The organism is Nitrosovibrio sp. Nv17, assembly GCF_900119085.1.
In the GTDB taxonomy this organism is placed as follows: domain Bacteria; phylum Pseudomonadota; class Gammaproteobacteria; order Burkholderiales; family Nitrosomonadaceae; genus Nitrosospira.
Map to the genome: position 1 here is coordinate 112,275 of NZ_FPIQ01000002.1, position 54,831 is coordinate 167,105.

Sequence of the window (54,831 nt, forward strand, 5' to 3'; positions counted from 1 at the left end):
TGCGGCCGGGTTCGCGGTGGGATGGATCGGCCCAATAGGGTATCCCCGCCTCCACGATCCGCCCGAAGACTCCATCGAACGCGGTCTCGCCCACGCGGAAGGCGAAGTGCCGGGAAACGATTGGCGGCGTGCCCGGCAGGAAGTCCAGCGATGTTTCCCCGATCTGGAGCACCGTGAAGTGGCCCAGGCGCCGGGGTGGCCCGACATCCAGCAGGCGGGCAAGAAACGCGGCGCTGGCGGCAGGATCGGTTGCGTGAACGAGGGTGTGGTCCAGGGTGATCATCATCGAAAAGCCTCCATGCATGAAGCGGGGTTCCGCTTTTCCGAAGCAGGGTCTGATCAGCCCCGTTCCCCGCGAATGGCCAAGCGCGATATGAAAAAATATTGATGTATATCATATGAATACACCGATAACCCAGATATTGCATCAATTTTTGTTGCGGTGGTGCCCGAGGCCGGGGTCGAACCGGCACGACCGAAGTCGAGGGATTTTCCTGCCACTTCGGCTTTCGCCGCCGGCGCACGCGCCGTTCGTGGTCTGGAGCACGCCTTCACCCTAGCCTTGCGGCCTTAGGCGCCCGCCGTCTGCTCTCTACGCCTTCCCGGGCCTTCCGGCCACAGGCTTGGCTCGGCGTTGGCTCGGTGCCGGGGCACCAGGGCGTTCGCCGACTTTGACGGGCTTCACCCCGGCGGTTTCCTACCGGGGGCTCAAATTGCTCAAGTCCCTTGTGTCTACCAATTTCACCACTCGGGCAGATCGATTTCAACAGGCCTGCCATGCCGGACACATCCGGCTTTCCTGCGGAGAAGGAGAAGGCAGCCCTGGATCCGCGTCCGCGAAGCATTCTAGCATTCTCCGGCACACGCTCCCCTGCTTTGACTCGCGTCGCTTCAAGTCGAGCGGGTTGCTGGTGTATACTTTCCGGCAGCGATGGATAGTGCAGGTTCCGCCTGCATCGCTGCTTGCGTCTACCCGCTTTACCAACCTCATTATCTTCACAAGGAGAATGAAATGCGTTTAGTTTACGCCCTGGCTGCCGCGCTTGCCCTCGGCATGTCCGCCCAGACCGCATCCGCCGCCGAAGCATCGGTTGCCATTTCTTCACCCAAAAGCGGCGCCACGTTTGCTCCGAAATCGGACATCGAGATCGCCTACAAGATCGCGCTCGGCGACAAGGGGGATCATACCCATCTGTACGTGGACAAGGACGAGGCACTGACTCTGCGCGGCCTGGAAGGCACTCACGTGCTGAGCGGCCTGGCGCCCGGAACGCACGATATCTGCATCAAGGTGGTCAACAAGGCGCATACGCCGATCGGCGCGCAGGAGTGCATCCAGGTCAGCGTGCAGTAATCGTCCCTTTCCATTGTGCTGGAGAATCTGAGCTACGCCCTGGTGCAGGTGGTGCACAATTTTGGTGCCGCTGCCGTGACCGGGGGTGCGGTTTGGGGTCTGCATCCGGCGCTTGGGCCTGCATTCCAGCGCAGGCTCGTGTGGGTCATCGGCTTGAGCTGGGGCGCCCAGGCGCTGAGCGGAGCGGGATTCGGGACGGTCAGCTACTATTATTATGGCCAGTTTCCCGAGCTGAGCGGGGTGGCGTTCGCCGCCCTGCTTACCAAGATCCTCTGCGCGATGGGCGGGGTCGTCGTATCGGTGGCGTATCTGCGTCGTGCCGATGGCTGGAGCGAGGCGAGGCGGCACGCTGCCTGGAAGCTCCTGACCGGCCTGGGGACGACGGCGCTGGCCGCCGCCGCCTTCCTGCGCTGGTACGCCTGACGCGGCACTCAATTTTCCGGGAACAGTTCCAGCTGCCCGCCGGCAGAACCCGAGGCCGTGCCGCCCGCCGCAGCGGGCGGCCTGAAGCGCGAACCGTCCAGGGAACGAAAGCGGTTCGAGCGGGCAGCAATGCCCAGACGGGCCGCCGCCACCTCGAAGCGGCGGCGGATCATGTCCGCCCACACGCCCTCGCCGCGCATGCGGGCACCGAACGCGGCATCGTAGTCCTTGCCGCCGCGCATCTCCCTCACCCGGTTCATGACGCGCTGCGCGCGGTCGGGAAAACAGCCTTCCAGCCATTCCCGGAACAGGGGACTGACCTCCCACGGCAGCCGCAGCACGACGTAGCTTGCCCCGGTGGCCCCGGCTTCCGCCGCGGCTGCCAGGATGCGCTCCAGATCGGGCTCGGTGACGAAGGGGATGACCGGCGCCACGCTTACCGCTACCGGGATGCCCGCGTCCGCCAAGAGGCGGATGGTGCGCAGCCGCCGAGCCGGCGCGGCGGCGCGTGGCTCCAGGGTGCGGGCCACCACGGGGTCGAGCGTGGCCAGCGTCACCGCAACCGTCGCCTGCCGCCGGGAGGCCATGTCCGCGAGCAGGTCGACGTCGCGCTCGATCAGTGCCGACTTGGTGATCAGGGCGACCGGATGCTGGCACGCCTGCAGTACCTCCAGCACGCCGCGCGTCAGCCGCAGGCGTTTCTCGCAGGGCTGGTAGGCGTCGGTATTGACGCCGAGGGCGATGGGCCGGGGTACGTAGGAGATCTTGGCAAGTTCCTCCCGCAGCAGGGCGGGGGCGTTGATCTTGGCGTAGATGCGGCTCTCGAAATCCAGGCCCGGCGACAGGCCCAGGTAGCTGTGGGAGGGCCGTGCGAAGCAGTAGACGCAGCCATGCTCGCAGCCCCGGTAGGGGTTGAGGGAGACGTCGAACGGCAGGTCGGGGGAGCGGTTGCGGCTCAGGATGGACTTCGCCTGCTCCATGATGACCTGCGTCGGCAGCGCCGCGGCCGGGATGCTGCCATCCGCCACGGCATCCCCGGCATGCCAGCCGTCGTCCACGGCCTCCCGCGCCCAGGTTTCGTAGCGGCCCGGCAGGTTCGACACCGCGCCGCGCCCCGTGTGCTTCCCGCGTGGGCGCGGGGGCAGCGGCGATGTGTCGATGTCCGGATCCGTGTCGACCATGGCAATTGCGGATATACTGGTATGCGGCGTCCCGGTGGCGTATCGCCGGACACGGCAGAATTCCCTGTTCCGGAAAGTGCCGGGACAGCTTGGCTTTGCCCCATTATCGCAGAATGATTGCTGTCCGAGCCGAAATGGTGAGACCGACCGTCTTTCTCCTGATGTGTCTTGGCTTTTGCCTGCCTGGCGGGGTTCAGGCTCAGGACGGCAATCCGGCGCCGTCTTCGCGTACCGTTCCGGATCCGCGCGTGGCTCAGCTGGAAGCGGTGCTGAACCGGGTGCAACTGGAGCAGCAGGCGATTTACCAGCAGTTCCAGATGACGCAGGAGCTGCGCCGCAGCCTGATTCAGGAGGGTGGTCCGATGCAGGCAGGTCCCACCATCACGGGTGGGCTGAAGGATCACCCGCCTCCGAGCTATGACGATCAGGTGAAGCTGCAGCGGGAGCGCCAGGCTCGCATCGAGCGATATGGCCACGATCTCGACAGCCTCCACGCGCGTTACGCCGAACTGGCCGAGCGCAGGCAGGCGCTGCTGGACCAGCTGATCGAACTGGTGCAGCCGCCGCAGCCTTGACTTCCTGACGCCGTTTGCCGCGCTGGCATTTCCATTTCCCGCATTCATCGTCCATTCACCGCCCGGAGATAGGCCACCAGATCTTCCACGATCGCCTCGCGTTCCGGCAGGTCGCGTGCCAGCGCAGGCATCGTGGTGCCAGGACGCACGGCTTGCGGATTCTCGATCCAGCGCCTGAGGTATGCCGGTTCGAGAGGCTCTTCCGGATATGCGGGAGAGGCCAACGGCGGCGCCTTGCCGCCGCCTTCGCCATGGATCGCATGGCATGCCATGCAGTGTCTGCGGAAGTGGGCATGCCCCCGCCACGCCGCTGCCGGCGACGCAGGCGGGGGCGCCGTGGCGGAAGAAGATGCCATGGGGCGCAGCGCGATGCGCCTGATCTGGTAGGGCATCGCAGAGGCAGTGACGCCAGGCGGCTCGTCCGGATTGATGCCCCACACCAGGTAGAGCGGCCCCAGTGCCACGGTCTCATCGTTCTGGAGCGCATTGACGAGCGTGAACGGGATGATGTCGTCCCCGCTGGCCAGGGCGAGGTAGGCGTCGCGGGCCACGAACCGCGCCACAGGTATGCTGGGCTGGTATCCGTCCCTGCAGGTGAACACGATCTCCTGCGCCCTGCGCCAATCACTGCCGAATACCGCATCCAGTACCGCTCGCGCCGGCATGGCGCGATAGACGCGCATCCGTTCCTCATGCGCTTCGAAGACCGGGATCGGCGCTGCCGGCACGCGGGCGGCGAGATCCTCCGCGGTGAAGGTACCGACGAGAATCCCTCCACGCGCGAATTCCACTGTTTCGGGGGATTGCGCAGCCGCGGAGCGGGGCAGCAGCGGCAGGAGCGCCAGGACCAGGGCGATGGAGCAGGGCAGCGCGCGGGGGAAAGGAAGAAAAAGAGAATGCGTCATGGCCTGATTATCGGCCACATCGCCGACCGATGCGAGCGATGCCCGGGCGGCGTGCCGGCGCCTGGCTAACGGCTGCGCGTACCGAGCGGACTGCCCAGCCTCATGGAGAGATCATCCATGGATCGGTGGGCGGATTCGAGAATGAAGTCCAGTTGACCGGGCTGCATGCGGAAGGTCTCGAGGCACGCCACGCAGACCAGTCCCGGTGCATGCCTCAGGATGCCGATGCGCTCGAAGTGCTGCATGCCGCAGTAGGGACAGGACACGGGAATCCGTTCGGCATCCAGATCGATCTTCATGCATCCTCCCGGAGCATGGCCGACGGGATCGTGCGGGCCGGGCATACCCCGGTCGGCGCCTCCATTCGCGGCCATCTCAAACCAGCCGCAGCCTTCCCTCCCGCTTTCCCGCATTGCGCCGGGATGCCAGCGCGAAGGCGAGGGCGGCCTGCAGCTGGTGCGTGCTCACGTGGGAGATTCGGCGGCAGGCGGAGCAGATCAGCTGCGCGTCCCGCCTGAGCCGATCCAGCCGTTCTCCCAGGTGCTTCCCGCAATGGGGGCATGGAATGGTGACAAGCTCGCAATCCGTATCCATGATTCTCCCTTAGGAAAGGGATTTATCCTTATATATTAAAAGATGTTAATATTTTTATTAAAGTCGTATGAATTCATGGTAGCCCTTCTTTCGCAGCAATGCCAGTCGACATTGCCCTCCTGTCTGTAGGGGAAACGGAAAGGGCTATCTGCGAGCGCCGGGATGGTCCGCTGCCCGCGGTTCATCCGCCGAGAACGCGCCCCATGCGCTGCAGCGCGTTCTCGAGGTTGCCCAGCGCGGTGGCGAAGGAGAGCCGGATGTAGCCCTCGCTGCCGAAGGCCGAGCCCGGCACTACCGCCACGCCACAGGATTCCAGGAGGTATTCGCTGAAGGAAAGGTCGCTGGCCTCAGGCAGCACGCCTCTCGCATGCAGCCGCCCGATGGCCTCGCGCGTGTCGGCGAAGGCGTAGAACGCGCCGCCGGCAGGCAGGCACCGGACGCCCGGCAGCGCATTGAGGGCTGCGGTGACGAAGCGGCTGCGTTCCCTGAACGCGTCCACCATCGGCACGATGCACGACTGGTCGCCGTTGAGCGCAACCTCTGCCGCTGCCTGGGAGATGGACGCAGGATTGGAGGTACTCTGCGATTGAATGTTCTCCATGGCCGTGACAATGTGCGCTGGGGCCCCGCAGTAGCCGATGCGCCAGCCGGTCATGGCATAGGCCTTGGAGACCCCGTTGAGTACGGCGGTGCGATCGTACAGGGCAGGGCAGGCGTTGAGGATGTTCACGAACTTTCCTTCCGAGAGCAGAATGTGCTCGTACATGTCGTCCGTGGCGATCAGGATGTCCGGATACTTCAACAGGACCTCGCCCAGCGCGCGCAGTTCCTCGGCGGAATAGACACTGCCGGAAGGGTTGCTCGGGCTGTTGATGACGAACAGCCGGGTGCGGGGCGTGATGGCCCGCTCCAGCTGTTCGGCGGTGATCTTGAAATTCTGTTCGATACCGGCCTCGACGATCACCGGCCTGCCCTCGGCGATCAGCACGATGTCGGGGTAGGATACCCAGTAGGGCGCCGGGATGATGGCTTCGTCGCCTGGATCGATCACCGAGAGCACCAGGTTGAAGAAGCTCTGCTTGCCGCCGCAGGAGACGAGTATCTGGCCCGGCGTATAGTCGAGATCGTTGTCGCGCCTGAATTTTTCGATGATGGCCTTCTTCAGGCCCGGGGTGCCGCCTACCGCGGTGTACTTGGTGAGGCCGCCGTGGATGGCGGCGATGGCCGCATCCTTGATGTGCTGCGGGGTATCGAAGTCCGGTTCGCCGGCACCCAGCCCGATGATGTCTCGCCCCTCGGACTTGAGACGGGCTGCCCGGGCGCTGACGGCAAGAGTGGGGGAGGGCTTGACGGCCCTGGCGCGCTTTGAGAGTTCCACGAATGATGTCCTTGGAGTGCGTGTGTCACGCGGGAAATGCCCGCATGCTATATTAGCCGAAGATCGGGATGGGAAGGGGTAAAATAGGAGTGTGCGGAACCGGAATCACTGCATGATCCGGTCGGCAACGATGGGTCCGAACGAGCATGCCGCCGCCGGATGCAATGAGAGGTGCATAGCTTTTACCTGCTTGCGGAATTATATCCATGATCGTCACCTTCCCCGATAGTCCCTACCGCCTGCACCAGACGTTCGCCCCGGCAGGGGACCAGCCCGACGCGATCGACAGGCTGGTCGAGGGCGTGGAGGATGGCCTGGCGTTCCAGACGCTGCTGGGCGTGACCGGCTCCGGCAAGACCTTCACCATGGCGAACGTCATCGCGCGGCTCGGCCGGCCGGCGATCGTCATGGCGCCGAACAAGACCTTGGCGGCCCAGCTCTACGCCGAGATGCGCGAGTTCTTCCCGGAAAACGCCATCGAATACTTCGTCTCCTACTATGATTACTATCAGCCGGAGGCCTACGTGCCTGCGCGCGACCTGTTCATCGAGAAGGATTCCAGCATCAACGCGCACATCGAACAGATGCGCCTGTCCGCGACCAAGGCGCTGCTGGAGCGGGACGATGCCATCATCGTCGCCACCGTCTCGTGCATCTACGGCATCGGCGACCCGGTGGACTACCATGGCATGATCCTGCACCTGCGCGAGAACGAGAAGATATCGCAACGCGACGCCATCCAGCGCCTGATCGCGATGCAGTACACGCGCAACGAATTCGATTTCGACCGGGGCACCTTCCGCGTGCGCGGAGACGTGCTCGACATCTTTCCCGCGGAAAATTCGGAGACGGCAGTGCGGGTCTCGCTGTTCGACGACACCGTCGAGAGCATGGTGCTGTTCGATCCGCTCACCGGCCGTACCCAGAAACCCGTGTCCCGCTATACGGTCTATCCCTCCAGCCACTACGTCACTCCGCGGAGCACGACGCTGCGCGCCATCGGGACGATCAAGGAGGAACTGCAGGCGCGCATCGGCTTTTTCCAGCAGCATGGCAAGCTGGTGGAGCTGCAGCGCATCGAGCAGCGCACCCGCTTCGACCTCGAGATGCTCAACGAGCTGGGATTCTGCAAGGGCATCGAGAACTACTCGCGCCATCTTTCCGGCAAGCAGCCGGGAGAGCCGCCGCCCACGCTGATCGACTACCTGCGGCCCGGCACGCTGATGGTGATCGACGAGAGCCACGTGACGATTCCGCAGACTGGCGGGATGTACAAGGGCGACCGTTCGCGCAAGGAGAATCTGGTGGAATACGGCTTCCGCCTGCCCTCGGCCCTGGACAACCGGCCGCTGCGGTTCGACGAATTCAGGCGGATGATGCCGCAGACGATATTCGTCTCTGCGACGCCCGCGGAGTTCGAGCGCGAGCACAGCGGGCAGGTGGTGGAACAGGTGGTGCGGCCGACCGGTCTGGTGGATCCCGTCATCGAGATTCGTCCCGCCTCGACCCAGGTGGACGACCTGATGTCGGAGGTCGGCCTGCGCACGGCCAGGGGAGAGCGCGTGCTGGTGACGACCCTGACGAAGCGCATGGCGGAGGATCTGACCGACTACTTCGCCGACCATGGCATCAAGGTGCGCTACCTGCATTCCGATATCGACACGGTGGAGCGGGTGGAGATCATCCGCGACCTCAGGCTGGGCAAGTTCGACGTGCTGGTGGGCATCAACCTGCTGCGCGAGGGGCTGGACATTCCCGAGGTGTCGCTGGTGGCGATCCTGGACGCCGACAAGGAGGGCTTCCTGCGTTCGGAGCGCTCGCTCATCCAGACGATCGGCCGGGCGGCGCGCCATCTCCATGGCACTGCGCTGCTCTACGCTGACCAGGTCACCGATTCCATGCGCCGTGCGATCGGCGAGACCGAGCGCCGCCGCGCCAGGCAACTGGCGTTCAATGCCGCACACGGCATCACGCCACGGGGCGTGCACAAGCGCGTGAAGGATCTGATCGACGGCGTCTACGACATGGAAGCGGCACAACAGCATCTCAAGGCGGCGCAGACGCAGGCGCGCTACGACGCCATGAGCGAGACGCAGCTTGCGAAGGAAATCAGGTCATTGGAAAAGAAGATGCTGGAAGCTGCACGGAACCTCGAATTCGAGCAGGCAGCCGAGTATCGGGATGATTTGAAGAGATTCAAGAACAAGCTCTTCGTGGGGTTTGTTGAACCAGAATCTGAAGTATTCAGGAAAAAAACGGTGGCACCGCGGAAGAAACCAAGAAAATCATATACCAATCATTGAGTTATGCAATGTAACCGATATTTGGCTTTACTTCACCACCGTCGCTGAGTTGACGAAAATGATTTCATCGAAGGTGCGGTTAAGGGTCTTGCTGTTGAAGTTCTTCATGACCAGGCTCTGCTCGAAGCGCACCCGGTCGCCCACCTTGATCCGCGTTGTGGGCGCCGCGATCCAGAAGCGCCGTTCCGTATTCGCGAGCTCCATGTAGGTATAGCCAGGCGCATCCAGCGTGGAGAGCACCTTGCCTTCATTGCTCGGCATGCCGGCTGCCACCACGATGGCGCTGGCGCCCGCTTTCTCGGTCGTTGCGTACGTGGGGCCCGTCAGGGCCACCGTGGCCAGGAGGGTGGCTGCCAGGTAAGGAATCTTCAAACTGCCTCCGATAGTAGGTCTGAATGGGGTTCGAATCGTAGCATGAGCCGATGCGGCCCGCCGGACCGGCATCATACACCTCATTTCCCCTGGCGTTCAACGCGCAGGGAGCGGCCGGCACGGGGTCGCGGTCAGGGGGTTCCCGTCCAGGGGGTCGGCTCGGGCCGGTTCGTACCAGGAGTGGTGCGGGGATCGAAAACGAAGATCGATGGCGACGTATTGTCCAGGAAGGACGAGGAGCCCGGCAGGGTTCGCTGCATCACGCTGATGCCCGGTCCGAGCAGGGATTCCGCCGAAGCCTGTTCCGGCGCCGCAACCTTGCCGTCCAGCCCCGCGGGTGGGTTCCTTCTCGCGCAGGTCGCCGCGCTTTCTTCCACACTTCTGCCTGCATTCTGCTCCGCGACTTCGCAGGCCAGTACCTGATAGGTTGTCGACATGAATTTCGAAGCCTCGGCGTGGCGGCCGTCCTGCATCAACGCATGCACGTGGCGCTTGGCATCCTCCAGCTTGCGCTGGGCATCGGTTGTCTGGTAGATGGGATTGGGCTTCTGCGCACGCGCGGGCAGCACCGTGACCAATCCCAGCAGCAAGATGACGAGAACGGCCTTCATGCCGCAGATTATACCCAGCCATCCCGGCATTTCGCCACGCTATAAAAAAAACCCGGCAACGGAGTGGTGCCGGGTCAGGGGTATCTGCTACAAGAGGGAGAAAAAAAACAGATACCGACTGTATTATGGATTCATCCCGGAATCCGCTCTGTACGCGGCCGCACATATGGGCGTCCATCTATATGAGTCTTTTTCATGGTTCTGCGATTGAAGATTCCACCGATTATTTGCTTATAATGTATATTATGTTAAATTATATGCTTGCTCAACGGATTAAGGGAGCAAGCGGATGATATTTGACGGTGGACAGATAATTTGAAACTGGCCGCGGCGTATGCCCGCCGGTCTTTCGCCTACCCTCGCTATCCCCAGTTCAAACCCATTTCGCGCATGAGCTTTCGTGCATCGTCTCGGTTGAGCTCGATATCGGATCTCATCCGATCCAGGGCTACGGGCCTTGCCTCTCTCGGCAAATGGTTGAAATTATCGACGACTCTACGCAACGATTGCGGCAGCGCCTGCCAGTGCGCGCCATTGTCGTCATAGCCGAAAGCGTTCATTTCCCGCTTCAGCGCAATCATCTTGAACACCGTCAGCGCATTGTCGAACTCGTGGGTCTGCCATCGCCCCACCAGTTCCTGCATGGATTTCTGCCGTTCCAGCCGCTCAAGCTCCGCTAGATAATCCCGGAGAGGTGCCTGTTCTCTCATGATGCGCATATGAACGGCTTTTTCCACGTCTCCTACGCGTTCTTGCGCCCGGTCAGCATGGTCAGCCAGTTCCTGGGCTTCTCGTTCGAGTGCTTCCCTTATCGCTCGCCATTTGTCGAGATACCCGGAGGACATCAGCCCAAGTTCGTTGAGCCGTGCCTGCAGCGGATGGGCGGATCGCCAACGGTCCAACTGCTGCCCTACCCGCGCGAGCTTCAGCCGGACCTCGTGCAGCGGCGCGAGCAGCGAGTCGCGCGCCTGTCGGGCAGCCAGCACCTCATGGTCATATTCCACCAGAACGCTTGCATCGGGAGGCTGAAACTCTATTATCACCGCTCGCAGCTCAGCGCTCGTCATATGATCCACCGATTGCGGTACCGACTCCGGTGGCTTGCCTTGCCAGGCGGTCTGTCCATGCGTTCGTGAAACGAACTTGATCACGCTTCCTACCTTTCTCCGGCCAATGGCTCGGTAACAGTCCCTAGAACAGAGGCTTCGGCCTGATGATTTTGAGGATGCTCAGGCCTTGAAATGCGGATGGAACGCCCTGTCGCCCATGCCTCCGGATTTGGCGAACCTGGCGACGGGGCAAGACCCCGGAAGCTTTCGATGCCGTTGCCGCGGTCATTTCAGACTAGAAGTCGCCGACGTATTCCTTAACGCTAGAACCACGCGGCACTTGCTGGGTGTCAGCCGTCTCCAAGCCATGGCTCTCTCAAAAATGCATCTTGATGCTGGCTTGGTAGAATTCATCCGCCACATCGCCCTTCAGATCGACCCCGGCAGCGAAGCGCAGCGCGAGGTGCAGGGGCAGCGCAAACTCGACATAAGGCCCTATCCAGTTGTAGAGCGTGCCAGGATTTCCGTCGATACGGTCGACATGGAAGCGCAGGTGTTCCCAGTGCACGCCCACAGAACTGATGGGTATGTTCCTGAGATTGAAGAGTGCCGGCTTGACCCCGACATTCACCCAGTTATGGATGAAATCCCTCGCCCGTTCATCGCGGATGGCGGCATAGTAGGCAATGTATCCCTGGCCGGTGAAGTAATCGTCGTCGTAATTGATGGTCAGGCTTGGCACCACGCCTTCTGCTGCGCGGATGCCCCGGCCGATGACCTGGCTGGAGAGAAGGGCACCGTTGAGTATGCCGACTTGGGGATTGATGCTTATGCGTCGTTGCAAGAAGTGGAAGTTCAGGCCCATGCCGACCTCGGTCCACAATCCGTTGCCGCCGGCATCGACCTGGGTGCCATTCGGACCCGAGATTACCCGGCTGCGCCCGAAGTTGGGGCTGGTCCAGAGCCAGCTGTAGAAGGTGAAATCGATGTGATCGGTGATTTCGTAGCCGGCATCGAGGATGGTCTGGAAACCGAAGAATGCATCCTGTTTCAGCGTTACCCCGCCATGAAATTTGCTGCTGTCGAAGCCGTGGCCATGGACCTTGCTGTCAGTGTTCTGCCACCCTGCGTCGTCGGTGAAGGGATTTGCGTCCGTGACTTTTTTCAGGATTGGCACCGCGCCGCTGGCACTAGTTTTCTCCGGCTCGGATCCGGGCTTCCGGTCTTCCGCTCCTCCTGCGGTTTTTTCCAGTCGTGCTTCCAATTCCGCAATCCGCGCTTCCAGAAATTCCAGCTTCTTCCCCAGATCTGCATCGGTTTGCGGGAGAGCTGCGGGTGAGCTGCAGGCACCTCCAAGAAATATAAGAAGACTCAGGCATTTCCTGATGTTTCCTGTTGAATTTTTCCTCCATCCTTTCTCCGATTCGAGCTGTACCGACATTTTCTTCGTTTCCCTTTCTTATTTGAGCGATGTGGAATTTCATGTTTCAGATTGCTCTTGCGTTTTCACACTTGTAAAGAAATTGTGAAATTAACGTGAAGTATAAATAATCACGCGACAGTAAGTGTGAATTTATTGTTATTTTTTGTGAAATTCATAACTCTTTTGAGATTTTTATGAAAAATTGCGGAGAGGTGGCCCGGCTTGCCCCATACGTTTCAGCACGGATTGCGCCGGATGTTTCGCTGCCGTTTCATCCCTTCCACCTGGTTTTTCTGCACCGATGCCCGGAAAAATTCGAGGGGCGGCTGAAGGGCAAGCGGCAATGAAGACCCTTCAGACTATGCCTCAGGAATCATGCGATTGAAGGCGTGTAACGCGTCATCTCTACCTTGGCAGCGAAGCTATCGGAAACCATTCGGATTTCCGCTCATGTGTTTCCGGGGATGAAGAATTACATGACCTGGAGACTGTTTTTCGATGCCTGCCACTTGCGCGAGCGTGTCGGTGGCCGGTTGATAACTGGGGAGTGATAGGAATGGACAACAAGGTGTTTCTCGCGGTGCTGCTGGCCGCTGCTTTTATCCCCGCCGTCGCGCAGGCCGACTGTACGCCCCCTGACGCCTCCGCCACGGTTGTACTGGGCAGTTACGATACGGAGGTCGCCAACCGTGCCGTCAGCGGTGCATGCACGATCGATGATCTGATCAAGGACGAGCAGGGCTGGGGCAGCCAGCAGGCATTTCTTGCGCACGTTTCCAAAATCAGTTTCGATCTGCTCATGCAGCGCGAAATCACGGCGGCCGAGCGCAGTAAACTCATGGCGGGGGCCCTGCAGTCGGGCGTGGGCACCACTCTGAAAGTCAAGTTGATCGGTTTCAATGATTTCCATGGCAACATCAAGTCCGGCGAGGGCTCTTCCAGCAATCCCGGCGTGGCGCGCTTTGCCACCAGGATCAAGGAGCTGAAGGCGGCCAACCCCCTGCATGCGGTGGTCTCGGCGGGAGACATGATCGGCGCCAGCCCGCTGACCTCCGCGCTGTTCAAGGATGAGCCGACCATAGAGGCGATGAACCGCATCGGCATCGACTTCAATGCCGTCGGCAACCACGAGTTCGACGAAGGCAAGACCGAACTGCTGCGCATGCAGAGCGGCGGCAACCATCCGACCGACAGCTTTTCGGGCCAGGGCCTTCCCACCGACCTGAAGGCGGGCCAATTTCGCGGTGCCGACTTCAAGTTCCTGGCCGCCAACGTGACGGATAGCGCGAGCAACGCCACGCTGTTTCCGGGCGTGGGCATCAAGGACTTCCTGGGCATCAAGATGGCTTTCGTGGGCATGACGCTCGAAAGCACGCCGACCATCGTGTCGCCCTCCGGCGTGGAGGGCCTGGAGTTCCATGACGAGGCGGATACCGTCAATGCCTTGATCCCGCAGCTCAAGGCGCAAGGTATCGAAGCGGTGGTGGTGCTGGTTCACGAAGGCGGTTTCCCCACCGTGGAGGGCGGCAATTGCACCGGTATTTCCGGCGCCATCGTCGATATCGTCAATCGCCTCGATCCGGCGGTCGATCTGGTGATTTCCGGGCATACCCACCAGGCATACAGCTGCCTCATCGACAATTCCGTCGGCCAGCCGGTGCGCGTGACCTCGGCGGGGCAGTTCGCTCGCGTGCTGAGCGATATCGATGTGACGCTCGACACCCGCAGCAAGGATGTCGTTGCCGTCAGCGCCACCAATATCGACGTCGGCGGCAGCACCAGCAGCGTGGTGCAGGATCCCGGCCTTTTGGAGCTGGTCGATCACTATGCCTCCCTGTCCGCGGTGCCCGCCGCCCGCGTGATCGGCAGCATCACCGCAACCATCACCCGCGATACGAATGATGCCGGCGAGTCGTCCCTGGGCGACGTGATAGCCGATGCGCAACTGGCCGCGACCCGCAGTGCCGCCACCGGCAGCGCGGTGGCGGCCTTCATGAATCCGGGCGGCATCCGTGCCGACCTGCCGTTCGCTGCGCCTGGCAAGGCGGATGGCGACGTTACCTACGGCGAAGCCTTCACCGTGCAGCCTTTCGGCAATGCCCTGGTGACCATGACGCTCACCGGTGCGCAGCTCTATGCCCTGCTGGAGCAGCAATGGGGGGTGGCGCAACCGTTCCCGCGGGTCTTGCAGGTATCGAACGGCTTCACCTATACCCATGGCTTTCCGCTACCGCTCAACCGCAACCTGGATCCCGGTGAGAGTGCGCAATTCATCAGCTCGGTACGCGGCAACAGCTACGTGGTGCCGGGCTCAGTGATGATCGATGGCGTACCGGTGAGCCCCTCGACAAGCTATCGCATCACGGTCAACAGCTTCCTGGCGGATGGCGGCGACACCTTTTCCGTGCTGATCGGAGGCACCAATCGTTTGGGGGGCGCGGTGGATACCGATGCGCTGGAAGCCTATCTGATAGCCAGCCCCGCCGGCGTGGCTCCCGGCGCACAAGACCGCATCACGCGTCAGTGAGCACATCTGAAATAAACCGGAGAAAAATATGATGAAATCTCGAATCCAACCCCTGATGGCCGTTCTCTTCATGGCGGGATCATGCAGCGGCGGCGCTCACGCCGCCTATTTCGAACGGGTCGATCATCTCGTATCGGGAGGCTACAGCGCTGTGACCGATGACGGCTTCGTCAGCGACGCCGTGCTGGATCTCTCCCCCGCAGCCGGTGACGTGGCGGTGTTCGGCGCGAATCTGTACAACGCCCCGCTGATCGATGGCTCACTGGAGCATAGCTACGCGGCAGACGCCTTCCTGAGCTTCTCGGCGGCCAGTACGGATTTATCGATGAGCCTCAGCCACTCATTGAGCGCCACGGCCAACAACGCGCTGAACGTTGCCAGTCACAAACAGGACGCGTTCGTGGATCTGACGACGGTGACGCTCAAAATCGTGGGCGCAGCCGGTGAAGCCGATGGCTCCGCCGTGCAAGTCAGCTTTGCGGGAAATGCCAGCGCGCTTTATGATTTCGACAGCATCGTCAGCGGCGGTTACCTCGGACTCGGCCTGTCGCTGTCGCGCGGCAGCGACGTGGTTGGCGAATATCTGTGGGACGTGCAGCAAGGAGGCGACCAGTCTGTAAGCTTCAGCTTCACCGGCAGCGTGGGCGAGGAACTCACTCTCAGCAGTTTCATGGTCACGGGCGCCAGCCTTGAAAATGCCGGTTTTGCAGCAAGCGATTCCCCCTACGCGCTGGTCGATGCCGGCGCCATTCTGAACGGCACCTTCACCGTCGCCATCGTGCCGGAACCTGAAATTCACGCCATGTTGCTCGCGGGGCTGGGTCTGCTGGGCTTCATGTCGCGCCGCCGCTTCACCGAACACTGATCCCGGCGCCCGGTTGCTCCAGGCAGAGCGTGTTGCGCTGGCCGTCGTACCGGATCGGCGTTTCCCGCATTCCCGCCTGCTTGCATGCCATCAGCGACCAGGCGGTTGCGGGTCCCGCCGGGAAACTCGGATCCCGCAGCGGGAGGAATCCGATGGGAATCCGATGCGACCGCCACGTCCAGCAACTGCTCTCCACTCCGGATCGCCCTTCTCCGAAAGACACCGCCCTACCACGGGATTGGCACCACGCTCGTGGTGCTTTCCTTCCGAGAGGCATTCCATTTGGCTCCACACCACGTATTCGTCGCTGGTCTGTCAAGTCGTTACCTGCACGTCACTCGAATGGGCATCCTGCAATCGAGGGTGTCGGGCAGGATGCGCGGCGACTTCACCCACCTGTTCGAGCGCAAACCGATGGATCGCTTGAACCGCCTCGGCTGCGACATCGAGATCAGGGTACGGCCGGCCGGGCATCTGAGGCTCGCAGTCGCCTGAATCCGAAGTGGTGGGGTAACGCGCGCCAGAGAAGCGGATGAAGGTCCGAACCCGGTAGACTCAAGCCTGCTCGGTTCGTATACTGTCGCGCATGTGCCGCACCCAGGAAAGGCTGGGCACCGCTTCGTCGATTGCACGGCCTCCCGGTTCGCAAAATGAAGATCGTCGCCAAGCTTCTTGCCGCACTTGTCCTCCTCATCGTCCTGATCCTGCGGCTGGGTGACGATACCGCCAGGATTGCATCGAAGCTCCCCGCAGCCGCCGGCAGAACGGCCGATTCGGCTGCGGAAAGCGCGGCTGCCGAACGGATGGCCGCTGCGCTGGGCCGCGCCCCCATGGCGAAGGATGCCCATGATGTTTACGAGCATGTCAGAAAATCCCGGGAACCCGAAACCTTCGCCGCGGCAGGCGAGTTGCTGCGGGAAGACGCCCTGGTGAAGCGTTTCTGCCACCTGGTGATGGACGGCACGCCCGACCCGGTGCGGCGCTATCAAACCGAACTCGAGACGATAGGCAGGTTTCGCGGGCTCAACCGAAAGAACCTGGATTTCCTTGCCGGCAATACCCTGCACCGGAGTCTGGAGCGCATTGCCCAGTCCCTGCTTTTCAAGCACACGCTCGAGCGTACTTTGGGTACCCCCGGCTACGACCTCGAAACCTTGAAGCAGCGCCATCCGCTGGCCGCCGGACTGTTCCCTTGGGGTGAGCGCGTGACGGAGGAATTCGCGTCGCAGGTCGCGCGCCAGGCGCAGGACGCGGCGTCCGGTGATGGAGGGATCGACGTCCGGATGGCGGTTCTGCCGGGTAAGGAGCTGAAGCTTGGCTGCGATGTCGCTTCATAGCCCCCGATATATTTGTATTTTATGTATATTATTGATATAGATATACGATATTCTTAAGAAATGAGCGTGGCATCCGGTTGCATCGCTCTGCCCCGCTTCCTTTCTTTTCGGGAGCGGCCTGCTCAGTCCTCAGGTTCCGTCCGGGGTCCTTGCTTCACTGGTCCGCCTTCCGGATGGGCGGGCCACTTGGCGAATGCCACCACCCACAGCAGGATCAGGATACCCCCGGGGATGAGCGCAACGAACGCCAGGCCGGGCTTGAAGCCCGTGCGCTTGAAGATGCGCCAGAACGGTATGACGAAGAAGATGGCCGATACGATCAGCCAGGGGAGCATTCCCAATTCGTCCATGCGGTCTCCTTGTGGTCGATGAGTGTAGCGCGCGCTGTACCCGATGATGCTACATTTGCGGGATAATAACGGGATTTCAACCCCTTTCGTGGATTTTTCCATGCGTCTTTCGATCGTCATCCCGGCCTTCAACGAGGAGCGCCTGATCGGGGAGTGTCTCCGGGCGGTGTTCGCGGCGCTCGCGGCCAATTCCAGAGCAGGCGTGGAAACGGAAGTCATCGTGGTGGACAACAATTCCACCGACGACACCGCCCGTCTGGCGCGTGAAGGAGGCGCCCGGGTGGTGTTCGAGCCCGTCAACCAGATCGGCCGCGCGCGCAACGCCGGCGCGGCGGCGGCGACGGGCGACTGGCTGGTGTTCGTGGACGCCGACAGCATCTTGAGTCCCGGATTGCTTGCCGACATCCTCGCCCTGATCGAATCGGGCCGCTACGTGGGGTGCGGCAGCGTGGTGCGGATGCGGGACCTGCCATGGTGGGCGGGCGCACTGCTGTGGCTGTGGACGTGCGCCTCGGTGCTGTGCCGCTGGGCGGCGGGAGCACTGGTGGTCTGCCGCAGCGACGCGTTCCGGGACGCGGGCGGCTTCAATCAGGCGCTCTACGCCGGGGACGAGGTGGACCTGAGCCGGCGGCTGAAGCGCTGGGGGCGGGCCCGGGGACTGCGGTTCACCATCCTGCGGCGCCACCCGCTGGACAGTTCGCCGCGCAAGATACACCTGTACTCTGCAGGCGAAGTCGCCTGGCAGATCCTGCGCGTTGTGCTGCAGCCGCGGCGGGCGCTGCAGAGTCGGGAAAAACTGCCGATCTGGTACGACGGCCGGCGTTGAACTCGAGCCGCCAGATCGATCGATGCCATCGGACGAAGACTGGTGGCGGGCTCGGGGACCGCGGGCATGGGCCGCGTCCCCGCAGGAAGGGCGGCGCGCGGCCGGCTACCACAGTCCCCCCAGTACCCGGTTGATCACGAACAGCACCACGGCCAGAGCGATCAGTCCCAGCAGCGGCAGGCTGTCCTCCAGAGCGCGGGCGGCCAGGGTCGATGTTCCGAAGGATCTGCGGATGAGGTACAGCAGGGTGACGACGCCGACCACCAGCAGTGCGTAGATCAGCTCGGTATAGCCTCCCTGCCAGTACCATTCGTCGTTGCCGTCCATCACGGAATTCCCGGGGTGCGGGGCACGAGGCCGCTTGTCTGCGTCGAGGGCGAAAGAGTACGCAGATCCGACTCCCAGCCCCGGAATTTTGCCGCCGCGCGTGTTCGCTGTGCGGGCGTCGTGGTGGCGTGAAACTGCGAGACGAAGGTACAGTTGTACCGTGATAGTCTCTCCGTATAGGACCGGTAGGCTTCATCGGGGGAATGGTGGATGCGCCCCACATAGGCATGCAGCAATGCCCTGCCCTCCTCCAGGCCCACCCCCGTTTGCAGCCGGCGCAGCACCTGCAGGAAATCCGCCTGCCGCCGCAGCCGCTCGGCGTTCCAGAGGTGGGCGTCATAGGGGGAGTCGGCCACCATGCGCGTGATGAGCGCCTGCTGCGCTCCATCGAGCCTGCCATAGAAGAACTCGAAGCGTTCGATGGTGCGTTCGACCGATTTTTCCAGGCGCGCGGCGGCGTCGCCCTGCAGGTTCTCTTCGCGGAACTCCCTGCCGGATTCATCGTAGCGCCGCTCGATGGCGAGCAGTTGCCGGGGGGTCAGCGTCGCCGCGATCTCCACAGTGGCGGGCATGGCACGTTCGAATGCGTCGTCCATGTAGCCGAGCACCTCCGTCCACATGCCGCATACCTGTCCGGCCGTCACTTTTTCCCCGACGAGCTCCTGCGCGCGTGCAAGCAGGTCGGCGTAACCCGGCAGATGGGTGCGCCGGTGCCACGCATGCCACTGCGTCAGGGCGTCGCGCACGCGGGGCTTCTGGGCGCCGTCGAAGTCCACGTAGCGATCGAGCCACCAGTAGGCCAGTCGGTCCGCCTGGTCATAGCTCACGCGCACCACACTGCACCCCGCCAGGACGCACAGCCCGCACAGCAGCGCGACCACGGCCAGCCGCGGCCGGCGGGCGGCCGACGCGGCCCCGCCGCTTGCGCCCATGAGCGCGCAATGAGAGCCTATAATCATGATGGCGCTACGATACCGCCTATTCCCATGAAAATCCACGCCCCTCGAATTCCGTGCGACATGCTGGCCATCGACATCCCGCGCCCTGGAGGAGCAGGAGTGCTGGTGCCGGTGGTGCGTCCCATCCCTCCCCTCGCCCGAGACGAGATCCTGATCCTGGTCGAGGCGGCGGGCGTGAATCGCCCCGACGTCCTGCAGCGGCGCGGCCTGTATCCGCCGCCGCCAGGCGCCTCGACGATCCCCGGGCTGGAGGTGGCCGGCAGCGTCGTCGGGACGGGCGATGGAGTGAGCCGCTTCAGCGTGGGCGAACGGGTATGCGCGCTGGTCGCTAGCGGCGGCTACGCCGAGTACTGCGTGGCGCACGAGGGCCATGCCCTGCGGATCCCGCAAGGATTCGGCGCAGTGGAGGCAGCGGCGCTGCCGGAGACCTTCTTCACAGTGTGGGCCAATGTATTCCAGCGGGGCCGTCTCGCCGCCGGCGAGACGGTGCTGGTCCATGGCGGGTGCTCGGGTATCGGCACGGCCGCGATCCTGCTGTGCAAGGCATTCGGTGCCGCCGTCGTGGCGACGGCCGGATCGGAAGCCAAGCGGGCGGCCTGCCTGGCGCTGGGCGCAAATCTCGCCATCGACCATCGCACCCAGGATTTCGTGGAGGAGACGCTGGCGTTCACCGGCGGCCGCGGTGCGGACGTCATCGTCGACATCGTCGGCGGCGATTATGTGGTGCGCAATTACCGCGCGGCAGCGGTGGAGGGCCGCATCATCCAGATCGGCCTCATGGGGGGGCGGGTCAGAGAGCTGGACCTGATGCCCATGCTGAGCAAGCGCCTCACCCATACGGGCTCGACGCTGCGCACGCGCAGCGTCGCCGACAAGGCGCGGATCGCCAGCGAACTGGAGCGCGATGTCTGGCCGCTGCTGGAGGCGGGCAAGCTCAGGCCCCTGATCGACGGCACGTTTCCCCTGGAGGAAGCGGCCAGGGCCCACGCCCGCATGGAATCCGGCGCCCACGTCGGCAAGATCGTACTGACCACCGGTGCAGGCCGCGGCGATTGAGCCGACGATTTTCCCGCCTGGCGCGATGCACTTCCCCTGAAAGCGGTGGTCAAATCATCAGAGAACCGAGAGGAGGCCATCATGAAGACGATGTTCGAAATGCTGATGACGGCGCCGCCGGAGCACGTCACGCGCTGCCGCATCGCCCTGATCGAGATCGCGCACGGCCGCTGGGATGCCGCAGCCGCCTCGATGCAGGACGCCATCGATGAGACGGAATCGGAAGCGTGGGCGTCCGACTGTGCCGACATGCGCAATTTCTGCCGCATCATGGACAATGTGAAGCGCCATGGATTGGCAGGCACCGGTGTGGAATCGCACAGGATTCACCGCGCCGTCTGATTCGGGCCCGTGCCCGTGCCGCGGCCCGGCACATTTACGCCACGCCGCCGCTGGCACTGATATTCTGCCCCGTGACCCATCCCGCCGCGTCGCTGGCGAGGAACAGCACCACCGTCGCGATATCCGCCGGCTCGCCGATGCGCCCGGCGAACGAAAGCTCCGCCATGCGCCGGATCGTCTCTTCGCTCTTGCCGGCGTTGAACATGTCGGTGTTCACAGGCCCCGGCGAAACGATGTTGGCGGTGATGCCGCGTCCGCCCTGCTCGCGCGCGAAGATGCGCGTCATCTGCTCCACCGCGCCCTTGGTGGCGGCATAGGCGCCGTAGTTCGGCAGCATCAGACGGGTCACGGTGCTGGACAGGCTCACCACACGGCCGCCGTCCGCGAGCCGGGTCGATGCCTCGCGCAGGGCATAGAACACACCCTTGACGTTGACATCGAGGATGCGGTCGAAGTCCGCGTCGCTGATTTCCGCCAGGCTGCGGGAGACGAGCAGGCCGGCATTGTTCACCAGGATGTCCACGCGTCCGTGGTGGGCCAGTGTCGTGTCGAACAGCCTGCGTACATCCGTCGAGCGGCTGACGTCGGCCGCGACCGGCAGTGCCTCGCCTCCCGCCTTGCGGATCGCGGCGCAGACGGCCTCGGCCCGTTCCCGGCCAGCGAGATAGTTCACCACGACCTTCGCGCCCGCCCCGGCCAGCGTGCGTGCGATCCCGGCGCCGATGCCCCGGCCGGCGCCGGTGACGAGCGCAACCTTGCCCGTGAGCGATGGCTCCATCCCGCCTGCGTCTCCTGCGTCGCCTGCCCCGTCCCGCGCTACGCGCGCAGCCGGTGCGCGATGCCCGCCACGTGCCTGCCCTGGAAGCGGGCGATCGCGAGTTCGTTCGCGGAGGGCCGGCGGCTGCCGTCGCCGCCCGCCAGGGTGCCCGCACCGTAAGGCGATCCGCCGGTGATCGCGTCCATGTGCAGCAGTTCCTGGCAGGCGTAGGGCACGCCCACCACCACCATCCCGTGATGCAGCAGGGTATGATGGAAGGACGTGATCGTGGTTTCGTGCCCGCCATGCTGCGTCGCAGTGGAAGTGAACACGCTGCCGACCTTGCCGACCAGTGCTCCGGAGAGCCACAGGCTGCCGGTGCGGTCCAGGAAGTTGCGCATCTGCGCGCACATGTTGCCGAAGCGGGTGGGGGTGCCGAAAATGATGCCGTCGTACGAAGGCAGCTCTTCCACCGTGGCGACGGATGCCGCCTGGTCGAGCTTCGCTCCCGCCTTGCGCGCCACTTCTTCCGGCACCAGGTCGGGAACGCGCCGGATGGCGGCCTCGCTGCCCTCCGCCTCGCGCACGCCTTCCGCCACCGCTTCCGCCAGAGCCTCGACGTGGCCGTACATGCTGTAGTACAGGATGAGGATCTTTGCCATTGCCATGCCTCCTTTCAAGATGCATCGATACGGGTTGAGTCGCGCGGGGTGGCCGGCATCCGCGTGTCAGCAAGCCGCGGGTCCATCCTCCAAAAAACTGAGCTCCACGCCATTGCCGGCCGGATCGGCCAGGAACAGCTGGGTAATGCCCAGCGTGGGCACGCCCGCCGTCCTGAATGCGATGCCGTGCCGCCTCAGGCGCGCTTCCATCTCCGCGCGCCGGGTGCAGGTGAACGCGGTATGGTCGAACGTGGTGCGGGCGCCGGGAGTGTGCGCTTCGTCCGGACGCGACAGGCTGAGATGCAGGACGCATTGGTCGCCCGCATATAGCCAGTAGCCATGGGACGACAAATCCGGACGCCAGCCCTGCTCCAATCCCAGCACTTCGCAGTAGAATGCCTTCAGCGCTTCCATCAGCGCCGCCGGCGCACGCAAATTGACATGGCCGAATCCGATCACGCCCATGGCTGGCCTCGAATGCAGCGTGTCCTAATCGCGGGCACCATTCTGCCTCAACAGTTCGGCCGTCCCATGGTACTCCTTCGCCAGCGCCCACTGCAGCGCGGTGCCTCCCAGTTCGTTGTGGAGGTTGGGATCGGCGCCATGTTCCAGCAGTACCCTGACGGTATCGGAGTGGTTGCCGCGCGCGGCCATCATCAGGGCCGTCGTGCCGTTGTCCGACGCCGCGTCCACCGGCACGCCCCCTTCCAGCAGCAGCCTCACGATCTTCGGATGCCCGCTGGTCGCGGCGTACAACAGCGGATTCCAGCCGGGATGATTCACCTCCGCACCCCGCAGGTAGAGCTTCTTCACGACATCATAAAGGCCGCCGTAGCTCGCCAGCATGATGGCCGTCTCGCCGTGCCGGTTGCGCAGATTGAGCCGTGCGCCGGCATCGATCAGGAGATCGACCAGGCGGGTGTTCTTGTGGCGGATTGCCACCATCAGCAGCGTGTTGCCGCGCTCATCGGGCGTATCGGGATCGGCGCCGCGGGCCAGCAGCCGGGCGATATCCGGCAGGTTCTCGGTCTCCACCGCAGAGCGCAGGTCCTCGTAGGTGCCCGCAGTCGCGGCAGGCGGCGCGCAGACGCCGGCGGCGATCACGATGCACGCCGAAAGCAGCATTTTCCCGGATGGGTACATGATCAGGCAGCCTTGAACAGGTTGAAGAAATTCTCCGTCGTGGCGGCGGCGACCTCACGCATGTCGATGCCGCGCAGCGCGGCGATCTCCTGCGCCACATAACGCACGTAGGCAGGCTGGTTCAGCTTGCCGCGATGCGGCACCGGCGCCAGGTAGGGTGAATCCGTCTCCACCAGCATCCGGTCCAGGCGGATGCGCCGGGCGACGTCCTTGAGCGCGGCGGCGTTCCTGAAGGTGACGATGCCGGAAAAGGAAATGTAGAAGTTCATCTCCATCGCCTGCTGCGCCACCTCCCAGCTCTCCGTGAAGCAGTGCATCACGCCGCCGACCCCGTCCGCCCCTTCTTCCGCCATGATGCGCAGCGTGTCCGCAGCCGCCGCGCGCGTATGGATGATGAGCGGCTTGCCGCTCGCCCGCGCGGCACGGATATGCTGGCGAAAGCGTTCCCGCTGCCACTCCAGGTCGCCCTTCAGGCGGAAGTAGTCCAGCCCGGTTTCGCCGATGGCGACGATCCTGGGATGGCGGGCCAGCACTGCAAGCTGCGCCGCCTGCGGCTCGGCCAGGTTCTCGTAGTCGGGATGCACGCCCACCGAGGCGTACAGGTTGGCGTGGGCCTCCGCCAGGGCCTGCACACGGGGAAAATCCTCCAGGTTGACGCTGACGCACAGGGCGTGGCCGACGCCGTTTTCCTTCATCCCGTCCAGCAACGCATCCAGATTGGCGGCGAGATCGGGAAAGTCTAGATGGCAGTGGGAATCGACGAGCAGGTCCATGCAGTCAGCGGGCGGAAGACCGGATCCGGATCAATCGGCGTGTATCATACGCCCATTCCCGCGGACATTCGAGTCGGCGGGCGGGCGCACGACTGATTCCGCATAGGAAAACAGCACGTCCTCCAGGAACAGCCGGGGATTGAGCGGATGCTGCGCCAGCCGTTGCGAGGCGTTCAGGGTGCGCAGGTAGGCCGACAGCGCGCGGGGATCGATTCCCGGCGCCAGGGATTCGATGGTGGGCAGCCGGCTCGCATGGTAGCGCACCTTGCCGGTGGTGCAGAAGCTCATCAAATCATAGCACCACTTCTGCAGCCAGCGGATCAGGGTCGGCAGATCGGATTTCTGCAGATCCTCGGCCAGCGTGACCGGGTCCAGCGTGGCCGGCACGCTGATCCGGTCGATGAAAGCCTTGTGCCGCGCCTGGTAGTCGCCGTCGTCGAATTCCAGCGCCGCCAGCGGGGCGTAGCCGGAGGAGGCCAGGCAGGCAGCGGGATTCCCGACACCCTGTTGCGCGAGCCAGGCGGCTGCCGTGGCGGGATCCGGTATCGGCATGGGAATCTGGCGGCAGCGGCTGCGCAGCGTCGGCAGCAGATCCTGTGCCTGGTGCGTCACCAGGATGAACAGCGTCAGCGGCGGCGGCTCTTCCAGGTTCTTGAGCAGGGCGTTGGCGGCCGCGGGATTCATGCTCTCCGCCGGGTGGAGCACGATGATCTTGTAGCCGCCCTGATGGCTGGAGACGCCGAGAAAATCAGCGATCTCGCGCACCTGCGCGATGGTGATCTGCCTGCTGGGCTTTTTCCGGGACTTCGGGCCTGTGGGTTCCTCGCCGGCATCCGCGTAAAAACCGGCTTCTTCAGATCCCCCTTCGTCCGCGTCGCCTCCGCGCTTTTCCGTCAGGAGCGCCACCGCTTCCGGCTCGACCTGACGGAAATCGGGATGGCTGTCCTGCTCGAACCACGTGCAGCTCGGACATGTCCCGCAAGGATGGCCCGCGATCGAGGGCGTCTGGCACAGCCAGAATTTTGCCAGCTGACGGGCGAACGCGAGCTTGCCGATGCCCTGCCTGCCGCGCAGCAGCAGGGCGTGGCCCAAGGATGCCCCGTCCTGCGTGAGGATACGCCAGGTTTCCTGCTGCCACGAATAGATATTGTTCATGAACAAATGGATGTAATTATTTCTTCAAGTAATATCCTGATGTCTTCCAGTGGCCGGCTGGCATCGATGACGCGGATGCGCTCCGGAAAGCGGCGGGCCCGCTCCCGGTAGGCATCCCGCACCCGCCGGAAAAAGACGTCTTCCTCCCGCTCGAACCGGTCGGCCGGTCGAATGGCGCGGGCCCGGCGCCTGCCGATCTCGACCGGCACGTCGAAATACAGCGTGAGATCCGGCTGCAGTCCGCCTTGTACCCACCGTTCCAGATGGTCGAGCTTATCCGTTGCGACGCCCCTGCCGCCTCCCTGGTAGGCAAAGCTTGCGTCGGTGAAGCGATCCGACAGAACCCAGTCGCCCCGATCCAGGGCGGGCAGGATCACCTTGTCCAGGTGCTCGCGCCGCGCCGCGAACATCAGCAGCGCCTCCGTCTCCGCGTGCATGCCCTCGCTGCCGTCCAGCAGCAGTGCGCGCAGGGCCTCACCCAAGGCCGTGCCTCCGGGCTCGCGGGTGACGACGGCATGCCTGCCCCTGGCTCGCAGCACCGTTTCCAGCCAGCCGAGGTGCGTGCTCTTGCCGGCCCCGTCTATGCCTTCGAGGGTGATGAATCTACCGCCCGGCATGTCCCGTCCTGCCGGCGATGCGGCGAACCGCAACAGCCGCCCGATTCAGGGCCATGCCCTGTTTCCGGGCAGGCGCGGTCATGATCGTGGAAGGGGTCGGCACGGATGCCATTGTAGATGACGCATCATGGATGAGCAAATGAGCGGGGATGCAGGACGCGGCCGCTGGCAACCGGGTGCGAACAGGTATACCATGGTACGCGAACGCGCAGCGACGGGGATGGGGGCCGCCCGCGCGCCTGGCTTATACGCCCATGCCGGATATCGATGCGGGAGCGACATGATCCATGACGACAACAGCCGCCATGCCACGCGCTGCATGGGATTCCTGGCCCTGATGCTGCTGGGGGGCGCTCCTGCGGCCATTGCCCACGCCGAAGCCGGCAGCGACGCGCCCGGCATTCCCCAGACCGCCGGCCAGCCCCTGGACGAGTTCGACCGTCTGGAGCTGCACTACCGGCGCTACAGCGCTGCCGCTCACCAGATGACCGAGCTCGTGCAGCAGCTGGATCGGAAAATCCAGGAGGTATCCCTGGCCGCAAGGGCTGTCGAATCCAAGGGCAGTTCGCACAACAAGCGCATGCTGGAAGAGAAGCTGCGTCAGCTGGAGAATGCGCGCACCGTCGCCAGTCGCCAGCATGGGCAGCTGCGCATACAGATGCAGAATGAGTATCGCAGCCTCGCCGCCGCAGGCAACGGCCTGAAGGCCCGGTATGCGCCCGGGAAAGTGCGCGATGCCGGCGGCGCCGGTGCGATGGCGGATGAACCGGATCCCGGCGCATCCGTCGTCGATCCGCACCTGCGCGATTCGCAGATCATCGACCTGGACGCGGCCGAGCTGCGTGTGCGGCGCGACGGAATCCCGGCCCCGGATCTTTCGCCGGCGCCCTCCCCCGTCCAGGATCGCTGAGGACGCTGGTCGTCTCCGCCGTCAGCGCGGTGGCCGCGGCAGCGGGCGGTGGAATCCTCGCGGCTTTCGTGCAGGCCCCGCCAGCGGCCGGTAATGCGGTTCAGCCGGCCGGCTGCGAGAGCCTGCCACAGGAGCGGGCCGTCATCCACGGGTGCCGGCCGCTATCCCCAGCATGGTTTCCAGCCCCTGCATGATCGCCGCTTCGACGATCGGGATGAAATGGGGAAGCGACAGCATCAGCGCCACCATGCCCACCATCAGCGTGATGGGGAAGCCCACCGCGAAGAGATTGAGCTGGGGCGCTGCACGTGTCAGGATGCCCAGCCCCAGGTTGACGATCAGCAGCGCGGCGATGACCGGCAGCGCGAGCTGCAGGCCCGCTGCGAAGATGACGCCGCCCCACAGAACGAGTCGTTGCCAGCCGTCCGACGAGAGCGCCCCGGCCGAGACGGGAAGCGCGCTGAAGCTCTCCGCCAGCACGGACAGCATCAGCAGGTGGGCATCCAGGGAAAGGAAGACCAGCGTCGCCAACAGGCCGGCGAACCTCCCTACGACCAGGGTGCTGCCGTCGCTGCGGGACGTGAAGAACGTCGCGAAACCCAGCCCCATCTGCAGGCCCGCCACCTCCCCGGCCATCTCCACCGCACTGAACACCATGCGCATCGCCAGACCCATCGCCAGCCCGATTGCGATCTGCTGGCCCAGTATCAGCAGTGCATGGGGCGAAACCAGCCCGACGTCGGCCACCGGGCCGATGCCGGGAGCGATGATCAGGGTCACGAGTACACCCAGCCCGATCCTGACCCGCACGGGGATCGCGAAACTCCCCAGTGCCGGTGCCACCGCCAGCAGGGCCAGCACCCGGGCCAGTGGCCACAGGTAGGTTGCCAGCCATGCGCCGATGTCGGCCGAACTGAAGGTGATCACCTGGAAAGCTTGCCTGGAGCCCGCGGCGGCGCGGATGCTCCGTCGCCGGGGCAGGCGGGATGCATGGCGCCGTGCACGGGTGGCAAAGACAGCAAGGACAGCATGGATGCGGTGGAACCTGGCTCCCTACCCCGCGGCGCCGGGAATTCCCTCCAGCACCTGCCGCATATAGTCGACCATCACCGAGAGCATCCACGGCCCGGCCAGCACCAGCGTCACGAACAGCGCCACCAGCTTGGGAATGAACGACAGGGTCATCTCGTTGATCTGGGTGGCGGCCTGGAAGATGCTTACCAGCAGTCCGGTCGCCAGCGCCGCGAGCAGCAGCGGCGCGGAAACCATCAGGGTGATCTCCATGGCCTTCTGGCCCATCGTCATGACGCTTTCAGGGGTCATTCTCTTCTCCTTGGTTTCATCGGGACACCCTTGTCCCGCCATCCTGGTCCGTCAATAGAAGCTTTCCGCCAGGGAACCGATCAGCATGTGCCAGCCGTCGACCAGCACGAACAGCATGATCTTGAACGGCAGCGCCACCATGGCCGGGGATACCATCATCATGCCCATGGACATGAGCACGGACGCCACGACCATGTCGATGATGAGGAAGGGAATGAAAATCGCGAATCCGATCTGGAAGGCGGTCTTCAGTTCGCTGGTCACGAAAGCCGGGACCAGCACGCGCAACGGAATGTCCTCGGGCCCGTTCATCTGCGCACTGCCGGATAGTCTGGCGAACAGCGCCAGATCGGCCTCGCGCGTCTGCTTCGTCATGAAGGCCTTCAGCGGCAGCGCGCCCCGGTCCAGCGCCTCGGCCAGGGGAAGCCTGTCCTCTGCGTAGGGCTGGTAGGCTTCCATGTAGATGCGGTCGAATACCGGTCCCATGACGAAAAAGGTCAGGAACAGTGCGAGCCCGACCAGCACCTGGTTGGGGGGGGAAGACTGGGTGCCCAGCGCCTGGCGCAGCAGCGACAGCACGATGATGATGCGGGTGAAGCCGGTCATCATCAGCAGGGCGGCAGGCAGGAATGTGAGCGCCGTCAGCAGCAGCAGGGTCTGCAGGCTCAGCGAGTAGCTGGTGGCGCCTCCCGGCCCCGGCGTGCTGGTGAATGCCGGCAGGCCGGGCGCCTGCGCCAGCGCGTACCCGGATGCGCCCAGCAGGATGGCCCCGGTCCCGGCTGCCAGGAGGGCGCGCATCGCGGCAGATCGGCCCTTATTCCCCATCCCGCCCACCTTCCGCCTTTTGCGTCGATCGCCCGAGCCAGGCGGCGAAGCGGCCATCCGTGCCGGGATGGCTCGAGGCGGGATCGGGGCCCGGTCCGCCTTTGGGCATGCTGTGCAACGCCGTCACCTGGCCTGGCGCCACGCCGAGTACCAGCCAGGTGTCGGAAATTTCCACCAGGACGACCCGTTCGCGCTGGCCGACGGCCGACCCGCCGATCACCCGGATCGTCCCGCCGGGATTTCGCTGGCGCTCCTGAAGGCGCCTGAGCAGCCATGCCAGCCCCGCCATCACTGCGAGCACCAGCCCCAGGCCGAGCATGACCTGCAGCAGGCCGCCAGCGGAGGCGACCGTACCGGCCGTGCTCCCCGTGTCGGCGTCAACCGCCGCAGCCATGGTGGCCGAAGCCCCATGGCCGGCCACCGCGGTGATGGCGGCGATGGCGGCGCGTCCGCACCGGGCATGTTTCATGTCCATCCGCTCCTTCTCGTCTTCAGGCTCAGCGGTTCAACTTGCGGATCCGCTCGCTCGGGGTGATGATGTCCGTCAGGCGGATTCCGAATTTATCGTTCACCACCACCACTTCTCCCTGGGCGATCAGATAGCCGTTCACCAGCACGTCCATGGGTTCGCCCGCGAGGCCGTCCAGCTCGACGACCGAGCCCTGCGCCAGCTGCAGCAGATTCTTTATCGAGATCTTGGTGCGGCCCAGCTGCACCGTGAGCTGGACCGGGATGTCCATGATGATGTCGATATCGTTGTGCGCCTGCACCTTCTGCATGCCGCTGAATTGTTCGAAGCGGGCAGGCGCAGCACCGGCCTGGGGTTCCGCCGGTCCGTCCGGCAGGGATGCTGTACTGGTTTGAGGGATGGGCACGCTTGCCTCCTTGGCTGGGTTCGTAAAGGGTCTCGTGGAAAGATCGCGGCGTTCGATCGGGCTCATGTGCCGGCTCATTCTCCATTCACCGGGCCGAGCATCCTTTCCATGCGCAATGCGTACTGGCCGTTGGAAATGCCGTGGCGGCACTCCATCACCGGCACGCCGTCCACGCTGGCGGTCACGAATTCGGGAATATCCAGCGGAATGACGTCGCCCACCCGCATGCCGAGGATCTGGTCCAGGGTGACATGCACGTGCGCCAGGTCCGCCAGCATCGTCACCTCGGCCGCCTGAACCTGCTTCGACAACCGCCCCACCCAGCGCTTGTCCACCTCCAGCGCCTCGCCCTGCATGCTGCTGGAGAGCAGGTCGCGGATCGGCTCGAGCATGGAATAGGGAATGCAGATGTGCATCTCGCCCGTGACGCTGCCGAAGCTCACCTCGAACGAGGTCGCAACGACCACCTCGTTGGGTGTGGCGACATTGGCGAACTGTGTGTTGGTTTCCGCCCGGAGGTATTCGAATTCGATCGGATAGACCGGGTTCCATGATTTTCCATAGCTGTCGAACACCAGGTTGAGCAGGCGCTGGATGATCCGCTGTTCGGTCTGGGTGAAGTCGCGCCCCTCCCCCTTGGGCAGGAAGCGGCCGTCCCCGCCGAAGAGGTTGTCGACCACCAGGAACACCAGGGTGGGGTCGAACACGAACAGCGAGGCGCCCCGCAGCGGCTTGATGTGCACCAGATTCAGGTTGCTCGGCACCACCAGGGTGCGCACGAATTCGCTGAACTTGATGACCCTCACCATCCCGGCGGTGACGTTCGCGCTGCGGCGCATGAAGTTGAACAAGCTCAGGCGCAGGAGGCGCGCAAAGCGTTCGTTGATGATCTCCAGCGTGGGCATGCGTCCACGCACGATGCGTTCCTGGGTGGCCAGGTTGTAGGGACGGAAACGGGAAGGGGAAGCACCCTGCTCCGTGCCGTCGGCCACCCCCTGGAGCAGGGCTTCGACTTCTTCCTGCGAAAGAAATTCTTCGCTCATGGGACCCCTACTGGATCACGAAGGAAGTGAACAGCACGCGCTCGACCGGCCATCCCGGATGCGCTTCGCCGAACGTTCTATTGACTGCGAGCGCCAGTTCAGAGGCCAGCTTTTCCTTGCCTTCGGTGGTGGCGATCTGCGCCGCCGCCTTGCCGGAAAGCAGCAGCAGCACCCGGTTGCGCAGCTCGGGCATGTGCAGCTTGACCTGCTCCGCCGCCGCGGCATCGCCCACTTTCAGGGTCAGGCTGGTCTGCAGGTGCTGGTCGTTGTACTCGGATTGGAGGTTGACGGTGAACGTTTCCATGCTGACGAAGACGGGCGGCTGAGGCGCGGCGGCGTCCTGCCCCCGGTTGAAGTACCACGTCGCAGCGGCGCCACCGGCGCCGAGCAACAGCACGACCGAGACCATCATCAGCATCGCCCTGCCGCGCCTGGCTTTCGGCTCCACTCCGCTTTCCCCGGGATTGCGGGATGCCTGCGTCTCCCCATTCGTCTTGCTTGCCATGGCTGATCCTGTTCAGAAGGTGTATTCCATGGAATGGCATTATCGCGTCGGTCACGGCGCGGCAATGCCTCGAACAGAGGGAGAAAAAAGGGTCATCTCGACCGGATCGGACGAAATGGCGGGCGTGCGGCGGCAGGCGGGGAATGTACGGCCCAGGGCCGGCTAACGAGCGCTTTCCTGCCGCCCGCCGGATCGCGGGCACTCGTGTTCAAGCTGCGTGCTGCCGACGACGTCGCGGTCGTGCAGCAGCTCCATGACGCTCGCCACGCACCGCTCCAGCGACAGGCTTGCCGTGTCCAGCACCAGTTCCGGATCGATCGGTTCCTCGTAAGGGGATGAAATCCCGGTGAAATCCGAAATCTCCCCCGCACGGACGCGCTTGTACAGCCCCTTGACGTCCCGTTTTTCGCACACGGCCAGCGGGCACCGGCAATGGATCTCGAGAAACTCGTCCTCCGACACCAGCGCCCGCACGCGTGCACGATCCGGACGGAAAGGGGAGATGAACGCCGCCAGCGTGATCACGCCCGCCTCCAGGAACAGCCTGGCCGCTTCTCCCGCCCGGCGAATGTTCTCGGAACGATCGCGGGCGGAGAACCCGAGGTCCGAGCAGAGTCCGTACCGCAGGTGGTCGCCATCGAGCACGAACGCCCGGCAGCCCATTCCCTGGAGGCGCTCCCTCACCGCGCACGCCAGGGTCGATTTGCCGGAGCCTGACAATCCCGTGAACCACAGGATCGCGCCGCGATGCCGCAACGGTTGCTCGCCGAGCCTGCGGGTCACCACCGGGGAGCGCCCAACGACATTCTTCAACGTGCTTTCCTCCTTTCCCGGGTTGCCAGGGCCTGTCACCCCGGTGTGTCGAATTTTCGCATGACGGGGACCTGGGCGGAGGTCATTTCTTCAGCAACGCGGCGATCTGCATCCTGGTGCCCGCGCTGATTCCGGTTCCCAGCGCGCGATTGAGATGGGCCATACCTTCGGCCACCCTGCCGGTCTTCATGTAGGCAGCGCCAAGATGGTAATGGACCAGCCCTTCGTCCAGGACTGCGGCCTCCGGATGGGCATGATCCTCCGCTCCGGGTGCACCGGGGATTGTGCCGGGCGCAGGGCGCAGGCTCCTCAATGCCGACTCCAGCAGCGGGATGCCTTTCTTCGCATCGCCGGTCTGGACCAGTATCCATCCGTAGGTGTCCTGAACGGCGGGATCGTTCCGATCCAGGCCGTACGCACGCTCGGCCAGGCCGCGGGCTTCCTCCAATGTTGCCGGACCCTCCGAGAGATTGAGTGCCAGCCTCTGGAGCGCCGGCACATGGTTCGGCATCCTTTCGAGAATGAGGCGGTAGTTCAGGTTGGCCTGCGGTGCCTTTCCGTTGTCCGCCTGGATGGCTGCGAGTCTGAACAGAAGAAAGGGATTGTCCGGATTCGCCGCCAGTCCTCTGGCCAGGATCTCCTCCGCCTTCACCGGCATGCCTGCCGCATAGACGTCGGCCCATTCCGCCCAGGCATCGACGTAGGCGGGAATGAGCCTCACCGCCTGGGAGAAGCCCTTCTCCGCATGCACCGGCTTGTTCTCGTGCTTGTACAGCATGCCGGCGAGATAGTGGCCACCCGCGAATTGCGGCGATTTCGCCACCAGATCGTTCGCTGTCCGCAGCGCAGCGCCGTAGTCATGGTTGCGTGCCTGGGCTTCCGCCAGGAGATAGTGGATGGAAGGATCCTGCGGCGCATATTTCGCCAGCGTCCGTGCGGCAGCCGCGCCGTCTCCATGCGCGAATCGCAGCCCGGCCAGCCTCGAAAGCACCATGACAAGATCATTCTTCGATGCGCGGGGAGCGAGCGACTCCAGGATTTCCGCCGCCTTTTTCCAGTTCCCCTCCTCCTCGTACGCCCGGGCCAGCTGGAAGGAGGCGGCGTCGCCGTAGCCCGGCGTATCCTTGATGACCGCCTGCAGCCGCTCCCGCGCCTTGGGGTAGTCCTTTTCCAGTAGCGCGAGGTGTGCCTGCTGCATCCGCAGATCCGGATGGGTGCCGGGAAGCTGCTTTTCCTGGGAGCGGATCAGTTTCGCCGCCGCCGCCGCATTTCCCGTTTCCAGATAGGCCTGGGCCAGCACCTGTTCCCCCAGCTGGGCGCTCCGCGCGGAATCCGCCTTGCCGACCAGGGGTTGCAGCAGCCGGATGGTCACGTCGGGACGCTGCATCCGGTTGTACAGCCGGCCTGCCAGCGCGTGGAACTCGGACATCCCGGCCCCTGTCGCGTCGCCCGCGATCATGGCGCCGTAGTGGTCGAGCGCGCCCTGCAGATCTCCTTGCGCCTCCGCCATCCACCCCAAGTAGCGCCTAGCGATCGCGTCCCTGGCGCTGCCCGCCACTGCCTTTTCCAATTCCGCGCGTCCCTCCTGCGCCTTGCCTTCCATCAGCAGGGCGACGCCCAGCTTCGATCGCGCCGGGGTCCGCCCGGGACTGGCCGCGAGTGCCCGCTGAAAGGACGTGACCGCCATCTTCCAGTTCTTCTCCTCCATGAATATCAGGCCGGCCAGTTCCGTCGCCCGGGGATCCTTCGGGTGCTTCGTCAGGAAGCGCGCCAGTTCCACCTTGGCCTCGTCGCGCTTGCCGTTGCCCAGGAGCGTCACCACTTCCTGCAGGTCGGCGGCGGTATGGGCCTTGGCGTAGGGGAGCAGCGAGGGCGCGGTGGGGTCGTCCAGCCTCATTTCCACCGGCACGGCGACCGCATGGGGTGCGAAGGATGACAGGAAAATGATGGCGGCGGATACGACGAGATGGGCAAGCGGGTTCATATGTCAGCTCCAGGAATGAGGGTCAGGCATCCGCCGGAGCGCATGCCGGCATCGTATAGCCCATCGATTCGGCGACGGGACCCAGGATGCCGGCCACCTCGGATGCGATGAAAGGGAGGTAGTCGAGGTAGCGTCCGACCGAAGTCGAGTAGACCGGGCGTGAGATCTGCTCATAGCTCGCGGTCCGGGCGACGCGCCCGTTTTCGTGGAAGCGCAGGCAGGCCGGATCGTAGTCCGCCCCGATGAAGGCGAGCATCGCGCGAATGCCGGCCTCGGTATCGGCAATCATATCCTCGTAGCGGCAGCGCAGGTAGTGCAGGCCCTCCAGCCTCGGCGCCGTCGCGTCGACGTGCGACCAGGTCAGCTGGAAGGCGCGGGCGGTGTCCGCCATCGTCAGAGACCAGTCGTTTCCCCACAGGAAATTCTGGGAATGCACCGACAGCACGGCATCCATGGGGTGCCGCAGCGCGTGGATGACGGGCGATCCGGGAAACAGCAGCCGGATGAGGGGCAGGTGGAGCATGTTGAACAGCGACTTGTCGATCACCCAGCGCTGGCCGGTGGCGTTTGCCCGCTTCGTCAGGTCGGCCAGGTAGGCGGCACGGAATTCGAGCAGCGGGGCGGGGTCGTGCCTCGCCAGCAGGGTGTCCAGGGTCGCAGGGAGTCCTGCTGCGCCGCCGCACAGGCCGTTCAGCAGGCGGGGGATGGCTTCCAGTTCGCCTGCGGCGCCGACCTGGGGGTGGCACGAAAGCGCCTGCTCGATAAGCGTGGTTCCGGAACGATGGAAGCCGGTCACGAAGACCGGGACGGGCATGGATGGGCCGGCGCCGCCCTTTCCTACCAGTTCCCGCAGGACAGCCATCTTCTGCGGGGTGAAGTAGCGCCTCGCGGCTGCGAGCGGCTCGAACTCCCGCAAGGGATCGTGCCGGATGTTGCGCAGGCCGGCAAGCGCCCGCTTGGAGGCGGCGAACGCCTGGTAGGCCTCCTCGTGGCGCCCCAGCCGGTCCAGATTCTGGCCGCGTTCGTTGTGCAGCGTGACATAGGTACGCTCGCTCGCGGTGCGCGGGTCGATCGAATCCAGCGTGGCCAGGGCCTCGTCGTAGCGCTTTCCGCGCCGCAGGCATTTCGCGAGAATGCCATGGGCGCTGGCGTTGCCGGGCTGCAGGGCCAGGGCGCGGCGCGCGGCCTCTTCCGCTTCCTGTGGCTGATTGTTGAGCTCCAGCATGGCTGCGAAGCTGGCGTGGGCCTCTGCATGGCCGGGATTCTCGGCGATGGTCCTGCGAAAGAAACCGATCGCCTCCTCCACGTCGCCCAGGCAGTAGTGGGCGTGCGCCAGATTGTGGTGCGCCTTCCAGTGGGCGGGATTGCGCCCGATGAGAATCCGGTATTGCTCGCCCGCCTCCGGAAAGGCACCCAGTTCGAATCGGGCGTTGGCAAGATTCAATCGGGCCTCCTCGAAATCGGGCTTCTGCGCCACTGCCCTGGCGAACTGGAATGCCGCGTCGGCGTACAGCCCCAGCGCTGCCAGGGCGACGCCATGGTGATAGAAGGCGGCGGCATCGCGCAGGCCGGCGGCCATGGCACGGCCCATGAGCCTTGCGGCCTCGGCAGGATCGCCCGACTGCAGCGCATGGTACCCGAGGAGATAGTTCGCTCCCGGATGATCGGGGCAGCCCGCCAGCACGCGCCGGAATCCCGCGATGGCTTCCGTCATGTTCCCCGACTGGAATGACCGCAGGGCGGTGGCAAAAATCTGATCACTGCTTGCCGCCGTGCGCGGCGCTCCGGCGCCGCTGCAGCATTGCTTGAACTTCTTTCCGCTGCCACATGGGCAGGGCGCGTTGCGGCCTGTTTTCTGCGTGAGCTGCATCATGAGGAATCGATTCTCGAAAATACGGTCCAGTCGGCACCGCCGCGTTGCCGCGTCCGCGCCATTCCCGGCCTCTCGCATGGATGGACGATCTGCATCAAAAAAGGGAGGATTCCACGAATGAAACCCTCCTTGTGCTCATGCACGGAATATCACTGCCTTCAGTTTATTTCCCCGCACGCGTCCTGCGCCCGGCAAGCCGCAGTCCGAGGAGACCCAGTCCCAGCAGGGACAGCGTTGCCGGCTCCGGCACCTGCCCTCCCGGATCCGTGCCATTCCTCAGGTGGATCGTCAGTATCCCGAGGTCCGTTATCAGCCCGTCCGACGCCTGTACCTGCGCCACGTAGGTACCCGCGGACGAACCGCTGGAATCCCATATGAATCGCTGGGTGAGGGGATCGAACGTCGGCGCGTTGGCGCCGCCGCCCAGGAAGCCGACGAAGCTCCAGGTCAGGTCGCCGGGCGGATTGGGATTGCCGTCGTCGGTGGCGATGAAGGTGAAGTCGATGGTATCGCCGACCAGCGCATTGACGATGGCGTCGGTGATCACCGGCGCAAGGTTGCCGCTGCCGGTGTCGACCGCGTCGAACAGCCAGTCGAATTCCACCCGGCTGCCGTCGCTCGCGATGATATTGCCGCTGAAGGCGTAGTCCGCGCCGACGTTCCCCCTGCTGTTGTCCAGGTAGCCGGCCGTGTCGGCGGCGGAAATGAACAGCGCGCCGGTGGCAGGATCGATGGTGAAGCCCGGCGGCTGGCTGGGGATGCCGTTCAGCACCTGGTCATAGCTCAGTGTCAGCCCCGGCCCTGCCACCGCGCCGAGGCTCCCGGTGTAGTCGACGCCGCGCACGACTTCCGGTTGCACCGCGCTGAAGTTGAACAGGATCGGCGTGTTCGCATGGGCGCCGTCCCAGACGATGGTGGAGTTCATCGTCCAGCTGGTGGAGCTGTTGCCGCTGGGAAAGTTGTGGATCCCATCCACGCGGCAGCAGCTGTTTCCCGTGATGCTGTACGTTCCCGCGCCCGAAAGCTGATAGACGTCCACGTTGGTCACCTTGGTGAATCTCACGTCCGAGGTGTCGATCACGCTCGAAGCGCTGCTGAGGTGGTTTGCCCCGCTGACGCTCGCGAATACCGTATCGACCGCGGTCGGCCGCCAGAAGCTGGTCGTGGTGACCGTCAACTTGCCATTTGCATCGACGCTCGGGATGATCGCCGCGCCGCGGAAATGCGAGGCTTGCGCCGCGCCGCCGGCAAGAGCCGCGATGACACCGGCGGTGATGGCTTGATATTTTAGGTTCTTCATCATTCCTCTTGACATTGTTGGTTTTAGAAGAGTATCCGACGCCGGCTTGCGGCGTCGGATAGGATGAAGCATTTATCATGCCAGAGTAATATCAGGGAAAATGAAACAAGGATAACAGCAAGTTACAATACGGCTGTGCCTGTTGCGGACAAAGCTGTAACGTTATTCGACACGTCCGCGAGGCGCGAGGCAGACATGGTGTCGACTGGTCCTAGGCGAACGTGTCCACCAGGCCGCGGCCGCCGGAGGGGATGCGGCGGCCGGGCACGTCCCCATCCGGGACGATCGCGTAGCCACCGCCGCCGCTCGCGTGGCGGGTGCCCCCGCGTCCCTGCCGCTCGAACTCCTGCTGCTGGGGAGAATGGGAGCCGACGCTGGCATCGCCCAGATCGAGCCCGCTCTCGGCCATCATTTCCCTCAGGCGCGGCAGGGCCGTCTCCAGTGCGGAGCGTACATCCGCCTGTTGCGACACGAAGCTCACGCTGAGCTGGTCGCTGCTCATCGACAGGACCACGCGCAGGGGGCCCAGTTCGGGAGGATTGAGATTCAATTCTGCGATCTGGCGTTGTTCGGAAACGAGCCACAGGATCTTGCGGCCCAGTGCGTCGTCCCAGCCGCTGGCGCCTGGGCGGGGTTCGAGCCGGAGCGTGTCGTGGGCCAGCGTATCGGTGCCTGCCGCGGGACCGTGCACGCTCCCGGCCGCGGACACTGACTGTGCCGTGGCGAAAGAGGCGGCAGGCTCGCGGGGTTCGGCTGCCGCATGGAACTGTACGGTGGGAGCGGGCGTGGCCTGCAAGGGCAGCTCCGGCTCCTGCGCCGGCTCCCCGCGGCCCTTGCCGCCGACCTGGTCGATCCGCATTTCCTGCACCGGTGTCTCGCCGGCAGGCGCTGCAGCCGGCGCAGCCGGGGAATGGTCCGGCTGCGCCGCCACGCCCGCTTGCCTGCCCTGCCCGCTGGCCATGATCGCTGCCGCCGGGCGCCGCCTCGCGGCCTCTGCGCCGATGCGCGATCCGATGTCGGATTCCGGGTCGGGGGCGTGCATGGCGCCGGCGTTTTCGTCCGCAATGGCGTTCGGCATTTCATCGGAATTTCCCGCGAAAGCGCCGCCCTGCGTGGGGGACGGGAAGCTCGGGGGAGCCATGGGCTGAAGAGAGGCAAGGAGCTCCATGCCTGCCATCGTCCCGGCCGCTGGCAGTTCCGCAGCGGCCGGGACGGCTTCTTCGGGAGTGGCGGTGGGAGCATCGGGCGCGGACATGGCCCCGCCTGTGGCGGGATCGTCCGCCAGCTCATGGCCATCCTCGGTCGCGGCGGCGGTTCGGTTCGCGCCTTCGCTCATCTCCCGCGCCAGCGCTTCGCCAAAACGGGGCGCTTCTTCGATCGGCAAGCCGCTTTCGGCACCTTTTCCTGCGGCAGGATTCTGGTTCGCCGGGATCGGCAGAGAGATGGAAGCGTTCGTCACGGATGCGGTCATGGTCGTGTGCTCATGGGTTCGGCGGTGGATGGAACTGAATCCCTAGCGGACGGAATCCTGGCGGGCGGCAATATTGTTCACGTGCTCGTCCGTTTCTTTCTGTTCGCGCTTCGTGGCGCGTTGCAGTTCCGCCTGTATCTGGCGCTGCGTGAGCGTCTCATAGGAATTGTAGGTGCGCCGGGCCGATTGCCAGGCGATCCTGCCGGCCGCGACCCGCTCGCGCGTCGACGAGACGGCGTCCTCCTGCTGGAGGATCGCGGCGTCGAGCCGCTCCAGGAATTCCTGGTAGTTGCGCCAGCCGGCCGCCGTCAATCCCTGTCGTGCCTGGGTCTGGAAACGGGTGCGATAGTCCTCCCGGTATTGCTGCAGCACGCCGAGCCGGGTTTCCATGTGCACGCCCTGGGCGTGGAGCATGCCGAGGCGTTTCGCCGCATCGTCCGTGCGCGTCTGGGCCAGTTGCAGCAAGGTCTTCAAAGCGGAAAACTTGGCCATTCCCTTCTCTCCGGTCAGGCGGCCGGGGCAAGCAGCTCGTGCAGCCGGGCGGCGCTGTCCCCGTAGGTCGCGGATTCGAACATGCCCTGCTGCAGGAACGCTTCCAGCCGAGGATACAGTGCGATCGCCCGATCCAGCACCGGATCGCTGCCCGAGGCGTAGGCACCCACGCTGATCAGGTCGCGCGCGCGCTGGTAGCGCGAGTAGAGCTGCTTGAAGGTGCGCACCTGCTCGAAGTATTCCGGCGGGATCAGGCTGGTCATGGCCCGGCTGATCGAGGCTTCCATGTCGATGGCCGGATAGTGGCCCGCCTCGGCGAGCTGCCGCGACAGCACGATGTGGCCGTCCAGGATGGCGCGCGCCGAATCCGCGATGGGGTCCTGCTGGTCGTCGCCCTCGGTCAGAACCGTATAGAACGCCGTGATCGACCCGCCGCCGCGGGTGCCGTTCCCGGCACGCTCCACCAGCCGCGGCAGCCTGGCGAACACGGAAGGCGGATAACCCTTGGTCGCCGGCGGCTCCCCGATCGCCAGCGCGATCTCGCGCTGCGCCATGGCGTAGCGGGTCAGGGAGTCCATGATCAGCAGCACGTTCCGGCCCTGATCGCGGAAATACTCGGCGATGGAGGTCGCGTACGATGCGCCCTGCAGCCGCATCAGCGGCCAGGTGTCGGCCGGGGCGGCGACCACCACCGAGCGGGCCAGCCCTTCCTCGCCGAGTGTATGTTCGATGAATTCCTTGACTTCGCGGCCGCGCTCGCCTATCAGTCCCACCACGATCACGTCGGCGCTGGTGTAGCGCGCCATCATGCCGAGCAGGACGCTCTTGCCCACGCCGGAGCCTGCGAACAGGCCCATGCGCTGGCCCCGCCCGACGGTCAGCAGCGCGTTGATGGCGCGCACCCCGACGTCCAGTATCTGATCGATCGGCGCCCGGTCGAGCGGATTGGGCGTCTGGCTGACCAGCGGTGCGCCATGCTCCGCCTCCAGCGAGCCCAGTCCGTCCAGGGGGCGTCCTGCGCCATCCAGCACGCGCCCCAGCAGCCCATCGCCGACGGGGAAGCGCCGCAAGCGGTCGGATGCCCGGCGCCGCGGCGGTGCGCCGTCGCCCAGTACCGGCAGGGCCCCGGTATTCCCCCAGGGCACGACCTTGGCGCCCGGGGTCAGGCCGAATACGTCGTGCGTGGGCATGAGGTAGAGCCGGTCGTCCTGGAAGCCGACGACTTCCGCCTCCACCTTGCCGCCGTCGGGCATGAGCACGGTGCAGCCGCTGCCCACCGCCAGCCTGAGCCCGACCGCTTCCATCACCAGTCCCGTGACACGCGTGAGGCGCCCGGATACCTCGAAGGGCTGAGAGCCGACCGCCAGGTTGCCGCATCCCTTGAGGAAGCCGCGCCACTGGTCGGCATGCGAGCATGTGTTCATGCGGATTGGAGCCAGGCGTCGCTGCGCCCCAGCGCCTGCGCGATGCGCTGCCAGCGGGTTGCCAGCGTGGCATCGATGCGGCTGTCGCCCACCTGCAGCCGGCAGCCGCCGCGTTCCAGCCGTGCGTCGGCGTGTATCGCGCAGTCGCCCAGCTCGTGATCGAGGTGCTCCTTCACGAGTGAAACGTCATTCGGATGGAGGTGCAGCTGCGCCGGATGGCCGAACAGGCTGTCGTGGCGGATGCACTCGCGCACCACCGCCAGCATGAGTTCGGGTTTCACAGCCAGGGCTTCGCGCACCATCTCACGCGCGAGGTCGAGCGCCAGCGCGAGCAGATCGGTGGCGATGGCCTGGTCGGCGGCGGCCATTTCCTTCTGCAGTCCGTGCAGAATCTCCCGCAGTTTTTCGACCTCCAGCGCCGTCTGCACGTTGCGGGCCTGCAGGGCGGCCTCGTGGCCTGCCCGGCGGCCAGCCTCGTATCCGGCCTCATAGCCGGCCTGCTGGGCCTGCTGGTGGATGTGCCGGATCTGCCCGGCGGTCGATGGGGAGATGGCATCCAGGTCGCTGTCGCACTGCACGGACTCGCCGCCGGGTTCGGCCGCCCGGGCGGGGGGGGCGAAGGCATCCATGGCCCATGGCTGGCAGGCGGGAAGCCTTTCCTTGGGGATGATACGGCTGGACATGTGTCATTCGCTCCGATTCGCGCGTTCCGGTCTTCCAGGGAACGTGCTCAGATATAGCTTTCCTCGCCCTTGGTGGTGAATGCGATCCGGTCTTCGTCGGCAAGCCGCCGCACCACCTGCAGGATCTTTTTCTGCTGGTTTTCGACCTCGCTGACCCTCACGGGACCCATGACCTCCAGATCCTCCCGCAGCATTTCCGCTGCCCGGTTGGACATGTTCCTGAAAATCCGGTCGCGCAGTTCCTGCGTCGCGCCCTTCAGCGCAACGACGAGCGAATCGTGCTCGATCTCGCGCAGGATGAGCTGGATGCCGTGGTCGTCGATATCCATGAGGTTCTCGAAGACGAGCATCTGATCCATGATCTTCTGCGCCAGGTCCTCGTCGAACTGGCGCAGGTTGCCGAGGATCGAGGTCTCGGCGGTGCTGCCCATGAAGTTGATGATCTCCGCCGCGGTGCGGATACCGCCGACCGGGCTCTTGTTGATGTTCTCGCCGCCCGACAGCAGGTCCGTGAGCACGTCGTTGAGTTCGCGCAGGGCGTAGGGCTGGATGCCTTCCAGGGTGGCGATGCGCAGCAGCACGTCATTGCGCAGCGGTTCCGTGAGCTGCCCCAGGATTTCGCTCGCCTGGTTGCGGTCCAGGTGCACCAGGATGGTGGCGATGATCTGCGGGTGCTCGCTCTTGATCAGTTCCGCCACGGACTGTGAATCGATCCATTTGAGGCCCTCGATGCCGCTGGTATCGCTGCCCTCCAGGATGCGGCTGATGCTGTCCGTGGATTTTTCCTCGCCCAGCGCCCGGTGCAGCACCGTGCGCGCATACCCTTCCGCGTCGACTCCGAGGAGGCTGTTGCGTCCCGTCGCCAGGTTGCAGAAGTCGCCGAGCACGGCGTCGATCTGCTCCTGACTCAGATTCTTGACCCGCGTCATGGCCGAGCCCAGCTTCTGTACCTCCAGGGGGTTGAGGTGCTTGAGCACTTCCACCGCCGCATCCTCGCCCAGGGACAGGAGCAGGATCGCCCCCTTGCCGATTCCAGTCTCATCCATTGCCGGCCACCCATTGTCTGATCACGCGCGCCACCGTCCTGGGATCGTCCCGGGCCATCTGCCGTGCGAGCGCAAGATTCTCCTCGTGCTGCGAGAGCTGGAGCACCGGTTCCGGGACAGGCTCCTGCCGTCCGGATGACCTCTCCCCGTCGGCGGAGGGCTCGGCCAGCAGGGCGCGCGCCGGCGGCTCCGTCCGCCGCAGCAGGGGGCGCAGCACGCCGAGCACCAGATACAGTATCAGGCTTGCGATCAGCAGGTTCTTGCCGATCTGTTGGGCAAGCTCGATCATCTCCGGCTGCTTCCAGAGCGGGATTTCGGGCGCGGCGTCGGGTTCGGCCACCGCGAACGGGCTGTTTGCGACGCTCAGGGTATCGCCCCGCTCGCCGTTGAAACCCATGGCTTCCTTCACCAGATCCGTGACCTCGGCCTTCTGCGCGTCGCTCAGGGGTTGGCGCGTGGCGCGCCCCTCCGCGTCGACCACCTTGCGGTGGTCGATCACCACCGCGACCGAAAGCCGCTTGATGCCGCCCACCGGATTGCGCACGTGCTGGATGGTCTTGTCCACCTCGTAGTTGATCGTTGTGTCCTTGCGTGTATTCCTGGGCACCTGCGGTGCGGCTGCGGGTGCCGCTGCCCCACCCGCAGCCGCGCCACCCGGCTGGGCCGTATCCGCCGGCGGCGTCTGGCTGAGAGGCGAGCCCGGCGGTGTCTCGATCGGCGCCGTGGCCGGCATCGGCGGCTGGTTGGACAGCGCGCCCGGCACGCCTCCTTCCGCCTCGCCTCCCCCCGTGGCCGATTCCAGGGACTGCTGGCTGCGCACCGTGGAACTGCCCGGATCCTGGTTGGGCTTGTAGATTTCGTCGGTGCGCTCCGAGTGGGAGAAATCAACATCCGCAGCCACCTGGGCGCGCACGCTTTCCTTGCCGACGATGGGCGCCAGGATCGCCTCGATGCGCCTGGCATAGCTCTGCTCCAGTGCGTGCAGGTACTTGAGCTGGTGGGGATTGAGTCCCGTCGCCGTCTCCGGGTCGTCGGTACCGCTCAGCAGGTTTCCCTGCTGGTCCACCACCGTGACATGGCTGACCGGCAGATTTGGGACGCTGCTGGAAACCAGATGCACGATCGCATTCACCTGCGCCGCGTCGAGCACCCGCCCGGGGTAGAGGTTGAGCAGCACGGAAGCGCTGGGCTTCTGCTGCTCGCGCACGAAAACCGACTGCTTGCCCATGGCAAGATGAACCCGCGCGCCCTCCACGGCCGCCAGCGACTGGATGGAGCGGGCCAGTTCGCCTTCCAGCGCACGCTGGAAGTTGACCTGCTCCAGGAACTGGCTGGTGCCGAACTTCTGCTTCTCCATCAGCTCGAAACCGACCAGGCCGCCCTTGGGCAGACCCTGCGTGGCCAGCCTGAGGCGGGCGTCATGCACCTGGCCGGCGGGCACGAGAATGGTGCCGCTGCCCTCGGAAAATTTGTAGGGCACGTTCATCTGCTGCAGGGAGGCGATGATCGCGCCGCCGTCCGCGTCGGACACGTTGCTGAACAGCACCTTGTAGTCCGGCGTCTGGATCCAGAGCCAGCCCCCCGCCAGCAGGGCCGCGATGGCCGAGACCGCGAGCATCAGGCCCAGCTTCTGCTGGCTGGATAGGCGCGCCAGGAAATTGCGGGCCAGGCCCGGCGCGTCACTGATCGCCAGGACTTCCGCGGGAGCGCTCATGGGTGTTCACCCGCTGTTTCGGGGCAAATGGAAGGATGCGTGCTGGTTTTCATGTCCGGGTTTGGTGTGGTGTGGTCGTTCATGGGATCACAGCCAGCATTATCGGCATGGGCGCGGTATTCGATGCCCTGAAAAGAGCCGGGTTTCCCGCCTATTTCCGGATGCGGGCCGGGATTGGGCGATGCTATCCTGCATGCCTCGTCGAATCGTGGAGGAACCGGATGAACGTTTCGAACATGGATGCGCTGCTGGCCCAGATGCGCAGCAGCGCGGCGCTCGCCGCCGGGAAGCCGGCATCCCCGGTACGGGAAGGAGCCGACGCGGGCGCGAGCAGGACGGGAGTCGACTTCCCCGCCCTGTTCAGACAGTCGCTGGACCAGGTGAACCAGGCCCAGGGGCATGCCGCCGGGCTGGCGCGGGATTTCGAGCTGGGCGCGCCCGGCGCCAACCTCACCGAGGCCATGATCTCGATGCAGAAGGCCTCCCTCTCCTTCCAGTACACCCTGCAGGTGCGCAACAAGCTGGTGGCGGCCTACCAGGAAATCATGAACATGCCCTTGTAGGCTGATCTCCTCGAACCTAATTCCCCGCTGCCTGCGGCGGGGTTCTCTAAAATCCCGCGATCGAAGTATGTGATGCCGGAAGGGATCCTGAGCCGGTCATTTTCGGTTTTTGCAATTAATGGCTATAATGGCCATTATAGCCATATAATTTTTTTGGGAAAGAACTTGAAATGAAAGCCATAGCTGCTGGAAAAGCAAAGAATAATTTTGGAGAAATGCTGGATACGGTGCAACGGGAACCGCTCACCATTGAAAAACACGGTCGGGCAGTTGCCGTGGTTATGTCAGCGCAGGCGTACCAGCAGATGAAACTGGAAAGGCTGCGGGCGAAGCTGGCGCTAGGCGAAGGACAGCTGGACAGGGGAGAAGGAGAAGACGGCGAAAGTTTTTTTTGCCGGATTGCTTGAGAGGGCATGAAACGCTACATCCTCTCGCCGGCAGCAAAAACCGATCTCATCGACATATGCGAATATACGACCCGGCAATGGGGTAAAGCACAGACGGAAAAATACACATTGCAGCTACGGGAACGAATGCGATGGCTTGCGGACAATCCAATGCTTGGACGAACAAGAGATGAAGTAAAGGAAGGCTACCGCAGTTTCAGGGCGGGCAGTCACATAATATTTTACCGCGTAGCAGAAAGCGCAATCGAAATCATCGGCATTCCACACCAGAATATGGATATTGAACAGAATCTTGGAGAGGAGATTCTTCTTCTCACAAATCCTGTAGATGATAGGATTGAAAAAGAGTAAATCAGCCCAGCGCAGGCAACTCTGGCGCAGGTACATGCGCAGCATCAACTCCAGTCCCAGCGGGGGGCGGCCACGTTCCCCCGGTAGTAGTGCGGCTCGATCAGTCCGACCATTGCCGCCCACGGCACCCGCTGATCTAGATCGGTCAGAAACTTCTCCCAGCGCGTCGGTTTGCGGCGTGCCGAATACTCCAGGTCAGCAAAACTGTTTTGGCGTCTCATCAGGGTATCGTACAGAATAAGGTAATTCGAATATTCTACAGCGCCAGACTTAAATCAGCGTTCCCTAATCTTACTGTGTCATAAATGGGATAATGGAATTCTTTCGACTTCACGCCGGAGGATCGATGAATGCAACCGAGCGCTTTGACCGGTATCTGGAACAGTTGAGTGCGGGACTGGGCCATGCGGACCGACATGCCGGTCTTCGCGGCTACTGCACAGGCCTGATGCTGCCGCTGTCGCGCAAGAGCGTGGAGCTGATGGCTGCGCGCGTGGACCCGATGCACGCCAGCGCCCGGCATCAAGCGCTTCACCACTTCGTGGCCAAGGCGCAGTGGTCGCACACCGAGATGTTGCGCCGTGTCGCCCAGTGGGTGATCCCGAAGATGGACTTTCGATCGGGTGGCTGGTGGATCATCGACGACACCGGGTTCCCGAAGAAGGGCCGCCATTCGGTCGGCGTCGCGCGCCAGTACTGTGGGGTGCTGGGCAAGCAGGACAACTGCCAAGTGGCCGTGAGCATCTCGCTGGCCAGCGATCAGGGCAGTCTACCGGTGGCCTGGCGGCTGTACCTGCCCGAGGACTGGGCCGCAGATTGCGAACGCCGTGCCAAGGCCGGGGTTCCCGAGCAGGTGCGCTTTGCCACGAAGACGCAGATCGCCCTGGAGCAACTGCGCACGCTGTTGGCCGAAGGCGCGCCGCGTCACTGCGTCCTGGCCGATGCCGGCTATGGCATGGACAACGCCTTTCGCCAGGCGCTCAGCGACATGGGGTTGCTCTACACGGTCGGCATCACGTCGGCCGTCGTGGTCTGGCCGCCCGGGGTCGAGCCACTACCACCCAAGCCCTACAGCGGCGCGGGCCGCCCGCCCGTGATGCCCCAGCGCACCGCCGAGCTCCAGCCAATGAGCGTGAAGGCCTTGGCGATGTCGCTGCCGTCGCAGGCGTTCCAGACAGTCACCTGGCGCGAGGGCACGAACACTGCGCTGAGTGGGCGTTTTGCGGCCCTGCGCGTGCGCCATGCCGGTGGCAATGTGGGCAAGGCACGTCTGCGCCCGCAGCAGTGGCTGCTCATCGAGTGGCCAGCTGACGACCAAGAGCCGAGCAAGTACTTCCTGTCCACGCTACCCGAGGACACTGCCTTGAGCGAACTCGTCAGCGGCGCCCATCAGCGCTGGCGCATCGAGCGCGACTATCAGGATCTCAAGCAGGACTTCGGCCTGGGTCACTACGAAGGCCGGGGTTGGCGAGGGTTCCACCATCATGGCGCGCTGAGTATCGCGGCCTACGGATTCCTGATGGCAGAACGCCTCATCGCTGACAAGCCTGCCTGCGGCAAAAAAAACTTCATCGACCGCCAGGTGCCTGCCCTTCCCAAGGGTTACATCCCCCGCGGCAGGGCAAGCGCAAAAACTTCTCTTATGACACAGTAAGACTAAGGAATCTGCCCGATGAGTATTGTAGTTCCGTTTTCCATAGATGAGATAATTACGAAACTCGATCAGGAGAGTGCTCCTATCGATGAGCATCAAGTCAGCCAAAATCTTATAGCCGCTCGCAACGTACTGGTTAATCCGGATGAGGCGGAAAATCTTGGAGCATGGGCCGAGGTGCTTGCTTTTGCTCTCTCTATCGGCAACTGCGGTAACAGTCCTTGGGGAACGTATTTTCGCCCCATCGCATCCGGAACACGGGAAGACGGAAGTGCATTCTATTCCCCTGGCATCGAAGGTGCAGATAAGGAAACCATCACCCACTGGATGTCGCGGGCGAGGTCCATCACACATCCTGTCCTCAAGGCTCGGTATGCCGATCTTGCGTGGGATATGAGTCGCGCCATCGCCCGAATCAATCCCGACCCAGATATGGCTCGAATAGCCATAGACGCTTATTTACAGTCTGTAGCGCAAAATCTGCGCAGCGATATGTACAACAAATTCAGTGACGTTCTTCGCGCTCTTGATCTTTCCCTAATGCTCCGCGATAGGGTGCGTTCCGACACAGCCAAAGAGATATTGCTCACGCTTCACCGTGAAGCCGTCGCCGCTGATGAGGGTCTATGGTGGATCACCTTCGACCGCTTGATTGACGACAAGCATGTTGGGTTGTCGGATGCCGAGAAGAATCAATTGATCGCCGATCTCGAAAGTATCGTCGTCCAGCATTCTGACAGATCCAGCTCCACAATATTCAATCCCCACATTACAGAAGATGCAGCGCAGCGGCTTATCAAGCACTACAGAAAACACGGCAGGAACGATGACGTAAGGCGGTTGAGCGAGATTATCGGCCGAACATTTGAGCGTTTCGCCTCACTTGGGGATGCCATGTTGGCATCCGCCGTGCTGCAAACTGCCGTTAACGCTTACCGAGACGCGGGGATGCAAGAGGAAAGTCGGCGAGTGCGCGTAGCGATGGAAGAAAAGATCGCCCAATCACGCAATCAGATGAAGTCCTTCGTCATCGAGAGCACCATTCTAAAGGAGGATATAGACAAGTTCCTTGAATGGATCATCGTGGACAATATGGCGACAACGTTCGTTCGTATTGCTTCCGAGTTTCTGCAAAGACGCAGTGAACTCGAAAAGCAACTCCGCGAAATGACGCGGCGCGCGCCGTTACTGGCGTCCATTCCCCAATCCATTATCGCAGACAATCACGTCGCAGCACGCATTGACTCCGTAGAAGATGATCCGCTTGGAAGGATGATCCAGCAAGCCGCGCAAAGAATGGACATTATCGACACTTGGCTAATCCGTGCACTCGACAAGGCGATAGAGGTTCACAGTATTACGCCCCTCCACTTCGCGACATGGGCGGCTCGCACAGAACTGTTTGATGACCTCACATTTCTTATTGAAGGCGTTACGGCATGGTATAAACAAGATTTCATAAAATCTGTACATGTTCTCGTCCCGCAAATCGAAGTCGGCCTGCGGGCTATCGTCTCAAGGCTCGGCAAGCCCGTCACAAAACCTCATCCGTGTATTGCCGGCGTCAGTGTTGCCATTGGCATGGGTGATATTCTCTATGCGAAGGATATCCAGGCGGCACTTGGAGATGACATTACCCTGCATTTTCGAGCTCTCTACGCCGATCCACGTGGTTTTAATCTTCGCAACGATCTTGCGCATGGCCTGCTGTCAGCAAATCGCATTCACCTGAGTCTAGCGTCGAAAGTCATTCACACGCTTCTGGTGCTCGGCATCTGGGAGGAACTTGCCAAAGCGCGTAAGGCTATAGATCAGACGATGACGATCCCATGAGCATTTCGGTATGCCGCTACCCATCTCGGCGCGGCAGCGCCGAAATCTCCGTTCTGGTTGCCATCCGCCCTTCCACCCGGTAGAGCCAGGCGAGCAGTTCCGCCACGGCGCGGTAGAGTTGCGGGGGGATGTGCTGGTCCAGGTCGACCTGCATCAGCAGGGCCACCAGTTCGGGCGACTCGTGCACGTAGATGCCGTGTGCCCTGGCCTCGCGCACGATGGCTTCGGCGACGAGCCCGCGGCCCTTGGCCACGACCCGGGGCGCGGCGCTGCCGGCATGATAGGCCAGCGCTACCGCAGCCTCGCGGGAGGCGGCCGCTTCGCTGGCTTCCAGTGGATCAGGCCGCTCCATCCAGCCGGACCTCCACGCCTCGCAATCCGATACTCGCGGATTGCATTCGGTGCGCCAGCAGGGCGGTGGCGGCCTGCAGCATGAATGCGGCGACGGGATCCGCCGCCTCCATCCGCACGTCGACACCGTGTGCATCGAGCCGCAGCCTGGCGCAGACGCGGCCCAGGTGGGGCAGTACCAAACTCAGCCGGGTGTGCCAGGCGCTGGCGCATGGGTCGGTTCCATCGGCGCCTTCGGGCCTGTCCTCCGCCACCTCCCACTCGATCGCCTGCCCCGGCCAGACGAAGCCCTGCCAGTTGGCCTGCCGGGTCTCGAGCACGTCCAGCTGCTGGCGCACCAGCCCCAGCGCATCGGGATGAACCGTTTCATGTGTCGCCGCGGCTGCCTGCCCGGACGTGTCACCCGCAAGATTCATCGGCAGGCGCGCCTGGGGTTCCAGCGCCAGCTCTCCGCGGGTTCTTGCGCCCGCAAGCCATTGCGCCTGATGGGCTTCGTAGAACAGGCCGCTGTGCCCCAGTGCGCGTGCCAGGCTCTCCGCCAGACGGGCGCTGTCGACGGGCGGGCCTGCCAGCAGCGGCGTCGTGCCGGACACCGTGGCCCGGGCGCCGGATGGGATTCCGTGCGCCAGCAGGTCGCTGACGAAACGGCCGGCCTCGCTCAGTCGTGCGGCGTGCGCCTGCGATGCGGCTCCGGATGCCAGCATGAACATTGGCCGCGGATCACGCGAGACGAAGACCAGCTCCAGCGTATCGCCCGGCTGCGCACCAGCCGGGAGCCTCATCTGCAGCAGATGGCGCTCCGCAACTTGTGTGCCGGCTGCCGGGGTATTGCCGTTGGCAGCCGCACTACCCATGTCGATCGCCACGACAAATGCGCCGCCGGGAAGCCGGGCCTGCACCACGGCCCGCACCTGCCGGCCCGGTTCCAGCGCATCGGGGAATGCGCTGGAACCGGCCTGGCGGTAAGCCGCTGCGCCCATCGGCCGGACCGGGATGACCACGCCGACCACGCCCGGCGTACTCCGGATCAGCATGCCCGTGCGCCTCCATTTTCCTGCCGGCCACGGTGCGTTCCGGCCCTCCGCATGCTTGCCAGGGCTGCGGGTGGAGCGGGGATCGGGTATCCATGAGGCAGCGTCACGGCATCCTCATCTGCGATCGGTTCACGGGGCACGCCGGTCAGAGATCCTCGAGACGGCCCACTTCATACGTCCGATGCACCCGGCGCGCTCTGTCCGTGTTGCCGAGCAGGGCCTGAATCCGCTGCATCCAGGGTTGGGTATGAAGCCGGATCTCGGCGTCGTCAGCCAGGATCTTGTGGATCAGTTCCACCTTCCTGCGCTGCATTCCGGCTGGAAGCCGCACGGGCAGGGTCGCCCGGAGTTGAGCCACCACGCCGGCGCAGCGCTGTTCCAGCAGGGTCAGTTGCTCCCATTCCCCCATGCGCGCAATCTCTCTCATCTCGCCGGTGAGATCGCAGAGGGTTTGGAATGCCGCGAGGATTTCCGTGTCGCTCATCCTGTCCATGGCGTCACATCCCTCCGGAAAAGGAAGCGGAGCCTTGCGGCATGGCCGGGGTACCGGTTTCACCGCCGGCCGCCTGCGCGACCGTGCCGATACCGGCCCATGCCTCGCTCAATTCCCTCAGCAGGCGGGCCACTTCCTCGACGTGGCGGGCTTCGTTCTGCAGGTTGGCCTGCAGCAGACGGTGGCTCATGTAGGCATAGAGGGTATTCAGTTGCTGCGCCAGTTCTCCGCCCCGCTCGATGTCCAGGCTGGCCTGCAGGCCCGAGCTGATGATGGCGATGGCCCGGGAAAGGGCCTCGCCCCGTGCGGCAGGCCTATTCTCCTTCATATGGATCAGCGCGCAGGACAGCGCCAGTCGCGCACCCTCGAACAGCATCAGGATGAGCTTGTGCGGAGTGGCTGCGACCACGCCGGTTTCGAGGCCGACGCGGGCGTAGGTGTTTGCACCGTAAACGAGTTTGGCATTCATGTTGAAGTGTTTCCCGGGGTCTAGGTTCATGAGTCGATCTTCGGTAGTGCCGCCAGCTGCTGCTGGAGGAACTGGCTGGTCTGGTTCAGGCTGCTCAGCATCGTGTCCAGGGCGGTGAATTGCGCACGATAGCGGGCCTCGGTCGCCTCGAGGCGCCGCAGGAAGTCTGCCTGGCGGCGGTCGATATCCTTGGTGCTGGCATTGAGCCCGTCGACACGGGCGGCGATGAGACCCTTGTCTCCCAGCAGATCCTGTGCCAGCCTGCTCAGGCTGTCGGCGTAGCCGCGGGAGAAACCGACCGATCCGCGCGCGCCGGGCGGGCCTCCCTGGATCACCAGCCGCAGATCCGCCGCCGCATCCCCGGCCGGGGCCGTGAGCGTCTGGCCCGATCCGGCGGCCGCCACGCCATTGATGGTGCCTGCGACGTCCACGCCCTGCGTGGATATGGGATTCACGCCCAGCAGGCCGGGGGCGCCATTGCCACCGGACAGAACGACACCGGAGCCGGATCCGTAGCGGTCGGACGCAATGGTGAGGATGCCCTCGGACTGCGAGACCGTCACCGAGATCCCCGCGTCCGCCAGGGTGGCGGCACCGTTCAGCCGGCTTTGCACCTCGGCGGCGAGTGCGTCCGCGGATGCGTACGTGCCGGGTGCCAGCGTGATGCTGACGGCGACGCCATCGACGTTGAACCCCAGCTGGTCGTTGACGCCCGCGGTGATGGCCAGGCCTGCCCCTTGGCTGCCGGCCAGGCTGCCCCGGGTGGCCAGCTGGGTGATCGTAACCGCATAATCTCCGGCCGCGGTCCTGCCGCTTGCCCCGTCATAGGCGATCAGGCTGTCGGTCGGATTCCCCCGTGCTGCGAACAGGCTGCCGATGCGATCGAAATCCGCTTCGACCGCAGACTGCAGCCGGGCGGCATCGAGCGCAAGGCTGCCGTCCTTCTGGAAGGAGACGCCGATCTGCGACAATGAGCCATGAGCGCCCACCTCGGCCGAAACCGTGGTGCGCAGCCAGCGCTGGATGGAAAGGGTGGCTGCATCGCCCTGCAGTACAGCCCCCTTCCCTGTTGATGTGTTATATGAACTGAGGTTTACAAGTATCTGATTAATGGAATTGAATGATTTTACAAACGATTCCACCGAGGCCTGGATGCCGGCGCCGTCGCGTACCACGCTCACCGTGATGGAATCCCCCGCGGTGTTCTTCAGAAGATTCAGCGTGACGCCCTCGATGGCGTCCTGCACGATATTCGAGGCCCGGCTGACATCGATTCCGTCGATGCGCAGCTTCGCATCCTGAGCCGCCTGCACCTGGGTGAGATTCTTCCCGGCGCCGGCCGCGGCGGCCGGGTCGAAGGCGAGCCGGGACAGTCCGGCAGTGTCGAGATGCGTGCCGTCGTCATCCTGCACCAGGATCCTGACGCTGCTGGCGGCCCCCGTGTCCTTGACGGTCAGCACCAGCCGGCTGCTGCTGCCATCGTGGACAATGGATGCGGCCACCCCGGCATCCGCGGCATTGATCGCATCCCGTACCCCGGCGAGGGTATTGGTGGAGGGATCGATGGTGATCGTGCGTGCCGCTCTGGCGCCGCTCGGAGTGAAAATGCCGAGGTCGCCGTCGTACTCCCCGTACTGCAGGGTCAGGGTGCCGCTGCCGACCACGCTGGCGGGGCTGGCAAAGCCGTCGGAACGGATTTTCTGCTGCTGCGCCAATTGCTGCACCTCGACCGAATAGCTGCCGGGCGCCGCGGTGCCGCCGGCAGTGGCCGTCAGTACGGAAGGATCCGCGGCGCTGGCCCTGACGGACTGGAATCTGGCGGCGTCGGCCAGCCCCTGCATCGTACTCTGCAGGGATGCGAGTGCGCCCTTCAATGTTCCATAGGCGGACAGCTTGGCCTGGTAGTCGGCTTCGCGCCGGTCGAGCAGCGCCAGCGGCTGTCGCTCGACCGCCATCAGCTGGTTGATGATGCCGGCCACATCCAGGTTCGATCCCATCCCCGGTGCAGAAATGGCCATATGTCGCCCTCCCCTTCCATGACGGCGGTCGCTGCTGGCCGTCCGCCTGCCTTCCGGCCTCTTCGAGGACTTCCGGCGTGATTGAAAAAGAGCCCGGAGCCATGCCCCGGGCCTTGCCCTGCAGCAGGCCGGCCGATTCCTTATTCCGGAAATCGGCCGGTGCCCGTGACTTACCCTCTCAGCAGCGCCAGCACGCTTTGCGGCAGCGCGTTGGCCTGGGCCAGCATGGCCGTGCCCGCCTGCTGCAGCACCTGATTCCTCGAAAGGGCTGCGGTTTCGGCGGCGAAATCGGCATCCATGATGCGGCTGCGGGAAGCCGTCAGGTTCTCCGCCGTGGTCTGCAGGTTCGAGACCGCCGACGAGAACCGGTTCTGGTAGGCTCCGAGATCGGCGCGGGCCGCGTTGAGCGCACTCAGCGCCGAGTCGATCGAGGCGATGGCGATGTCGGTGTTCGCGGTGGTGTCGATCGCCAGCGAGCTGAAGCCCACGGTGGTGGTGGCCGTGGCCGCGGTGGCGGCGGCGGTCAGTCCGGTGCGCGCCGTGGTCGCCGTCCCGCTCTGGGCGATGGTGATGCCTGCGCTGGAGGCGCTGGTCAGCGTCACCACCCCGGCGCCGTCGGCTGCGGCGGTCACGCCGGTTGCGCCCGATACCAGGTTGATGGCAGCCGCCACCGCCGCGCCTTGCGCCGGTGCCGCGCCGCCGGCGACGATGGGGCCTACGTCCACCCCGTTGATCTTGAGGTCGCCCGCCGCGATGTTGTCCGCCGGCGCCGTGAACCCGGTGGCGGCGACGCCGACCACGCTGGTCGCATAGGTGGTGGTGGTGCCCAGGGACGAGCTTTGCGCGTTGACGATGCTGCTGATGTTGATGGTTTCGCCGACATTGGCACCCACCTGGAAGGCCTGGTTGGTGAAGGTGCCATCCAGCAGCTTGATGCCGTTGAACGTGGTGGTCGAGGCCACTCGGTCGATCTCGGCCTTGAGCTGCTGCACTTCATTGTTGAGCGCGGTGCGGTCGCTGGCGCTGTTGCTGGCGTTGCGGGATTGTACCGCCAGTTCGCGGATGCGCTGCAGGTTGTTGCCGATCTCGCCCAGGGCGCCTTCGGCGGTCTGCGACATCGAGATGCCGTCGTTGGCGTTGCGGACGGCCTGGTTGAGTCCGCGGATCTGCGAGCTCATGCGCTCGGTGATCGCCAGTCCCGCGGCGTCGTCGCGGGCGCTGTTGATGCGCAGGCCCGAGGACAGGCGCTGCAGCGTGGTGGCGAGCGAGTTCTGGGAGCTGTTGAGATTGCGTTGCGCATTCAGGGAAATGACGTTGGTATTGATGATCGCAGCCATGTGAAAATCTCCTTGACGAATGTTGCTGGATTGCGCCCCGGACATCCGGCTGGCGCCAACCTCGGTCCGTCCCCCATTGTCGGGGCCGATCGACCGCTGTTGCATCCTTAACGGCCTTGCCTCGAAAAGATTTAATCATCCTGTCGGATTTCTTGCACACGACGTGCGTCTCCTGC

General features: G+C 64.2%; 60 protein-coding genes and 1 pseudogene (1 of these 61 cut by a window edge). 17 read left to right on the forward strand and 44 right to left on the reverse strand.

Features of this window, described 5'->3' with window-relative positions:
* Positions 1–286, reverse strand: the 5' portion of a protein-coding gene (locus BT108_RS02275; RefSeq protein ID WP_072292919.1) for a VOC family protein. 140 nt of this gene lie to the left of the window's left edge; only the first 286 of its 426 coding nucleotides appear in the window; it begins with the start codon at positions 284–286; its stop codon lies off the left edge, out of view.
* A 726-nt stretch (positions 287–1,012) separates the two neighbouring features.
* Here BT108_RS02275 and BT108_RS02280 point away from each other — a divergent pair.
* Both BT108_RS02280 and BT108_RS02285 read left to right on the forward strand, forming a co-directional pair.
* A complete protein-coding gene (locus BT108_RS02280) occupies positions 1,013–1,354 on the forward strand; it encodes a hypothetical protein (protein ID WP_072292920.1) in 342 nt (113 codons plus the stop codon).
* A gap of 15 nt (positions 1,355–1,369) precedes the next feature.
* A complete protein-coding gene (locus BT108_RS02285) occupies positions 1,370–1,777 on the forward strand; it encodes a hypothetical protein (RefSeq protein ID WP_083566106.1) in 408 nt (135 codons plus the stop codon).
* A gap of 8 nt (positions 1,778–1,785) precedes the next feature.
* Here the strand turns inward: BT108_RS02285 and BT108_RS02290 are convergent, their stop codons facing one another.
* Positions 1,786–2,958 carry a PA0069 family radical SAM protein gene (locus BT108_RS02290; RefSeq protein WP_083566107.1) on the reverse strand — a complete coding sequence of 391 codons (1,173 nt, stop codon included), beginning with the start codon at positions 2,956–2,958 and terminating at the stop codon, positions 1,786–1,788.
* A gap of 248 nt (positions 2,959–3,206) precedes the next feature.
* Here BT108_RS02290 and BT108_RS02295 point away from each other — a divergent pair, with 248 nt between their 5' ends.
* On the forward strand, positions 3,207–3,533 hold the full coding sequence (locus BT108_RS02295) for a hypothetical protein (protein ID WP_143142353.1): 327 nt from the start codon (positions 3,207–3,209) through the stop codon (positions 3,531–3,533).
* A 44-nt stretch (positions 3,534–3,577) separates the two neighbouring features.
* Here BT108_RS02295 and BT108_RS02300 read toward each other — a convergent pair whose 3' ends face one another.
* From BT108_RS02300 to BT108_RS02315, 4 genes are all read right to left on the reverse strand, one after another.
* Positions 3,578–4,438, reverse strand: coding sequence for a c-type cytochrome (locus BT108_RS02300; protein ID WP_072293010.1), 861 nt, complete (start codon positions 4,436–4,438; stop codon positions 3,578–3,580).
* Positions 4,439–4,503: 65 nt separating this feature from the next.
* The gene (locus BT108_RS02305; protein WP_143142354.1) at positions 4,504–4,737 is read right to left on the reverse strand and encodes a hypothetical protein; all 234 of its coding nucleotides are present in this window, start codon (positions 4,735–4,737) and stop codon (positions 4,504–4,506) included.
* Between the two features lie 76 nt (positions 4,738–4,813).
* Positions 4,814–5,032 carry a hypothetical protein gene (locus BT108_RS02310; protein ID WP_072292923.1) on the reverse strand — a complete coding sequence of 73 codons (219 nt, stop codon included), beginning with the start codon at positions 5,030–5,032 and terminating at the stop codon, positions 4,814–4,816.
* A gap of 181 nt (positions 5,033–5,213) precedes the next feature.
* Positions 5,214–6,410, reverse strand: a complete 1,197-nt coding sequence (locus tag BT108_RS02315; RefSeq protein ID WP_072292924.1) for a pyridoxal phosphate-dependent aminotransferase — start codon at positions 6,408–6,410, stop codon at positions 5,214–5,216.
* A gap of 206 nt (positions 6,411–6,616) precedes the next feature.
* Between BT108_RS02315 and uvrB the strand changes: the two genes are divergently transcribed.
* On the forward strand, positions 6,617–8,713 hold the full coding sequence (gene uvrB / locus BT108_RS02320; RefSeq protein ID WP_072292925.1) for an excinuclease ABC subunit UvrB: 2,097 nt from the start codon (positions 6,617–6,619) through the stop codon (positions 8,711–8,713).
* Between the two features lie 27 nt (positions 8,714–8,740).
* Here uvrB and BT108_RS02325 read toward each other — a convergent pair whose 3' ends face one another.
* From BT108_RS02325 to BT108_RS02345, 4 genes are all read right to left on the reverse strand, one after another.
* Positions 8,741–9,085 carry an NrfJ-related protein gene (locus BT108_RS02325; RefSeq protein WP_255369579.1) on the reverse strand — a complete coding sequence of 115 codons (345 nt, stop codon included), beginning with the start codon at positions 9,083–9,085 and terminating at the stop codon, positions 8,741–8,743.
* Positions 9,086–9,216: 131 nt separating this feature from the next.
* Complete coding sequence (locus BT108_RS02330) at positions 9,217–9,696, reverse strand: hypothetical protein (RefSeq protein ID WP_072292926.1); 480 nt, start codon at positions 9,694–9,696, stop codon at positions 9,217–9,219.
* 362 nt (positions 9,697–10,058) lie between these two features.
* Complete coding sequence (locus BT108_RS13435; protein WP_143142355.1) at positions 10,059–10,847, reverse strand: hypothetical protein; 789 nt, start codon at positions 10,845–10,847, stop codon at positions 10,059–10,061.
* 274 nt (positions 10,848–11,121) lie between these two features.
* The gene (locus tag BT108_RS02345; protein ID WP_255369580.1) at positions 11,122–12,009 is read right to left on the reverse strand and encodes a DUF6733 family protein; all 888 of its coding nucleotides are present in this window, start codon (positions 12,007–12,009) and stop codon (positions 11,122–11,124) included.
* Positions 12,010–12,724: 715 nt separating this feature from the next.
* Between BT108_RS02345 and BT108_RS02350 the strand changes: the two genes are divergently transcribed.
* The 4 genes from BT108_RS02350 (at position 12,725) to BT108_RS02360 (ending at position 16,897) form a co-directional block, all read left to right on the forward strand.
* Positions 12,725–14,695, forward strand: a complete 1,971-nt coding sequence (locus tag BT108_RS02350) for a bifunctional metallophosphatase/5'-nucleotidase (protein ID WP_072292929.1) — start codon at positions 12,725–12,727, stop codon at positions 14,693–14,695.
* Between the two features lie 55 nt (positions 14,696–14,750).
* Positions 14,751–15,560 (forward strand): PEP-CTERM sorting domain-containing protein, encoded by an 810-nt coding sequence (locus tag BT108_RS14060; protein WP_072292930.1) that lies wholly within the window; start codon positions 14,751–14,753, stop codon positions 15,558–15,560.
* A 342-nt stretch (positions 15,561–15,902) separates the two neighbouring features.
* Positions 15,903–16,055 carry a helix-turn-helix domain-containing protein gene (locus tag BT108_RS13315; RefSeq protein WP_255369581.1) on the forward strand — a complete coding sequence of 51 codons (153 nt, stop codon included), beginning with the start codon at positions 15,903–15,905 and terminating at the stop codon, positions 16,053–16,055.
* A gap of 155 nt (positions 16,056–16,210) precedes the next feature.
* On the forward strand, positions 16,211–16,897 hold the full coding sequence (locus BT108_RS02360; RefSeq protein WP_143142356.1) for a hypothetical protein: 687 nt from the start codon (positions 16,211–16,213) through the stop codon (positions 16,895–16,897).
* A gap of 122 nt (positions 16,898–17,019) precedes the next feature.
* Here BT108_RS02360 and BT108_RS02365 read toward each other — a convergent pair whose 3' ends face one another.
* On the reverse strand, positions 17,020–17,247 hold the full coding sequence (locus tag BT108_RS02365; RefSeq protein ID WP_072292932.1) for a hypothetical protein: 228 nt from the start codon (positions 17,245–17,247) through the stop codon (positions 17,020–17,022).
* A gap of 100 nt (positions 17,248–17,347) precedes the next feature.
* Here BT108_RS02365 and BT108_RS02370 point away from each other — a divergent pair, with 100 nt between their 5' ends.
* Positions 17,348–18,073: a glycosyltransferase gene (locus BT108_RS02370; protein ID WP_072292933.1), complete on the forward strand. Its 726-nt coding sequence runs from the start codon at positions 17,348–17,350 to the stop codon at positions 18,071–18,073.
* A gap of 105 nt (positions 18,074–18,178) precedes the next feature.
* Here the strand turns inward: BT108_RS02370 and BT108_RS02375 are convergent, their stop codons facing one another.
* Together BT108_RS02375 and BT108_RS02380 are read right to left on the reverse strand one after the other, a co-directional pair.
* Positions 18,179–18,400 carry a hypothetical protein gene (locus BT108_RS02375; protein WP_072292934.1) on the reverse strand — a complete coding sequence of 74 codons (222 nt, stop codon included), beginning with the start codon at positions 18,398–18,400 and terminating at the stop codon, positions 18,179–18,181.
* Positions 18,400–19,359, reverse strand: a complete 960-nt coding sequence (locus tag BT108_RS02380) for a DUF6279 family lipoprotein (protein ID WP_143142357.1) — start codon at positions 19,357–19,359, stop codon at positions 18,400–18,402. The genes BT108_RS02375 and BT108_RS02380 overlap by 1 nt, the downstream gene beginning before the upstream one ends.
* 27 nt (positions 19,360–19,386) lie before the next feature.
* Between BT108_RS02380 and BT108_RS02385 the strand changes: the two genes are divergently transcribed.
* Positions 19,387–20,415 (forward strand): NAD(P)H-quinone oxidoreductase, encoded by a 1,029-nt coding sequence (locus tag BT108_RS02385; protein WP_072292936.1) that lies wholly within the window; start codon positions 19,387–19,389, stop codon positions 20,413–20,415.
* Between the two features lie 81 nt (positions 20,416–20,496).
* Entirely contained in the window at positions 20,497–20,757 is a 261-nt protein-coding gene (locus tag BT108_RS02390; protein ID WP_072292937.1) for a hypothetical protein, read from the forward strand.
* Between the two features lie 34 nt (positions 20,758–20,791).
* Here BT108_RS02390 and BT108_RS02395 read toward each other — a convergent pair whose 3' ends face one another.
* From BT108_RS02395 to tmk, 7 genes are all read right to left on the reverse strand, one after another.
* Positions 20,792–21,535, reverse strand: coding sequence for a glucose 1-dehydrogenase (locus BT108_RS02395; protein WP_072292938.1), 744 nt, complete (start codon positions 21,533–21,535; stop codon positions 20,792–20,794).
* A gap of 38 nt (positions 21,536–21,573) precedes the next feature.
* Positions 21,574–22,176, reverse strand: a complete 603-nt coding sequence (wrbA, locus tag BT108_RS02400; RefSeq protein ID WP_072292939.1) for an NAD(P)H:quinone oxidoreductase — start codon at positions 22,174–22,176, stop codon at positions 21,574–21,576.
* A 66-nt stretch (positions 22,177–22,242) separates the two neighbouring features.
* Complete coding sequence (locus BT108_RS02405; protein WP_072292940.1) at positions 22,243–22,641, reverse strand: VOC family protein; 399 nt, start codon at positions 22,639–22,641, stop codon at positions 22,243–22,245.
* A gap of 24 nt (positions 22,642–22,665) precedes the next feature.
* Positions 22,666–23,319, reverse strand: coding sequence for an ankyrin repeat domain-containing protein (locus tag BT108_RS02410; protein ID WP_072292941.1), 654 nt, complete (start codon positions 23,317–23,319; stop codon positions 22,666–22,668).
* Between the two features lie 2 nt (positions 23,320–23,321).
* On the reverse strand, positions 23,322–24,086 hold the full coding sequence (locus BT108_RS02415; RefSeq protein ID WP_072293013.1) for a TatD family hydrolase: 765 nt from the start codon (positions 24,084–24,086) through the stop codon (positions 23,322–23,324).
* 36 nt (positions 24,087–24,122) lie between these two features.
* The gene (gene holB / locus BT108_RS02420) at positions 24,123–25,247 is read right to left on the reverse strand and encodes a DNA polymerase III subunit delta' (protein ID WP_072292942.1); all 1,125 of its coding nucleotides are present in this window, start codon (positions 25,245–25,247) and stop codon (positions 24,123–24,125) included.
* Positions 25,244–25,864 carry a dTMP kinase gene (tmk, locus tag BT108_RS02425; RefSeq protein WP_072292943.1) on the reverse strand — a complete coding sequence of 207 codons (621 nt, stop codon included), beginning with the start codon at positions 25,862–25,864 and terminating at the stop codon, positions 25,244–25,246. The genes holB and tmk overlap by 4 nt, the downstream gene beginning before the upstream one ends.
* Before the next feature lie 280 nt (positions 25,865–26,144).
* On the opposite strand from tmk, the gene BT108_RS02430 reads away from it, so the two are divergent.
* A complete protein-coding gene (locus BT108_RS02430) occupies positions 26,145–26,774 on the forward strand; it encodes a hypothetical protein (RefSeq protein WP_072292944.1) in 630 nt (209 codons plus the stop codon).
* 141 nt (positions 26,775–26,915) lie between these two features.
* On the opposite strand, the gene fliR is transcribed toward BT108_RS02430, so the two are convergent.
* From fliR to fliF, 17 genes are all read right to left on the reverse strand, one after another.
* Positions 26,916–27,701 carry a flagellar biosynthetic protein FliR gene (gene fliR, locus BT108_RS02435; protein ID WP_072292945.1) on the reverse strand — a complete coding sequence of 262 codons (786 nt, stop codon included), beginning with the start codon at positions 27,699–27,701 and terminating at the stop codon, positions 26,916–26,918.
* 126 nt (positions 27,702–27,827) lie between these two features.
* Entirely contained in the window at positions 27,828–28,097 is a 270-nt protein-coding gene (fliQ, locus tag BT108_RS02440) for a flagellar biosynthesis protein FliQ (protein ID WP_072292946.1), read from the reverse strand.
* Positions 28,098–28,148: 51 nt separating this feature from the next.
* Positions 28,149–28,895, reverse strand: a complete 747-nt coding sequence (gene fliP / locus BT108_RS02445; RefSeq protein ID WP_072292947.1) for a flagellar type III secretion system pore protein FliP — start codon at positions 28,893–28,895, stop codon at positions 28,149–28,151.
* 16 nt (positions 28,896–28,911) lie between these two features.
* Positions 28,912–29,391 carry a flagellar biosynthetic protein FliO gene (gene fliO, locus BT108_RS02450; protein WP_072293014.1) on the reverse strand — a complete coding sequence of 160 codons (480 nt, stop codon included), beginning with the start codon at positions 29,389–29,391 and terminating at the stop codon, positions 28,912–28,914.
* A 28-nt stretch (positions 29,392–29,419) separates the two neighbouring features.
* Positions 29,420–29,791 carry a flagellar motor switch protein FliN gene (gene fliN, locus BT108_RS14065; RefSeq protein ID WP_369816911.1) on the reverse strand — a complete coding sequence of 124 codons (372 nt, stop codon included), beginning with the start codon at positions 29,789–29,791 and terminating at the stop codon, positions 29,420–29,422.
* A gap of 80 nt (positions 29,792–29,871) precedes the next feature.
* On the reverse strand, positions 29,872–30,840 hold the full coding sequence (fliM, locus tag BT108_RS02460; protein WP_072292949.1) for a flagellar motor switch protein FliM: 969 nt from the start codon (positions 30,838–30,840) through the stop codon (positions 29,872–29,874).
* Between the two features lie 7 nt (positions 30,841–30,847).
* Positions 30,848–31,345 (reverse strand): flagellar basal body-associated protein FliL, encoded by a 498-nt coding sequence (fliL, locus tag BT108_RS02465; RefSeq protein WP_083566112.1) that lies wholly within the window; start codon positions 31,343–31,345, stop codon positions 30,848–30,850.
* 162 nt (positions 31,346–31,507) lie between these two features.
* Entirely contained in the window at positions 31,508–32,158 is a 651-nt protein-coding gene (gene cysC / locus BT108_RS02470; protein WP_072292950.1) for an adenylyl-sulfate kinase, read from the reverse strand.
* Between the two features lie 82 nt (positions 32,159–32,240).
* A complete protein-coding gene (locus BT108_RS02475; protein ID WP_072292951.1) occupies positions 32,241–34,142 on the reverse strand; it encodes a tetratricopeptide repeat protein in 1,902 nt (633 codons plus the stop codon).
* Positions 34,143–34,164: 22 nt separating this feature from the next.
* Positions 34,165–36,015 carry a sulfotransferase gene (locus BT108_RS02480; protein WP_177257231.1) on the reverse strand — a complete coding sequence of 617 codons (1,851 nt, stop codon included), beginning with the start codon at positions 36,013–36,015 and terminating at the stop codon, positions 34,165–34,167.
* 163 nt (positions 36,016–36,178) lie between these two features.
* Entirely contained in the window at positions 36,179–37,315 is a 1,137-nt protein-coding gene (locus BT108_RS02485) for a PEP-CTERM sorting domain-containing protein (RefSeq protein ID WP_072292953.1), read from the reverse strand.
* A gap of 211 nt (positions 37,316–37,526) precedes the next feature.
* Complete coding sequence (locus BT108_RS02490) at positions 37,527–38,786, reverse strand: flagellar hook-length control protein FliK (RefSeq protein ID WP_072292954.1); 1,260 nt, start codon at positions 38,784–38,786, stop codon at positions 37,527–37,529.
* Positions 38,787–38,828: 42 nt separating this feature from the next.
* On the reverse strand, positions 38,829–39,278 hold the full coding sequence (fliJ, locus tag BT108_RS02495; RefSeq protein ID WP_072292955.1) for a flagellar export protein FliJ: 450 nt from the start codon (positions 39,276–39,278) through the stop codon (positions 38,829–38,831).
* Positions 39,279–39,292: 14 nt separating this feature from the next.
* A complete protein-coding gene (gene fliI / locus BT108_RS02500; protein ID WP_072292956.1) occupies positions 39,293–40,702 on the reverse strand; it encodes a flagellar protein export ATPase FliI in 1,410 nt (469 codons plus the stop codon).
* Positions 40,699–41,385, reverse strand: a complete 687-nt coding sequence (locus BT108_RS02505; protein ID WP_072292957.1) for a FliH/SctL family protein — start codon at positions 41,383–41,385, stop codon at positions 40,699–40,701. The genes fliI and BT108_RS02505 overlap by 4 nt, the downstream gene beginning before the upstream one ends.
* 47 nt (positions 41,386–41,432) lie before the next feature.
* A complete protein-coding gene (fliG, locus tag BT108_RS02510) occupies positions 41,433–42,431 on the reverse strand; it encodes a flagellar motor switch protein FliG (protein WP_072292958.1) in 999 nt (332 codons plus the stop codon).
* Positions 42,424–44,145: a flagellar basal-body MS-ring/collar protein FliF gene (fliF, locus tag BT108_RS02515; RefSeq protein ID WP_072292959.1), complete on the reverse strand. Its 1,722-nt coding sequence runs from the start codon at positions 44,143–44,145 to the stop codon at positions 42,424–42,426. Before fliF ends, fliG begins: the two co-directional genes overlap by 8 nt.
* 221 nt (positions 44,146–44,366) lie before the next feature.
* On the opposite strand from fliF, the gene fliE reads away from it, so the two are divergent.
* From fliE to BT108_RS02530, 3 genes are all read left to right on the forward strand, one after another.
* On the forward strand, positions 44,367–44,708 hold the full coding sequence (gene fliE / locus BT108_RS02520) for a flagellar hook-basal body complex protein FliE (protein WP_072293016.1): 342 nt from the start codon (positions 44,367–44,369) through the stop codon (positions 44,706–44,708).
* A gap of 170 nt (positions 44,709–44,878) precedes the next feature.
* Complete coding sequence (locus BT108_RS02525) at positions 44,879–45,115, forward strand: type II toxin-antitoxin system Phd/YefM family antitoxin (RefSeq protein ID WP_072292960.1); 237 nt, start codon at positions 44,879–44,881, stop codon at positions 45,113–45,115.
* A 6-nt stretch (positions 45,116–45,121) separates the two neighbouring features.
* Positions 45,122–45,466 (forward strand): type II toxin-antitoxin system RelE/ParE family toxin, encoded by a 345-nt coding sequence (locus BT108_RS02530; protein WP_072292961.1) that lies wholly within the window; start codon positions 45,122–45,124, stop codon positions 45,464–45,466.
* Here BT108_RS02530 and BT108_RS13440 read toward each other — a convergent pair.
* Positions 45,467–45,687: pseudogene (locus BT108_RS13440) on the reverse strand (IS5/IS1182 family transposase); the annotation flags it as partial.
* A gap of 125 nt (positions 45,688–45,812) precedes the next feature.
* On the opposite strand from BT108_RS13440, the gene BT108_RS02535 reads away from it, so the two are divergent.
* Both BT108_RS02535 and BT108_RS02540 read left to right on the forward strand, forming a co-directional pair.
* Positions 45,813–47,120, forward strand: coding sequence for an IS701 family transposase (locus tag BT108_RS02535; protein ID WP_072292962.1), 1,308 nt, complete (start codon positions 45,813–45,815; stop codon positions 47,118–47,120).
* Between the two features lie 18 nt (positions 47,121–47,138).
* Positions 47,139–48,953: a DUF4209 domain-containing protein gene (locus tag BT108_RS02540; RefSeq protein ID WP_072292963.1), complete on the forward strand. Its 1,815-nt coding sequence runs from the start codon at positions 47,139–47,141 to the stop codon at positions 48,951–48,953.
* A 16-nt stretch (positions 48,954–48,969) separates the two neighbouring features.
* Here BT108_RS02540 and BT108_RS02545 read toward each other — a convergent pair whose 3' ends face one another.
* The 6 genes from BT108_RS02545 to BT108_RS02570 form a co-directional block, all read right to left on the reverse strand.
* Positions 48,970–49,305 (reverse strand): EscU/YscU/HrcU family type III secretion system export apparatus switch protein, encoded by a 336-nt coding sequence (locus BT108_RS02545; RefSeq protein ID WP_072292964.1) that lies wholly within the window; start codon positions 49,303–49,305, stop codon positions 48,970–48,972.
* Positions 49,292–50,338: a flagellar hook-length control protein FliK gene (locus tag BT108_RS02550; protein WP_072292965.1), complete on the reverse strand. Its 1,047-nt coding sequence runs from the start codon at positions 50,336–50,338 to the stop codon at positions 49,292–49,294. Before BT108_RS02550 ends, BT108_RS02545 begins: the two co-directional genes overlap by 14 nt.
* 145 nt (positions 50,339–50,483) lie before the next feature.
* Positions 50,484–50,831, reverse strand: a complete 348-nt coding sequence (locus BT108_RS02555; protein ID WP_072292966.1) for a flagellar protein FliT — start codon at positions 50,829–50,831, stop codon at positions 50,484–50,486.
* 4 nt (positions 50,832–50,835) lie between these two features.
* Positions 50,836–51,300 (reverse strand): flagellar export chaperone FliS, encoded by a 465-nt coding sequence (fliS, locus tag BT108_RS02560; protein ID WP_072292967.1) that lies wholly within the window; start codon positions 51,298–51,300, stop codon positions 50,836–50,838.
* Positions 51,301–51,326: 26 nt separating this feature from the next.
* Positions 51,327–53,318, reverse strand: a complete 1,992-nt coding sequence (fliD, locus tag BT108_RS02565; protein WP_072292968.1) for a flagellar filament capping protein FliD — start codon at positions 53,316–53,318, stop codon at positions 51,327–51,329.
* A 170-nt stretch (positions 53,319–53,488) separates the two neighbouring features.
* The gene (locus tag BT108_RS02570; protein ID WP_072292969.1) at positions 53,489–54,655 is read right to left on the reverse strand and encodes a flagellin N-terminal helical domain-containing protein; all 1,167 of its coding nucleotides are present in this window, start codon (positions 54,653–54,655) and stop codon (positions 53,489–53,491) included.
* Positions 54,656–54,831: the final 176 nt, after the last annotated feature.

Bases quoted from the DNA above. Each gene is read 5' to 3' on its own strand.
- BT108_RS02280 (WP_072292920.1), top strand. From the start codon at position 1,013: ATGCGTTTAGTTTACGCCCTGGCTGCCGCGCTTGCCCTCGGCATGTCC.
- BT108_RS02290 (WP_083566107.1), bottom strand. From the start codon at position 2,958: ATGGTCGACACGGATCCGGACATCGACACATCGCCGCTGCCCCCGCGC.
- BT108_RS02300 (WP_072293010.1), bottom strand. From the start codon at position 4,438: ATGACGCATTCTCTTTTTCTTCCTTTCCCCCGCGCGCTGCCCTGCTCC.
- BT108_RS02305 (WP_143142354.1), bottom strand. From the start codon at position 4,737: ATGAAGATCGATCTGGATGCCGAACGGATTCCCGTGTCCTGTCCCTAC.
- BT108_RS02310 (WP_072292923.1), bottom strand. From the start codon at position 5,032: ATGGATACGGATTGCGAGCTTGTCACCATTCCATGCCCCCATTGCGGG.
- uvrB (WP_072292925.1), top strand. From the start codon at position 6,617: ATGATCGTCACCTTCCCCGATAGTCCCTACCGCCTGCACCAGACGTTC.
- BT108_RS02330 (WP_072292926.1), bottom strand. From the start codon at position 9,696: ATGAAGGCCGTTCTCGTCATCTTGCTGCTGGGATTGGTCACGGTGCTG.
- BT108_RS02350 (WP_072292929.1), top strand. From the start codon at position 12,725: ATGGACAACAAGGTGTTTCTCGCGGTGCTGCTGGCCGCTGCTTTTATC.
- BT108_RS14060 (WP_072292930.1), top strand. From the start codon at position 14,751: ATGGCCGTTCTCTTCATGGCGGGATCATGCAGCGGCGGCGCTCACGCC.
- BT108_RS13315 (WP_255369581.1), top strand. From the start codon at position 15,903: ATGGGCATCCTGCAATCGAGGGTGTCGGGCAGGATGCGCGGCGACTTC.
- BT108_RS02360 (WP_143142356.1), top strand. From the start codon at position 16,211: ATGAAGATCGTCGCCAAGCTTCTTGCCGCACTTGTCCTCCTCATCGTC.
- BT108_RS02365 (WP_072292932.1), bottom strand. From the start codon at position 17,247: ATGGACGAATTGGGAATGCTCCCCTGGCTGATCGTATCGGCCATCTTC.
- BT108_RS02370 (WP_072292933.1), top strand. From the start codon at position 17,348: ATGCGTCTTTCGATCGTCATCCCGGCCTTCAACGAGGAGCGCCTGATC.
- BT108_RS02375 (WP_072292934.1), bottom strand. From the start codon at position 18,400: ATGGACGGCAACGACGAATGGTACTGGCAGGGAGGCTATACCGAGCTG.
- BT108_RS02380 (WP_143142357.1), bottom strand. From the start codon at position 19,359: ATGATTATAGGCTCTCATTGCGCGCTCATGGGCGCAAGCGGCGGGGCC.
- BT108_RS02385 (WP_072292936.1), top strand. From the start codon at position 19,387: ATGAAAATCCACGCCCCTCGAATTCCGTGCGACATGCTGGCCATCGAC.
- BT108_RS02390 (WP_072292937.1), top strand. From the start codon at position 20,497: ATGAAGACGATGTTCGAAATGCTGATGACGGCGCCGCCGGAGCACGTC.
- BT108_RS02395 (WP_072292938.1), bottom strand. From the start codon at position 21,535: ATGGAGCCATCGCTCACGGGCAAGGTTGCGCTCGTCACCGGCGCCGGC.
- wrbA (WP_072292939.1), bottom strand. From the start codon at position 22,176: ATGGCAAAGATCCTCATCCTGTACTACAGCATGTACGGCCACGTCGAG.
- BT108_RS02405 (WP_072292940.1), bottom strand. From the start codon at position 22,641: ATGGGCGTGATCGGATTCGGCCATGTCAATTTGCGTGCGCCGGCGGCG.
- BT108_RS02410 (WP_072292941.1), bottom strand. From the start codon at position 23,319: ATGTACCCATCCGGGAAAATGCTGCTTTCGGCGTGCATCGTGATCGCC.
- holB (WP_072292942.1), bottom strand. From the start codon at position 25,247: ATGAACAATATCTATTCGTGGCAGCAGGAAACCTGGCGTATCCTCACG.
- tmk (WP_072292943.1), bottom strand. From the start codon at position 25,864: ATGCCGGGCGGTAGATTCATCACCCTCGAAGGCATAGACGGGGCCGGC.
- BT108_RS02430 (WP_072292944.1), top strand. From the start codon at position 26,145: ATGATCCATGACGACAACAGCCGCCATGCCACGCGCTGCATGGGATTC.
- fliQ (WP_072292946.1), bottom strand. From the start codon at position 28,097: ATGACCCCTGAAAGCGTCATGACGATGGGCCAGAAGGCCATGGAGATC.
- fliP (WP_072292947.1), bottom strand. From the start codon at position 28,895: ATGCGCGCCCTCCTGGCAGCCGGGACCGGGGCCATCCTGCTGGGCGCA.
- fliO (WP_072293014.1), bottom strand. From the start codon at position 29,391: ATGAAACATGCCCGGTGCGGACGCGCCGCCATCGCCGCCATCACCGCG.
- fliM (WP_072292949.1), bottom strand. From the start codon at position 30,840: ATGAGCGAAGAATTTCTTTCGCAGGAAGAAGTCGAAGCCCTGCTCCAG.
- fliL (WP_083566112.1), bottom strand. From the start codon at position 31,345: ATGGCAAGCAAGACGAATGGGGAGACGCAGGCATCCCGCAATCCCGGG.
- BT108_RS02475 (WP_072292951.1), bottom strand. From the start codon at position 34,142: ATGAACCCGCTTGCCCATCTCGTCGTATCCGCCGCCATCATTTTCCTG.
- BT108_RS02480 (WP_177257231.1), bottom strand. From the start codon at position 36,015: ATGATGCAGCTCACGCAGAAAACAGGCCGCAACGCGCCCTGCCCATGT.
- BT108_RS02485 (WP_072292953.1), bottom strand. From the start codon at position 37,315: ATGAAGAACCTAAAATATCAAGCCATCACCGCCGGTGTCATCGCGGCT.
- BT108_RS02490 (WP_072292954.1), bottom strand. From the start codon at position 38,786: ATGACCGCATCCGTGACGAACGCTTCCATCTCTCTGCCGATCCCGGCG.
- fliJ (WP_072292955.1), bottom strand. From the start codon at position 39,278: ATGGCCAAGTTTTCCGCTTTGAAGACCTTGCTGCAACTGGCCCAGACG.
- fliI (WP_072292956.1), bottom strand. From the start codon at position 40,702: ATGAACACATGCTCGCATGCCGACCAGTGGCGCGGCTTCCTCAAGGGA.
- BT108_RS02505 (WP_072292957.1), bottom strand. From the start codon at position 41,385: ATGTCCAGCCGTATCATCCCCAAGGAAAGGCTTCCCGCCTGCCAGCCA.
- fliG (WP_072292958.1), bottom strand. From the start codon at position 42,431: ATGGATGAGACTGGAATCGGCAAGGGGGCGATCCTGCTCCTGTCCCTG.
- fliF (WP_072292959.1), bottom strand. From the start codon at position 44,145: ATGAGCGCTCCCGCGGAAGTCCTGGCGATCAGTGACGCGCCGGGCCTG.
- fliE (WP_072293016.1), top strand. From the start codon at position 44,367: ATGAACGTTTCGAACATGGATGCGCTGCTGGCCCAGATGCGCAGCAGC.
- BT108_RS02525 (WP_072292960.1), top strand. From the start codon at position 44,879: ATGAAAGCCATAGCTGCTGGAAAAGCAAAGAATAATTTTGGAGAAATG.
- BT108_RS02530 (WP_072292961.1), top strand. From the start codon at position 45,122: ATGAAACGCTACATCCTCTCGCCGGCAGCAAAAACCGATCTCATCGAC.
- BT108_RS02535 (WP_072292962.1), top strand. From the start codon at position 45,813: ATGAATGCAACCGAGCGCTTTGACCGGTATCTGGAACAGTTGAGTGCG.
- BT108_RS02540 (WP_072292963.1), top strand. From the start codon at position 47,139: ATGAGTATTGTAGTTCCGTTTTCCATAGATGAGATAATTACGAAACTC.
- BT108_RS02545 (WP_072292964.1), bottom strand. From the start codon at position 49,305: ATGGAGCGGCCTGATCCACTGGAAGCCAGCGAAGCGGCCGCCTCCCGC.
- BT108_RS02550 (WP_072292965.1), bottom strand. From the start codon at position 50,338: ATGCTGATCCGGAGTACGCCGGGCGTGGTCGGCGTGGTCATCCCGGTC.
- BT108_RS02555 (WP_072292966.1), bottom strand. From the start codon at position 50,831: ATGGACAGGATGAGCGACACGGAAATCCTCGCGGCATTCCAAACCCTC.
- fliS (WP_072292967.1), bottom strand. From the start codon at position 51,300: ATGAATGCCAAACTCGTTTACGGTGCAAACACCTACGCCCGCGTCGGC.
- fliD (WP_072292968.1), bottom strand. From the start codon at position 53,318: ATGGCCATTTCTGCACCGGGGATGGGATCGAACCTGGATGTGGCCGGC.
- BT108_RS02570 (WP_072292969.1), bottom strand. From the start codon at position 54,655: ATGGCTGCGATCATCAATACCAACGTCATTTCCCTGAATGCGCAACGC.